The following is a 55,702-nucleotide window of genomic DNA, read 5'->3' on the forward strand; positions in this document are numbered from 1 at the left end:
GCGGCCGCGACGAGCGCCGTCTGGCCGTGCGCCCACGGCGAGACGGCGTCGGCGGGCACCTCCGGTTCCACCGCCGCGAGCGCGGCCCCCGGATCGCCGCGCGCCAGGTGCAGGCGCGCGGCCGTCAGGGCGCGCCCGGCCTCCAGCACGGGGTCCCGCAGCGCGGGGTGCACCTCGGCCGAGGTGTCGAGCAGTGCCTGGGCCTGCCCCAGTTCGTCGCGGTCCACGGCGACGGCGGCCAGGACGAGCCGTCCCACACCGGAGCCGACCGCCCGGGGCAGCCCGAACCGCTCCGCCTCGACGAGGGCCTCGCGTGCCCTGCGCTCGGCCCGGCCGGGCCAGCCGTCCAGGTGGTCGATCAGGGCGAGCCGGCCCAGCGAGTCCCCGCGCGGGAGCGCCGTGGCCGCTCCCGGCGCGGAGTCGGCCACCCTGGACAGGGCGGCCCGCGCCTCCTCGAAGCGCCCGGCCCACAGCCGCGCGGAGCCGAGGTGGTCCAGCAGCAGCGCGGTGAGTTCGGGATGCCGCTCCAGCAGCTCGTCGGGGACCGTCCCCCGCAGCTCCCCGGCCGCCCGCGCCGCGGCCTCCGCCCGGTCCGGCGCCCCGGCCAGCCGGGCGGCCAGCGCCTCCAGCAGGGCGCAGCTCAGCCGGGCCGCCGCCGTGTCGTCGTGTGCGGCCGGTTCCGCCAGCTCCCGTTGTGCGCGGCGCAGGTGGGCCAGTCCGCCGTCGACCTCGCGCCGGGCCAGCCGGCCGGCCGCCCGCACCAGCTCCGGGGCGGCCCCCGCACCCTCCCGCCCCATGCGGGAGAACAGTCCGGTCACCGCGGTGGAGCGCGGCCCGGTGAAGAACTGGCCGATGGCGAGGTCGTCGACCAGGGCGCCGGCGGTGAACTCCCAGTCGTCGGCGGCGGCCCCGTGCCCGAGCGCCTCGGTGAGGCGTCCGGACCGCCGCAGCCACGCGGCGGCCCGCCGGTGCAGCTCGGGCTCCAGACCGGGCAGGCGCAGGCGCAGATGGGCGCGGAGGATCTCGGCGAACAGGGGGTGGAGGCGGTACAGGCCGTGCCCGAGGTGCTCGACGAAGGCGTCGTCCCGGCTCAGCCGGGCCAGGACGGCCCCGGCGTCGTCGCGCCCGGTGACCGCGTCCGCCAGGCCGGGGCAGAACCGGTCGAGCACGCTCACCCGCAGCAGCAGGTCCTGGGGCCCGGCGTCCTGCCGCTTGAGCACCTCCGCCAGCAGGAAGTCGGCGATCGCGCTCCGGTCCGCCTCGAACTCCTTGAGGTACAGCTCCGGGTCCCGGCTCCGCCCCGCCGCCAGGGCGCACAGCCGCAGTCCGGCGGCCCACCCCCGGGTGCGTTCCACGAGCGCGCGCACCGCGGCCGGGGGCAGCCGCAGACCGTGCAGTTCCAGCAGCACGGCGGCCTCGTCCGGGGTGAAGGCCAGCTCGGCGCCCCTGATCTCCGTCAGCTCGCCCGCGGCCCGGTAGCGGTGCAGGGGCAGCAGCGGCTCGGTGCGGGAGACGAGGACCAGCCGCAGCCCCGGCCCCGCGTGGTGCAGCACGAACTCCAGCTGTCCGGCGATCTCCGGGGCGGTGACCCGGTCGAACTCGTCGAGCACCAGGACCACGGGCCGCTCCCGGCCGCTCAGCCCGGCGGCGAGCCGGGCCTGCAGGGCGGGGCTCACCCGGTCCGCGTCCGCCGGGAAGCCGATGCCGTCGGGCAGCGGGACGCCGACGGCGTGCAGGGCGCGCAGCAGGTACGCCCAGAACATGCCGGGCCCGTCCCCGGTCGCCTCGGTGGTGAGCCAGGCGACCGGCAACGCGCCGTCCAGACGCTCCGCCCAGTCCGCCACGAGCAGGGTCTTCCCGGCCCCCGCGGCGCCGTTCACCAGGGTCAGCGGGGTCCGCAGACCCTGGTCGAGGTGTCTGGTCAGCCGCTCCCGCCGCAGGTACGTCACCGGGCGCGCGGGCACGGCGAACCGGGTCCGCAGGAAGGGGTCCCCGTGGGGGTCGGCGAGGGGTTCCGCAGCGGACGAGCCGTCGTCCTCAAGCCCGGTCATGGCGCTCACCGCCCTCGCTCGGCCGTGCCCTCTCCCAGCATCCCAGCACTGTGCCCGCAGGGCGCGCCGTGGCCGCCGCCTCGGCTAACGTCGCCGGTATGAACACCCCTCCCGCCCTCGCCGAGGCCCTCGCGCGCGGCACGGTCGTCCTCGACGGCGGCCTGTCCAACCAGCTCGCGGCGGCCGGACACGACCTGAGCGACGAGCTGTGGTCGGCCCGGCTGCTCGCGGAAGACCCCGAAGCGGTGACGGCGGCCCACCTCGCGTACTTCGAGGCGGGCGCGGACGTGGCGATCACGGCGAGCTACCAGGCCACGTTCGAGGGCTTCGCGCGGCGCGGGATCGGCCGGGAGGAGGCGGGCCGGCTGCTGGCCCTGAGCGTGGAGTGCGCCCGTGAGGCGGCCCGGCGGGCCCGGGCGTCCCGCCCCCTGTGGGTGGCGGCCTCGGTCGGCCCGTACGGCGCCATGCTCGCGGACGGCTCGGAGTACCGGGGCCGGTACGGGTTGAGCGTGGCGGAACTGGAGCGCTTCCACCGCCCGCGCATGGAGGTCCTGGCGGGGGCCGCCCCGGACGTCCTGGCCCTGGAGACGGTCCCCGACACGGACGAGGCCCAGGCCCTGCTGCGTGCGCTGCGCGGTCTCGGCGTACCCGCCTGGCTGTCGTACTCGGTGTCCGGCGACCGCACCCGTGCGGGCCAGCCGCTGGAGGAGGCCTTCGCGCCGGCGGCGCGGGCGGACGAGGTGATCGCGGTCGGCGTGAACTGCTGCACGCCACAGGACGCGGACCGCGCGGTGGCCCTCGCGGCCCGCGTCACCGGCAAACCGGTCGTGGTCTACCCCAACAGCGGCGAGACCTGGGACGCGGGGGCGCGGGCGTGGACGGGCCGGTCGACGTTCACCGCCGGGCAGGTGAAGGGCTGGCGTGAGGCGGGGGCGCGACTGGTCGGAGGGTGCTGCCGGGTGGGGCCGGAGGCGATCGCGTCGGTGGCGTCGGTGCTGCGGGCTCCGTAGCGCACGCGCGCCGCACGGCCTTCCCCCCTGGGGGCCCGCTCCCCCACGTCCCGCTCGTCCGCCTGCCCGGCCACGAGCGGCAGCCCGCGCCCGGCGACCCGCGACCCGCGCAGTGGCCCGGGCAATGATCACGGTGGCGACGGGGAGGCTCCGCGGAGGAGCGCCCGGCTCCTATCCCGGGAGGACGCGGGTTCGCATCCTGCCCTCGTCGCCTCTTCGCACACCCCCGGAACCGACGCCGCTGCCACGGCTCCGTCGGATCCGTCCGTTCGTCTCCCGGACACCCGCCGCGTTCGTCCCCTCGCGCAGGGACCCGCCGACAGCCATGACGCCTAGGCTCGTCCACGAGGGGGACCGGCTTCTCAACTGTTGATCGCCGACCGCCGACGCGACCGGCGACAAGGGGAAAGGACGGAAACGCCACCATGGCAGGCGTTGTCGAGCTGACGTACTACCCCGTCAAGGGCTGTGCCGGGACATCGGTGGACGAGGTTCCGCTGACGCCCGCCGGGCTCGCGCACGACCGCAGTTTCGTGGTCGTGAGCGAGGAGGGGGTGGGGCGGACCCAGCGCAGGGACCCCCGGCTGGCCCTGGTCCGGCCCGCGGTGGGCGACGACGGCGAACGGCTCGGGCTGCGCGCGCCGGGCGTCGAGGCGCTGGACCTGCGCGTGGACACGGCCGGCGACCGGCGGAAGGTGGAGGTGCTCGGGAAGGCCTACCAGGGCATCGACCAGGGTGACACGGCCGCCGCCTGGTTCACGCAGGTGCTCGGCGCACCGAGCCGGCTCGTGCGCGTGCCGCCGGAGCACGACCGGGTGACCGACGGCAGGACCCCCGGCACCTCCGCCTACGCCGACAGCTGCGCCCTGCACGTCGTCTCGCGCGCCACGCTCGGCCTGCTCCACCGCAAGCTGGCAGAACGCGGCCTCCCGCCGCTGCCGATGGACCGCTTCCGCCCCAACATCGTGGTCGACGGCTGGGACGAACCGCACACCGAGGACCGTGCCCACCGCATCCGCATCGGTGACACCGAGCTGGGCTACGCCAAGCTCGCCCTCCGCTGCGCGGTCACGATGGTCGACCAGGACACGGGGGCGAAGGCGGGTCCGGAGCCGCTGCGCACCCTCGCCGGCTACCGCCGCGCCACCGAGGGCGGCGTCGCCTACGGCACGAAGTACGCGGTGCTCCGCACCGGCACCCTGTCCGTCGGCGACACCGTGGACGTCACCTCGTGGGGGGAGTCCGAACTCTAGGTCACCGGCCGGCGTGCGGGTGTTCAGCCGTACACCACCGACCACGGACGCGGAGTGTCGTCGGGTGGGTGGGCGATGCCCTCCCGCCGGAAAGCGGCGGTGTGGTGGCGGGCCAGGACCTCGGCGGCGAGTTCGGCGAAGCGGCGGGCGGCCGGGTGGGCTCCGCGGCCGGCGGGCCAGGCGCCGCCGACGCGCAGGGTGAGGGGGCGGCCCGCCAGGGGGCACCAGGCGACGCGGGGCTCCTTGCGGGCCGCCGGTCCCTGGTCGAAGGCGACCCCGTGCCCCGCCGTCACGAGGGCGAGCAGGAGTTCGGGGTTGGAGGCGTGGCGGAGGCGGCCCGGGACGAAGCCCTCGGCGCGGCACACGTCGAGGACGCGGTCGTGCCAATCGGGTGCGTGCGCGCGGGGGAAGAGCACCAGGTCGTGGCCGGCGAGGTCGCCGAGCGACACTTCCGGCAGCCGGGCCAGGGGGGAGGTGCGGGGGAGGACGACGCCCAGGTCCAGCGAGACGCCGGGACCGAGCCGCAGTTCGGTGGCGTCGACGGGGTGGTGCACCAGTCCGACGTCCAGGCCTCCGGAGGCCAGCAGCCCCAGTTGCTCCGCGGTGGTGACCTCCTGCAGGTCGACGGAGAGCTCCGGAGCGTGTTCCGCGCAGGCGGAGAGCAGCGCGGACAGGACGGCGGCGGTGGTGTCGGGCGGCACCCCCGCGCGCAGGGTGCCGAGGCCGCCGTCGGCGGCGCGGCGGGCCAGGGTGCGCAGCCTCTCCTCCCGGGCGAGGAGTCCGTGGGCCTCGTCCAGCAGCGCCGCTCCGGCGGCGCTGAGCCGGACGCCGCGCTGCGAGCGGTCGAACAGTTCGACTCCGAGTTCCCTCTCCAGTCGGCGGATCGCCTGGCTGAGCGGCGGCTGGGCCATGCCCAGCCGTTCGGCGGCCCGGCTGAAGTGCAGCTCGTCGGCTACGGTGACGAAGAGACGCAGGTGGCGCAAGAGATCCACGATCAAGGATCGTATGCGGAAACCGACTTGGGGGAGACACCCGGTCGGCCGGCCGATGACGGGGAAAGCCGATGTCCGAGGACGAGCAGTGACGAGCACGCGAGCGGCGACCGAGGAACGGATCAGGCGGGTCTTCGCCGGGGCGGGCGCGAGGGGGCAGGTGCACGCTGTTCCCGTCCGCGCGCGCACGCCGGCCGCCGGGGGGACCGAGGGCGAACGCGATACCCGTCAGATCGCCGTGGGCGCCGATGACGCCGTGGTCATCGCCTCGATCTTCAAAATACTGCTGGTGCTGGAGTTCGCCCGGCAGGTCGTGGCCGGCCAGCTCGATCCGCGGGAGCGGGTGCGGGTGACCTCGGCCGACCGGCTCGGCGGCTGGGGCACCGCCGGCTGTCTGGACGACGTCGAGCTGTCGTTGCGCGACCTGGCCCACTTCGCGATGTCGGTCAGCGACAACTCGGCCGCCGACCTGCTGCTGGACCGGGTCGGCCTGGACACCGTGCGGCTGCTCGCCGAGGAACTCGGCCTGGAGCGGACGCGCGTCGTGGGCGGCCCGCGGGACCTGCTGGAGTCGATGCTCTCGGAGGTCGGGGCACGCGACGAGAGGGAGTTCGCCGTGCGCTACCCGGCCCTGCCGGACGAGAGGAAGCGACGGCTGGCGGTGCTGGACCCCCGTCACACCACGGCCAGTACGCCCCGGGAGATCACCCGGCTGCTCCGGCTCGTCTGGACCGATGCCGCCGGACCGCCGGAAGCCTGTGCGCTCGTGCGCGACCTGATGGGCAGGCAGGTCTTCCGTCACCGGCTGGTGTCGGGTTTCCCGGACGACGTCGCGGTCGCGGCCAAGACCGGGACCCTGCCCGGACTGCACATGGAGGCGGGCGTCGCCCGTTACCCGGACGGCGCGTGCTACGCGATCGCCGTGTTCGCGCGCACGCGCGATCTGACCGCCTCCCGCGCCACGGTGGACGCGGCGATCGGCCGGGTCGCCGGAATCGCGGCCGCCTTCCTCCGCGGCGACGGCCGCTGACCGGGGCGCATATGCGTTCGCGTATCGGACGTGCCCGAATCCGGTCTTGGACAAGGGACTTCACTCCTTGCTCTGCTGACTCCATGACCCAGGACATACACGCCTCGCACGGACCGGGCGTCCCCCCTCGTCGCGGGCTCGACCGCCGTACGGTGCTGCGGGGCACCGCGCTCGGTGCGGCGGCCCCGCTGATCCCGGCCACGACGGCCACCGCAACCACCACGTCCGCGACCGCCGTCCGTGACCGGGGCGGTGACCGGGCCGCCCGTTCCGTGTCGTTCCGCTGGCTCGGCACCGCCGGCTGGCGCATCGACGTGGACGGCCGCACCGTGCTCTTCGACCCCTACCTCACCCGTTTCTGCACCGGTCTGTTCAAGGACGGCCTCAACCCGGGGACCGAGCTGAGAACGGACCCCGCCGTCGTGGACGCGCACATCGGCCGCCCCGACCTGGTGCTGGTGAGCCACTCCCACTGGGACCACCTCGGCGACGTGCCGTACATCGCCAGGACCACCGGCGCCCGCGTCATCGGCACCGAGACCACGTACCACCTGCTCACCGCCCTCGGAGTCGACCCGGGACGGATCTCCGTGGTGAAGGGGGGCGAGGTGCTGGACATCGGCCCGGTCACCGTGGAGGTCGTGCCCGGCCTGCACAGCCGCAACAAGAACTGCTCGTACTTCGCCCCGGGCACGCTGAACGCCCCGCCGGCGGAGGTTCCCCGCACCATCGCGGACCTGCCCGAGGGCGACACCCTGGCCTTCCAGGTCACGGCCGGAGAGGGCGGCCCGTCGGCGTTCCTCATGGGGGCCAGCGACTTCTCCGAGCGGGCGGTGCGGGGCCTGCGCCCCGACCTCGCGATGATCGCCGTGCCCGGCGCCACCGGCACCACCCACCGCTACGTGCCCCGGCTGCTGGACGCCCTGGACGCCCCCGGTGTCGTCGTCCCCGTCCACTGGGACAACTTCGAGCTGCCGCTGAGCGGTCCACCGGTCCGCGACCCGGCGACGGACCTCGACGCCTTCCTCGCCCAGGTCCGGAAGGCGTCCCCGGCCACCCGGACCGTCGTCCCGGACTACCGCACCGTGTACGACGGCGACATGCGGCCCGCGGACCGGTGGACGAGGCCGCCGGGCCGGTGACGGGCCTTCCGCACCGCTCGGCCCGGCCGGTCGTCGACGGCCACGTCGACACGCGTAACGCTCCCTCTCGAGATTGGACGCTTCCTGATGGCTTCCCACCCCTTCTTCCGCGTGGGACGGCACCTCCGCTCGCGCTCACTGCTCGCGACGCTGGCTGCTTCCGCGCTGCTGGGAGTCACCGCCTGCGCGGCGGACACCACCGGCGTCACCGTCACCACCGACACGGGTGCCGCCGTCGGGACGAGCGGCCCGGGTGTCGCCCCCCGGACGCCGGACGACGTCTCCTCCGACTCCGGCCTGACCGAGACGCTGCGGGAACTCGAGAAGTCCTACGACGGGCGGATCGGCGCGGTGGGCATCGACCTGGGGACCGGCCGTGCGGTCGGGTACCGGGCCGACGAGCGTTTCCCGTTCAACTCCTCGTTCAAGGTGTTCGCGTGTGCGGCGGTGCTGGACAGGGCGCGCACCGGCGAGCCGGGGCTGATGGACGAGGTGGTGCGCTGGAAGCCCGCCGACATGGCCGGACTGACCGGGAACTCCCCGGAGACCACCGAGTACACCGACACCGGGATGACGCCCGCTCAGTTCTGCCGCGCCGGGATCACCAAGTCCGACGGTTTCGCGGGCAACATGCTGCTGGAGCAGATCGGCGGGCCGCGCGGGCTGACCGGGTTCTTCCGCGACACGGGCGACCGGACGAGCCGCCTGGACCGGCCGGAACCCCGGCTGACCGAGTGGGCGCCCGGCGAGACGCGCGACACCACCACCCCCGCGGCGGCCGCACGGACCTTCTCCGAGCTCACCACCGGTGACACCCTCCATCCCCGGGACCGGGCGCGGCTGGTCGGCTGGCTGAAGGCGAGCCTCACCGGCACGAAGCGGATCAAGGCGGGACTGCCGGGGGACTGGACGGTCGGTGACAAGACCGGCACCGGCGGCGCGAGCAACCACGGCACCGCGAACGACCTGGCGATCGCCTGGCCCCCGGGGTCGGACGCGCCGGTCGTCCTGTCGGTGTTCACCCGCCGCAACCTCGACGGCACCGGACACGACGACACGGTGATCGCGTCCGCCGCGACCGCGTTGGCCGAAGCCCTCGGCAAGCTCTGACCGGCCGTCGGCCCTGGCGCGGTCCGCGGGCCGGAGCGGACCCGACCGCCGCCCCCGGCCCGCGCGGGACGCGACCGCCGCCCCCCGGCCCGCGCGGAACGCGCTCGACGCTCGCACGGCCCCTTCCGCACGCGGGCAGGCGACCCGGCGGCCGGCAACCGGCGGTGCGGGGACCACTCCCCCGCCGGCGGCGGGAGCGGCGGTCAGGCCACCGGGCGGATCCGATCGCCGGTCCTCTCCCGGAGCGCGGCCGCCAGGCGGTCGCGGGCCTCGGTCTGGGCGGCGATGCGCGCGTCGAGGACCGCCAGCCGTTCCCGCGCGACCCTCAGCCCCTTCGCGGAGGGCGGTGCGGCGGCCACGTCGCCGTCCAGGCAGGGCAGGAACACCCGCACGTCGTCCAGGGTGAGTCCGGCGGCCAGCAGGTACCGGATGTTGCGGACCCGTACGACGGTCCGCTCCTCGTAGACGCGGTAGCCGTTGGCGGCCCGTTCGGAGGAGATCAGCCCGGCCTGCCCGTAGTGCCGCAGCGCACGGGTGGTCGCCCCGGTCGCCCCGGCCGGCTCACCGATCCGCATCCGTCCCGCCTCCCGGCTCACTCCCATCACGCGACGACCGCTCCTCCGTCGACCGGGAGCACCACCCCGGTGACGAACGAGGCCTCCGGCGCGGCGAGTCGGGTGATCGCCCAGGCCACCTCCTCGGGGCGGCCGATGCGGGCCAGCGGGGTGTGCGCCAGCTGCCACTCCCGCACCGCGGCCCTCCGCTCCGGCGTCAGGCCCTGGTGCTCGCCGATGGGGGTGTCGATCGCTCCGGGGGCGACCGCCACCACCCGGACGCCGCGGGGCGCCAGTTCCACCGCCCAGCTGCGGGTGAGCAGTTCCAGGGCGGTCTTGGTCGCCGCGTAGACCGAACCGCCCGGCCAGGCCCGCTGTCCCACCGAGGTGCTGACGTTGACGATCACTCCGCCCGACGCCTCCAGGGGCGGCAGCACGGCCTGCGCCAGCAGGACGGGGGCGACGAGGTTGGTGGCGAGCTGGTCCGTGATCGCCTCCGGCGTCAGCGTGCCGAGGGCGCCGCCGCGCACGATGCCGGCGTTGTTGACCAGCACGTCCAGCCGGCCGTGGGTCTCCACCACGGTCCGGGCGATCCGCTCGGGCCCGCCCTCGGCGGTGATGTCGGCGGGCAGGGGCGTGATCCGGTCGTGTCCTGCCGCGGTCTCCCCGAGCGGTCCGCTCCGTCGTCCGACGGCGACCACGCGGTCGCCTCCGGCGGCGAAGGCGCGGGCGGTGGCCCGGCCGATGCCCGTGCCGGCTCCGGTGACGACGACGACCCTGCCGCCGTGTGCTGCGCTGCTGTTCATGCCGGCCATCGTGCGACCTTGACGCCGGTGTCAAGGTCAACACCTTCACGGCGTGAGCCCCGCCTCCCGAGCCGGTCGGGTGCGACCGCCGCACCCTGACGGGACGCCGCACACGGCGCGGCGGGCCGGGCCCCGGCGGGCCCGCCGTCTCAGGTCCGGCCCGGTCCGCAGCGGTCGAGTGCGGCACGCACCCGGTCGAGGCCCTCCACCCTCCAGTGGTCCCGGTCGGGCATGTGGTCGTCCCGGCGCCAGCGCCAGGCGGAGAACATCGCCCAGTTCAGGGCGCGGCACCGGTGGATCAGGTCCTGGTCGGCCCCCGCGCAGTGCTTCCCCACGTCCTCGGGCGCATGGGCGAGGTCGAACTCGACGGGCCCGCGGCAGCAGGTGGCGAGGTCCACGAAGAGCGGCCCTCTCCTCGTGTTCAGGAGGTTGCCCGGGTGGGGCTCGCCGTGCAACAGCTGGTCCTCGGCCTCGTCGACGCCGATCGCGGCGCTCAGCCCGGCGAGTGTGCCGCTGAGGAACTCCCGGTCGGGATCGGGCAGCTCGGGGGACCGGTCCCGGTCGTTCACCTCCCTCAGCGCCGCGGCGACCCGATCGGTGAAGTGCGGTGCGTCCAGGTCGACCCGGCGCAGGGCGGCATGGTGCCGCAGGAACACGTCCGCGTAGTCGGCCGGCGCGATCTCCGGGCCCACCGGTTCGTAGTAGGTCCACAGCGAGACGGCGAAGGCGTCGCGCACGTGGACCCGGGGCTCGACCCGGGGCTCGAGCTCGGCCACCGGCGCGTCGACGGCGGCGAGGCGGCGCGCGACCTCCACTTCGAACTCGGAATCGGCCAGCTGCCCCGAAGGCGCGACCCGCGCCAGGACGTCGCACGGGAGCAGGCGCAGCGCGACGCGGTCCGAGTCGTGGACGACGATCGCGTCGTCGGCCCGAAGGCCCAGCTCCGAGGCGGTGGCCCGGCCCGCCTCGACCGCGCGGCGGAGTTCCGACGGCTCCATGCTCTTCTCCCTCGTCGTCGAGCGCACACACGTCCGGGGACGGCGGCGACGCCCTCCGACGTCTTCGCGGACGTCACCGGGCGGCCGGACCCGGCCCGGCGGCAAGCATCGCAGAGCAGGACCCCCACGGGCTCGGGGATGTGTCCGGCCGGTCCCGCGACCGGCCCGTGTCCGGGTCGTCGGCGTGGACGCGGGGCGAGGGGGTCCGGCGGACGTCGAAGGGGAACGGCGCGTGGCGCTCGGACGCGGCGGAGTGCGCCGGCGCGGCGCAGGCGGCGTAGCACCGAGTGGGGTTCGGGGGGCGCCGGCTCGTCGGCGGGGCGGCCGGGGGTGGGCCACAGGGCGAGTTCGCGGTCCCGGAGGCCGTGTTCGACGTGCGGGGCGCCGTCGCCGTAGACCTGCACCGGGTGGTGCGCGTCCCACCTGGTCGCGCAGGCCGGGGTTGGCGGGGGCGTCCGGGAAGAGGCCGCAGCCCTCGACGCCGAGGCGGTGGTCGACCGACACGAACACCACGCCGTCGCGGGCGAAGGCGCGGCCGTCGTGGACGGGGACGGCCGAGGAGCCCCTGGTCAGGGCTCCGCCGTGGAGCCACACGAGGACGGGGAGGCGGGCGCCGGAGGCGGGGTCCGGGGTCCGGACGTCCAGGTTGAGGCAGTCGTCGCCGGGGATCGCCGGGTCGGAGAGGTACTGCGCGAAGGCCTGCGAGTACGGGGGTTTCGGGGCCGTCGGTCCGAAGGCGGCGGCCTCCCGCACGCCGTCCCAGCGGTCCGGGGGGACCGGCGGGCGGAAGCGGCGCGGGCCGAAGGGGGGCGCCGCGCAGGGGATGCCCCGGAAGACGGCCACGTCCCGCTCCCAGCGGCCGCGCACGGCCCCGTACGGGGTTCTGATCACGGGTCGCCCCGGTCCGCCGTCATGTGCCCACCAGCCCTTCACCGCGCCGCGGCACCGCGCGCCCGGCCGGTCCCACCGGCGACACGAGAGCATTACGGCGCCTCCCGGTATTCCCGGTACGCGTGGGAGTCCTTCCCGCCCCGGTGTGCCGGACCTACAGTAGGAAGCGCTTTCTATCGGGAGGGGTGGGCGTTCGATGGTCCGTGCGGGGGGTGCCGGCGCGACAGCCGGGCCGACGCTGGCGGTGGTGGCCCGTGAGGCGGGGGTGTCCGTGCCGACCGCGTCCAAGGTGGTCAACGGCCGCGAGGACGTGGCGCCCGAGACCCGCCGCCGCGTCACCGAGGCACTGGACCGGCTCGGGTACATCAGGAGGCCCCGGTTCGACGCCGGCAGGACGCCGCGCCTGGTGGACCTCGTGGTGCACTCGCTGGAGACCTCCGGGGCGGGCGCGGTGCTGCACGGCGCGGAGGAGGCGGCGCACGACGCGGGCCTCGAGCTCGTCGTCTCGGCGGCCCTGACGCGGAGCCGTGCGGAGCGGGGCTGGCTGGACAGACTCGTCCTGCGGGGATCGTCGGGGGTGCTGTTCCACCTGGCCGAGCTGGGCGAGCCGCAGTACGCGTGGCTGGAGCAGCACCGCATCCCGTTCGTGATGATCGACCCGGTGCCGGAGCCGCCGGCGGGGGTGGTGTCGGTGGGGGCGGCGAACTGGCGGGGCGGGGTGACGGCCACCGAGCACCTGCTGGGCCTGGGACACGAGCGCGTCGCGGTCGTGGCCGGCCACCGGCACACGCCGTGCGCCGACGCGCGGATCGCCGGGTACCGCTCGGCGCTCGCCGCGGCGGGGGTGCGCCACCGCCCCGAGTACGTCCGGCACGCCGGCTCCGGTGAGGACGCGGCCGGCCGCCGGGTGCGCGAGCTCCTCGACCTGCCCGAGCCGCCCACGGCCGTCTTCGTCTGCTCGGACCGGATGGCGCTGGGCGTCTACACGGCCCTGGCCGAGCGGGGGCTGCGCGTACCGGACGACATGAGCGTGGTCGGCTTCGACGACCTGCCCGAGGCCCGCTGGCTCACCCCGGCCCTGACGACGGTCCGCCAGCCGTTGTCCGAGATGGCGGCGACGGCCCTGCGGCTGCTGCTGCGCATGATGGAGGGCCACCGCCCGGAGAGCACCCGCACGGAACTGTCGACCCGGCTGGTGGAACGCGCCAGCACGGCGCCCCCCGGGCCCCGTGCGGGCGGCACCGGCTGACGGGCGGGGCCGGAGGGCGGTGCCCCGCCCGGTACGGCGTGACCGTGACACAGCTCACGGCGGTGTGCGGCCCGATCTTGGAATGCGCGGCCCGCCGTCCTTGCTCCACCTCTTATGGGCTTCCCCTGTCCCGGGGTGCGCGGGGCAACGGCGCTCAGCGCGTCCGGTCACGAGAGCCGGGGGCGACCCCGGCCCCTCCCTGATCCGGCCCGCCGTCTTCGAAAGGTTTCCCCGCACCATGCCACTGGCTCTGCTGGCCCTGGCCGTCGTCGCGTTCGGTCTCGGCACGACCGAGTTCGCCACCATGGGGCTGCTGCCCCAGATCGCCGACGGGGTCGGCGTCTCCGTGCCGGACGCCGGCAACCTCGTCTCGGCCTACGCGCTCGGCGTCGTCGTCGGCGCCCCCGTGCTGACGGGCATCGGCGCGCGCGTGCCCCACAAGCGGCTGCTGCTGCTCCTGTCCGGACTGTTCGTGGTCGGCAACGTCGCGTCCGCGCTGGCCCCCACCTACGGCCTGCTCTTCGGCGCCCGCTTCCTGACCGGGCTGCCGCACGGGGCGCTGTTCGGCGTGGGCGCCGTCGTGGCCTCCCGGCTGGTCGCCCCCGACCGGGCCGCGCGCGCCGTCTCGAGGATGTTCCTCGGACTCACCGTCGCGAACATCGTCGGCGTCCCGGCCGGCACCGCCCTCGGCCAGCAGCTGGGCTGGCGGTCCGCCTTCCTCGCGATCGCCGTCATCGGTCTCGCCGCCCTCGCCGCGCTGGCCCTCTTCGTCCCCCACCAGCCCCGCGGCGGGAAGTCCGGCATCCGGCACGAGCTGCGGGCGATGGGCAACCGGCAGGTGGCGATCGGCCTGGCCGTCGCCGTGGTGGGATTCGGCGGCTTCTTCGCCGTCTACAGCTACCTGGTGCCCATCCTGACCCACGTGACGGGCGTCTCCGAGTCCTCGACCACCCTGGTGCTCGCGCTCTACGGCGTCGGCATGACGCTCGGCACGCTGGTCGCGGGCCCGCTCACGGACCGCGCGCTGCGTCCGACGCTGTACGCGGGGCTCGCCCTGCTCGCCGCGTCCCTGGTGACGTTCTCCTTCACCGTCCACAGCACCTGGCCCGCCCTGGTGACGATCACCTTCATCGGCGCGCTGGGCTCCCTCATCACCACGCCCGTCCAGATGCTGCTGATGGCCAAGGCGAAGGAGGCCCCGACGATGGCGGCGGCCTCCAACCACTCCGCCTTCAACCTGGCCAACGCGGGCGGCGCCTGGCTCGGCGGCCTGGCCCTCTCGGCGGGCTGGGGCTGGACCTCCCCCGCCCTGGTCGGCGCCGTCCTCGCCGTGGCCGGCCTCGGCCTCGCCCTCACCGGCGGCCTCCTGAACCGGGACGGCCGCCGCTCCGAGGTGATCGCCGCGTCCGGCGCCGGGGCCCCGGCACCGGACGGTCAGGTCACGACGGCCCACCGCCCGGACTGAGCTGCTCGCCCGTCCCGGCCGCCCAGGCGACGCCGCCGCGCAGATGGGCGCGGAAGGCGGGGTCGGCGTAGGCCTCGGCGGCGTGGCCGAGGGCGGTGTAGAAGACGCGGCCCGCGCCCTGCCGGCGGCACCAGGCCAGCGGGTGGCCGTCGCCCATCCCGCCCCCCTCGTACGACGACTCGTCGGCGGAGAGCAGGACCCGCACGCCGGCGGTGCGCGGGTCGGTGCGGAAGTCGTACCACTCGTCGGTGAACTCCCAGACGGCGGGCAGGTGCCGGGTCGCCGGGTGGCCGTGGTCCTCGACGACGGCACGGCCCGGCTGGAAGGCGGGGTGCCGGTCGAAGCGGGCGCCGAGGAGTTCGCCGTAGTACGGCCAGTCGTACTCCGTGCAGGCGGCGGCGTGCACCCCGACGAACCCGCCGCCCGCCTCGACGTACGCCGCGAGCCGCTCCCGCCCGGCCGGGGTGAGCACCTCGCCGCTGGTGGAGAGGAAGACGACGGCGGCGTAGCGGTCGAGCCGTCCCTCGAGGGCGGCCGGGTCCTCGGTCGCGTCGACGGCGAAGCCGCCGAGGGCGCGCAGGGCGGCGACCCCGGCGGGGATGGAGGCGTGCCGGTAGTCGGTGGTGCGGGTGTAGACGAGGAGCGCGGGGCGTGCGGGGGCGGCCATGGGCGAGAGCCTATGCGGCGGGCGCCGCGAACCCGGCGGCGGGGAGCCCGCGCGGCCGCCCCGGAACGGGCGGACGGGCGGCAGCCGGATCACCTGCCGCACGGCGGACGGCGTACGCGTCCCCGGGACGTGGCGGCACGTCCTGCTCCGCAACCGGGGCCACCACCTGACCGACCTGTTCGTCCACGCGGACGGGCCCGTCGACCGCCGGGGGCCGGTCACCCCGGAGGAGTCCGAGCAGGAGCCGCGCGGCGGCCGGCACCCGGGAGGCGTGAGCCGGGGCCCCCGGTCCCGCTCCCCGAACGCCGGAGGGGCCGGCTCCGGTCCCTCCGGGGCACCCCCTCACTTCTCCTCGCGGGGCGGGCCCTCGCCGTTCCTCGGGGGGGCGGACTTCGCGTGGGCGCGCAGCCGGGCCGTGAGGTCCTCCGGGGGCAGGAAGCGGGACCAGCGTTCGGGGAACTCGGAGGGCATGTCGGGATCGGCCTCGCCGGCCGCGGCGGTGCGGGCGACGTACTCGGCGACCTGCGCCTGCCGCATCCGCTCGTTGGCCTCGCGGGCCGCGGCGGTCGCGGCGGCCGGCCAGACCCGGTCGATGGCCGCGTTGACCGCGGCGCCGACGAGCACGGCGAACGCGGACACGCCGATCCACAGCAGCACGGCGACGGGGGCGGCGAGGGAGCCGTAGATGGTGGGGCCCTCGACGGTGTTCGTCAGGTAGAGCCGCAGCAGGAAGCTGCCGAGCACCCACATGGCGAGGGCGACCAGCGCGCCGGGCACGTCCTCGATCCACGGGGAGCGCACCGGCACGGAGACGTGGTACAGCGTGGTCAGGAAGGCGACGGAGAGCAGGATCACGACCGGCCAGTAGAGGATCTGGACGAGCGTCGTCGACCAGGGCACCACCCGGACCACCGCGTCCGGTCCCGCCACCATCAGGGGCAGCGCGACGGAGCCGATCAGCAGGGCCACGATGAACAGCAGGAAGGCCAGCAGCCGGGTCCTGACGATGCCCCGCACGCCGTCGAGGCCGTACATGACGGTGATGGTCTCGATGAAGACGTTCACCGCGCGGGAGCCCGACCACACGGCGATCAGGAAGCCGAGGGAGATCACGTCGGGCCGGCCGCCCTTGGTGACGTCCCGCAGAATCGGTTCGGCGACCTCCGTCACGCCCCGGTCGGACAGCACCGTGTGGGAGGCGTCCAGGAGGTTGCGCTGCACGCTCTGGATGGTGTCGGCGCCGGTCCAGGCGTCGACGTAGCCGAGCAGTCCGATCAGGCTGAGCAGCAGCGGGGGCACCGACAGCAGCGTGAAGAACGCCGCCTCGGCCGCCAGGCCCAGGATGCGGTACTCGATGCACGAGTTGACGGTGTCCTTCAGCAGCAGCCAGGCGGTCCTGCGTTTGGAGACGTTCCGGTAGAGGGCCCGGGCCCGGTGGAGGCGGCCGGTGGGCGCGTCGGGGGATTCACTTGCTGGCTGCACGTCCTAAAGGTATCCGTCGTGCCAGGTCGCACTCACCCCAGGAGGAACGCCGGGTGAGGCGGGACCGCCGCAGGGTACGTTCGACGCATGGCAGGCAGCACGCACACCGTGACCAACCAGGCTCCGCCGCTGGTGCAGTACGACGTGTTCGGCGCCGACCGCGCCCTGGTGGAGGCGGTCGAGCGGCACCTGGACCCGGAGGTGCTGGAGGAGGGCCTCTCCGAGCTGTCGGGGCTGGGGCGGACCGCCGGGTCCGCGCAGGTGCAGGAGTGGGGGGCGCAGGCCGACGGGAACCCGCCGCGGCTGCGCACCCACGACCGCTACGGCCACCGGATCGACGAGGTCGACTTCCACCCCGCCTGGCACCGGCTGCTCGGCAAGGGCGTCTCGGCGGGGCTGACGGCGGCCTGGGGGCGGCCGGGCGGGCACGTGCGGCGGGCGGCGGCGTTCCTGGTGTGGACGCAGGTGGAGGCCGGCAACGGCGGCCCGCTGTCGATGACCCACGCGGCGGTCCCCGCGCTGCGCACCGACCCGGAGCTGGCGGCGGAGTGGGAGCCCCGGCTGACGTCGACGATCTACGACCGTGCCCTGCGGCCGCCGGGCCGGAAGCCCGGCGCCCTGTTCGGGACGGGCGTGACGGAGAAGCAGGGCGGCAGCGACGTACGGACGAACACGACGGCGGCGCGCCCGCTGGCCGAGGACGGCGCGTACGAGCTGACCGGGCACAAGTGGTTCTGCTCGGCGCCGATGTCGGACGCCTTCCTGGTGCTGGCGCAGGCGCCCGGCGGGCTCACGTGTTTCCTGGTGCCGCGGGTGCTGGAGGACGGCACCCGCAACGTGTTCCTCATCCAGCGGCTGAAGGACAAGCTGGGCAACCGGTCCAACGCGTCGGCCGAGGTCGAGTTCGCCGGGACGTGGGCGCGCCGGGTCGGCGAGGAGGGGCGGGGGGTGCGCACCATCGTCGGGATGGTGGCGGCGGCCCGGCTGGACTGCGTGCTGGGCTCGGCGGGGCTGATGCGGCAGGCGGTGGCGCAGGCGGTGCACCACTGCGCGCACCGGGAGGCGTTCGGCGGGAGGCTCGTCGACAAGCCGCTGATGCGCAACGTGCTGGCCGACCTGGCGCTGGAGTCGGAGGCGGCCACCACGCTGGCGCTGCGGCTGGCGGCCGCGTACGACGACGGCGGCGAGCAGGAGCGGGCGCTGCTGCGGATCGCGGTGCCGGCGGCGAAGTACTGGGTGACCAAGCGGTGCGCGCCGCTCGCGGTGGAGGCGGCGGAGTGCCTGGGCGGCAACGGGTACGTCGAGGAGTCGGGGATGCCGCGGCTGGTGCGGGAGTCGCCGCTGAACTCGATCTGGGAGGGCGCGGGCAACGTCCAGGCGCTGGACGTGCTGCGGGCGCTGCGCCGGGAGCCGGCGGCACTGGACGCGTATCTGCGGGAGGTCGGGCGGGCGCGCGGGGCGGACCACCGGCTGGACGGGGCGATCAAGGGCCTGCTGACGGAGCTGGCCGACCTGGAGGGCGTCGAGGGGCGGGCGCGACGGCTGACGGAGCGCCTCGCGCTGGTGCTGCAGGGATCGCTGCTGGTGCGGTACGCGCCGCCGCAGGTGGCGGACGCGTTCTGTGCGGCGCGGCTGGGCGGGGACGGGGGCGCGGCGTTCGGGACGCTGCCGTACACGCCGGCCCTGGCGTCGGTGGTGGAGCGGGCCCGGCCGGTGTCCTGAGGGGCTCGGCAGCCCGGCCGAGGGGCGCGACCGCCGGCCGAGGGGCGCGACCGCCGGCCGAGGGGCGCGGGGAACCGCGCGGCCGGCCGTCGGGCAGATCGCGGGGGTGGTGCCGCGCCGACACGGCACCACCCCCGCCGCACGGGCCCTTGCGGGCCGTGGACGCCGCTCGGGACGGCGTCGGCCCAAGTCTCCGGCAGCGGGGGGCCCTCCACCAGGGTTGCAAGGGGTTGCAACGGGTGTCGCGGTGGCCGTGCCGGGCGTCCGTCCCGGGGCGGACGGCAGGATGGGACCGACAGTCTTTCTTCCGGGAGGGGACCGGTGGCGCTCTCGCCGATGGACGTGACGCACCTGGCCGCGGTCGACACGGCGCGTGCGGCGCGGGTGCTCGACGAGGTCCGCTCCGCCGCGCTCTCCGGGCAGCGCGTGCCCGTGGCTCCCCGCCCGGTGATCGGGCAGTCCTGGGAGCGGATGCTGCGCAGCGGCGTGGACCCGGACCACGGCTTCCGCAGCGGTCTGCTGTCCCGGGAGGAGGTGCAGCGGCGGCGGGAGACCTCGGAGCTGCGGCACGTGCTGCCGGTGCTGCGGGAGGGGCTGCTGTCGGTCGCGGACGTCACCCGTCACATCATGGTGGTGGCCGACGAGGAGGGCCGGGTGCTGTGGCGGGAGGGCAGCGCGGCGGTGCTGCGCAAGGCGGACGGGCTGGGCTTCGAGATCGGCGCGGACTGGCGTGAGGAGGTCGTCGGCACCAACGGCGTGGGGACGCCCGCGGTGACCCGGCGCCCCGTGCAGGTGTTCGCCGCCGAGCACTTCGTGCGGTCGCACGCCACCTGGACGTGCGCCGGGGCGCCGATCACCGATCCGCGGGACGGACGGCTGATCGGCGTGGTGGACGTCAGCGGGCCGCTGGAGACGATGCATCCGGCCACCCTGGCGTGGGTCGACTCGGTGGCCAAGCTCGCCGAGGCGCGGCTGCGGGAGACGCACCTGCGGTCGCTGGAGCGGCTGCGCGCGGTGGCGGCGCCGGTGCTGGCCCGGATCGGCGGGCGTGCGCTGGTCGTGGACCGGCAGGGCTGGACGGCCGCGGTGACCGGGATGCCGTACACGGAGCGGCTGGCGCTGCCCGCGTCGGTGTCGGCGGGCACGCGGTGGCTGCCGGCGCTGGGCCGCTGCTCGCTGGAGCCGCTGGCCGGGGGCTGGCTGGTGCGGGCGGCGGACGAACCGGCGGCACGTGCCGCGTCCCGGATCGTGCTGGACCTCAGGGAGCCGCGCCGCCGGTCGGTGGAGGTGTCCGGCGGGGCCGGCTCCTGGACCCGGGAACTGAGCCCCCGGCACGCCGGGTTGCTGTACCTGCTGGCCGTGCACCGCACCGGGCGCAGTGCCGCCGACCTCGCCCGGGACGTCTTCGGCGACCCGGCCCGCACGGTGACGGTGCGCGCGGAGATGTCCCGCGTGCGCCGCTACCTGGGGCCCCTCCTGGACCACCGTCCCTACCGCTTCGCGGAGAGCGCGGAGGTGGAGGTCCTCCTCCCGGACGACCCCGACGCCCCGCTCCCCCACACGACGGCCCCGGCCCCGGGCCGCCGGCGTCGGCCGGTGCGGGGCGCCTGACGTCCGCCGGGGCCGCACGGGCCGTACGGACGTGCCCGGGGGCGCCCCCGGAAGGTCGCTGTTTCACATATTCGCGGGGTCTTCCTCCCCCGGGCCGGGCGACTGCCGTAGCATCCCGGTACGGGCCACCCCATCTGCTCCACGGTCAACCCTCGGACCACCGGACGCAGTTGGCTCGTCTCGGGAGGACGTCATGAAGCATCGCGGCAGACACCGCCGGCGCAGGCGGGGCAGGGCGCTGCGGGCGGCGCTGGCCGGGACCGCCCTCGCGCTGACCGCGGCCGCCACCATGATCAGCGCCTCCCAGGCCACCGACGCCGACGACCCCGGCGCGCTGAGGCCGCTCACCTCGTCCGCCGAGACCGCGCCGCTGCGGCTGACCGAGCGGCGGGTGCCGCGTGCCGTCCTGGACCGGCTCTCCGAGGGGATGGGCCGGCCGGTCGGCGTCGGTTCCGTGCTCGCCGATCCCGACGGCTCCCTGGGCGACGCGGAGGACTGCACGGCCGACGACCGGCGTGCCCTGCCGGTCGAGCCCGTCGCGACCCGCGCGTACTGCTGGCCGGCCGCCGACACCGACGGCTGGCGGTCCGGCGCGGTCACCACCTCCGGGGACGCGGACGACGACGGCCGCTGGGGCGGGCACCGGGTGATCCTCTCCGGGTGGAGCCGCGGCACCGGCACACCGTCCGAGGACGGTCTCGCCCGGGTCGCCTTCGTGGACGCCGGCGACCCGGACGGCCTCCGTTACACCTGGGCCCTGCTGGCCGTTCCGGTGGACGGCGGCCGCGACTACCGCGGGCTCGGCTCCGCCGTGTCCGGCATGGTCTGGTACCAGGACAAACTGCTGGTCACCGCCGGGCCCGCGGACGACAGCACGCTCTACGTGTACGACGTCGAACGGATCCAGCGGGCCACCGCGGACGGCACGTCGGTGGGCCGGGTGCCCGGCGGCTGGTCGGCGGCCGGGGCGCGGTACGTGCTGCCGGCCGTCGCCTCCTACCGGACGGGCGGGGCCGGCGCGCCCCGGCCGGGCGGCATCTCCCTGGACCGCAGCACCGCGCCCGACAGCCTGGTGGCGCACGAGGCGCTGCCCGCGGACGAGGACGGGCCGACCCGGCTGTGGCGGTACGCGTTCGGCACCGGACCGGAGCGCGCGGGACTGCTCGACGCGGACCCGGTCGAGATGTACGAGACGGAGCTGACCGACGTGCGCAGCGTGCTGTCGTACCGGTCGGGCTGGTACCTGGGCCGGCTGACCGGGACGCCGGACGAACGCGGCACGCTGTGGCGGCAGGACGCGGACGGGGCGCGCCCCACCCGGTGCGGCGCGGACGAGACGCACCGCTGCTGGAGCGACCTGGCGGCGTCCCTGTCCTACTGGGAGGAGACCGGCGAGGTGTGGTCCCAGTCCGGCCGGATGCTGTTCGCCCTGCCGCTGGCCTCGGTCGACCGTTCCCTGGACTAGGGCCTCTCGTTTGGATCATGTCGGCGTCGCGGGGCTTGGCACGCGCATCTGCCGCGTTGTCGTCAGTTGCCGACGCTCCGCGTTGGCGCCCTCCTCCGCCTTGCATCTGCACGCACCAAGCCCCGCTCGGGTCGGCCACGACGCACCGTCGGTCGCGGCCGACCTGATCCAAACGAGAGGCCCTAGGACCCGTCGGCGTCCCGGTCGGGCGTTCGACAGGGGCTCGTGCCGGATGGTTCCCTTTCGGGCATGACGACCATCTCCGTGACCACCTGGTCCCTGGAGCAGACCGCGCCCACCGACCTCCTTCCGGCCGCCGTGCCCGAGGGGGACGTGCGGGTCGTCCGCTCCGAGGTGCCCTCCCCCGAGTTCAGCCGTTTCCTGTACGCCTCGGTCGGCGGGGACATCCGCTGGACCGACCGGCTGGGCTGGACGTACGCGCGGTGGCTGGAGCACCTGGACCGGCCCGAGGTGGAGACCTGGGTCGCCTACGACCGGGGGACGCCCGCCGGGTACGTGGAGCTGGAGGCCCAGGAGGACGGGGTCGTCGAGATCGTCTACTTCGGGCTGCTGCCCGCCTTCCGGGGGCGGCGCATCGGCGGGCACCTGCTGTCGTACGGCACGGCCCGCGCCTGGGACCTGGCGGACCGCCGGCCGGGGCGGAAGCCGACCACGCGGGTGTGGCTGCACACCTGCAGCAAGGACGGCGCGTACGCCCTGGACAACTACCGGCGCCGCGGCTTCACCCTGTTCGACACCACGGTCGAGGAGGAACCGGAAGTGCCGAATCCGGGTCCGTGGCCCGGGGCCTACCCCGTCTGACCAGCACGGACAAGACCGCCTGCGGCGCATGTGACCAAGGACACCCTTGTCTCTCTCTTCGAGACAAGGGTGTCCGCATTCTGGATGAAGCTGGACTGTGTCCAGATCGCCGTGCCACGCTTCCGTCATGTCTGGAACTGGAATCGCCTTGGTGAGTCGGCGGCACGTCGACCTCGGCCGCATGTCCAGCGCCATCTGTCCGGCGCGCTGAGAGCACCCGGCACCCCCTCCTCGCTCCACCCCCCGCGCAATGACGCGCACTCGCACCCGTGCGCGCACCCGCGCAGGTCAGAGCCCCTCCCGCCGCCCGACCACCGCCCCTCACCGACGGCGCCGCGCGCCGCCGCCACCCACCGCTGTCCCGAAGGACGTATCAACCATGGCCGCCACCCCGCAGAACCCTGCCGTCGCGCAGCAGCCTGCCTCCGCGACTCCCCGCCGCAAGGTGAGCCGTCACCGCGGAGAGGGACAGTGGGCCGCGGGCCACTTCACCCCGCTCAACGGCAACGAGCAGGTGAAGAAGGACGATGACGGTCTCAATGTGCGGACACGCATTGAGACGCTCTACTCCAAGCGCGGTTTCGACTCGATCGACCCCAGCGACCTGCGCGGCCGGATGCGCTGGTGGGGTCTGTACACCCAGCGCAGGCCCGGGATCGACGGCGGCAAGACCGCGGTCCTGGAGCCGGAGGAGCTGGACGACGAGTACTTCATGATGCGGGTGCGCATCGACGGCGGGGCGCTCACCACTCAGCAGCTGCGGGTCATCGGCGAGATCTCGCAGGAGTTCGCGCGCGGCACCGCCGACATCACCGACCGGCAGAACGTCCAGTACCACTGGATCCGGATCGAGGACGTCCCCGAGATCTGGGACCGGCTGGAGGCCGTCGGCCTGTCCACGGTCACCGCCTGCGGCGACACCCCGCGCGTGATGATCGCCTCCCCCGTCGCCGGCATCGCCGAGGACGAGATCATCGACGGCACCCCGGCGCTGGAGGAGATGAAGCGCCGCGTCCTGGGCAACAAGGCGTACTCGAACCTGCCCCGGAAGTTCAAGACGGCCATCTCCGGCTCACCCGTCCTCGACGTGGTGCACGAGATCAACGACGTCGCGTTCGTCGGCGTCCGCCACCCCGAGCACGGTCCGGGCTTCGACCTGTGGGTCGGCGGCGGACTGTCCACCAACCCCAAGCTGGGTGTGCGGCTGGGCACCTGGGTGCCGCTGGAGGACGTCCCCGACGTCTACGAGGGCGTCCTGTCGATCTTCCGCGACTACGGCTACCGCCGGCTGCGCAACCGGGCCCGTCTGAAGTTCCTGGTCGCCGACTGGGGTCCGGAGAAGTTCCGTCAGGTGCTGGAGGACGAGTACCTGGGGCGCAGGCTGACCGACGGGCCCGCGCCCGAGCAGCCGGTGCAGCAGTGGCGCGACCACATCGGTGTGCACCGGCAGAAGGACGGCCGCCACTACGTCGGTTTCGCCCCGCGGGTCGGCCGGGTCGACGGCACCACCCTCACGAAGATCGCGGACCTCGCGGAGTCACACGGCTCCGGCCGGGTCCGTACCACCGTCGAACAGAAGATGATCATCCTCGACGTCGAGGAGGACCGGGTCGACTCCCTCGTCGAGTCCCTGGAGGCGCTGGACCTCAGCGCCCGGCCCTCCCCGTTCCGGCGCGGCACCATGGCCTGCACCGGCATCGAGTTCTGCAAGCTCGCCATCGTCGAGACCAAGGCGCGCGGCGCCTCGCTGATCGACGAACTCGAGCGCCGCATCCCGGACTTCGACGAGCCGATCACCATCAACCTCAACGGCTGCCCGAACGCCTGCGCCCGTATCCAGGTGGCGGACATCGGCCTCAAGGGCCAGTTGATGCTCGACGAGCGGGGGCAGCAGGTCGAGGGCTACCAGGTGCACCTCGGCGGCGCCCTCGGCCTGGAGGCCGGCTTCGGCCGCAAGGTCCGCGGTCTGAAGGTGACCGCGGACGAGCTGCCCGACTACATCGAGCGGGTCCTCAAGCGCTTCCAGGAGGAGCGCGCGGACGGCGAGCGGTTCGCGACCTGGGTCGGCCGCGCGTCGGAGGAGGCCCTGTCGTGAGCGAGCGTGCGGCGCCGTTCCACTGCCCCTACTGCGGGGACGAGGACCTGCGCCCCGGCGAGCAGGGCCATGGGGCGTGGGAATGCGGCGCGTGCAACCGAGCCTTTCAGCTGAAGTTCCTCGGGCTGCTGGCCCGGGGGATCCAGCGATCCGACGCGGGAGGGGACCGGACATGACGGCTGTCCAGGAAGAGCGCACCACCGAGGAACTGAAGGCGCTGGCCGAGCGGGCGGGCCGGGACCTGGAGGACGCCTCCGCCCTGGAGATCCTCCGGTGGGCCGCCGAGACCTTCGGCAAGCGGTTCTGCGTGACCTCCTCGATGGAGGACGCGGTCGTCGCCCACCTCGCCTCCCGCGCGATGCCCGGCGTCGACGTGGTGTTCCTCGACACCGGCTACCACTTCCCGGAGACCATCGGCACCCGGGACGCGGTGGAGGCCGTGATGGACGTGAACGTCATCACGCTGACCCCGCGGCAGACGGTCGCCGAGCAGGACGCGGAGTACGGCCCGAAGCTGCACGACCGCGACCCCGACCTGTGCTGCAGGCTCCGCAAGGTCCAGCCGTTGGAGGAGGGTCTGAAGGGCTATGCGGCCTGGGCGACCGGCCTGCGCCGCGACGAGTCCCCGACCCGGGCGGACACCCCGGTCGTCGGCTGGGACGAGAAGCGGCGGAAGGTGAAGGTCTCCCCCATCGCGAAGTGGTCGCAGGAGGACGTGCAGGCGTACGTCGACGAGCACGGCGTCCTCACCAACCCGCTGCTGATGGACGGCTACGCCTCCGTGGGCTGCGCGCCCTGCACCCGTCGGGTGCTCCAGGGCGAGGACGCCCGCGCCGGCCGCTGGGCGGGCCGCGCCAAGACCGAGTGCGGGCTGCACGGCTGACATGACGACCACCACCGAGATCCAGGAGAACCACGTGACGACCGGAGCCACCGTCTGGCTCACGGGTCTGCCGAGTGCGGGCAAGACCACCATCGCCCACGAGCTGGCGGGCCGGCTGCGCGAGCAGGGCCGCCGGGTCGAGGTGCTCGACGGCGACGAGATCCGCGAGTTCCTCTCCGCGGGCCTCGGCTTCACCCGCGAGGACCGGCACACCAACGTGCAGCGCATCGGTTTCGTCGCCGAACTGCTCGCCCGCAACGGCGTCCTCGCGCTGGTTCCGGTCATCGCGCCGTACGCGGACAGCCGGGACGCGGTCCGAAAGCGGCACGGGGCGAACGGCACGCCGTACGTCGAGGTGCACGTGGCGACCCCGGTCGAGGTGTGCTCCGTACGCGATGTGAAGGGCCTGTACGCCAAGCAGGCCGCGGGCGAGCTCACCGGGCTGACCGGTGTGGACGACCCGTACGAGGAGCCCGAGACGCCCGATCTGCGGATCGAGTCCCAGAACCAGACCGTGCAGGAGTCCGCGGCGTCGGTGCACGCCCTGCTCAGCGAAAGGGGACTGGCATGACGACCGTCGCCACCGTCGAAGAGGGTACGGACAGCCCGTACGCCCTCTCCCACCTGGACGCCCTCGAGTCCGAGGCGGTGCACATCTTCCGCGAGGTGGCGGGCGAGTTCGAGAAGCCGGTGATCCTGTTCTCCGGCGGCAAGGACTCCATCCTCATGCTGCACCTGGCGCTGAAGGCCTTCGCCCCGGCGCCGGTCCCCTTCTCGCTGCTGCACGTGGACACCGGGCACAACTTCCCGGAGGTCCTCGACTACCGCGACCGCACGGTCGCGAAGCACGGGCTGCGGCTGCACGTCGCCTCCGTGCAGGACTACATCGACCGCGGGGTGCTCAAGGAGCGTCCCGACGGCACCCGCAACCCGCTGCAGACCCTGCCGCTCACCGAGAAGATCCAGAGCGAGAGGTTCGACGCCGTGTTCGGCGGCGGGCGCCGCGACGAGGAGAAGGCCCGCGCCAAGGAGCGGGTGTTCTCGCTGCGCGACGAGTTCTCCCAGTGGGACCCGCGCCGCCAGCGCCCCGAGCTGTGGAACCTGTACAACGGCCGGCACGCCCCCGGTGAGCACGTCCGCGTCTTCCCGCTGTCCAACTGGACCGAGCTGGACGTGTGGCAGTACATCGCCCGCGAGGGCATCGAACTGCCGGAGATCTACTACGCGCACGAGCGCGAGGTGTTCCGGCGCTCCGGCATGTGGCTGACCGCCGGCGAGTGGGGCGGTCCGAAGGACGGCGAGAGGGTCGAGAAGCGGCTCGTGCGCTACCGCACCGTGGGCGACATGTCCTGCACCGGCGCGGTGGACTCCGACGCCGACACCATCGAGAAGGTGATCACCGAGATCGCCGCCTCCCGGCTCACCGAGCGCGGTGCCACCCGCGCCGACGACAAGCTCTCCGAGGCCGCGATGGAAGACCGCAAGCGCGAGGGGTACTTCTAGACATGAGCACCATCACCACCGAGGAGCTCGCGGCCACCACCCTGCTGCGGTTCGCCACCGCCGGCTCCGTCGACGACGGCAAGTCCACCCTGGTGGGCCGGCTGCTGCACGACTCCAAGTCGGTCCTCACCGACCAGCTGGAGGCCGTGGAGCGCGCGTCGGCCAGCCGCGGGCAGGAGGCGCCCGACCTCGCGCTGCTCACCGACGGCCTGCGGGCCGAGCGGGAGCAGGGCATCACCATCGACGTGGCCTACCGCTACTTCGCCACGCCCCGGCGGCGGTTCATCCTCGCCGACACCCCGGGCCACGTGCAGTACACGCGGAACATGGTCACCGGCGCCTCCACCGCCGAGCTGACGGTGATCCTGGTCGACGCCCGCAACGGCGTCGTCGAGCAGACCCGCCGGCACGCCGCCATCGCCGCCCTGCTGCGCGTCCCGCACGTCGTCCTCGCCGTCAACAAGATGGACCTGGTCGACTACCGGGAGCCCGTGTTCGCGGGCATCGCCGAGGAGTTCACGGCGTACGCGACCGAGCTGGGCGTCCCGGAGGTCACCGCGATCCCGATCTCGGCCCTGGTCGGCGACAACGTGGTGGAGCCCTCCGCCCACATGGACTGGTACGGCGGACCGACCGTGCTGGAGCACCTGGAGACCGTCCCGGTCAGCCACGACTTGGCGCACTGCCACGCCCGGCTGCCCGTGCAGTACGTGATCCGGCCGCAGAGCGCCGAGCACCCCGACTACCGGGGCTACGCCGGCCAGATCGCTGCGGGCACCTTCCGGGTGGGCGACGAGGTGACCGTGCTGCCGTCCGGCCGCACGACGACGGTCACCGGGATCGACCTGCTGGGCACGCCGGTCGACGTCGCGTGGACGCCGCAGTCGGTGACGCTGCTGCTGGCCGACGACATCGACATCTCCCGCGGTGACCTGATCGTCCCCACCAAGGACGCGCCGGCCACCTCGCAGGACGTCGAGGCCACCGTGTGCCACGTCGCCGACCAGCCGCTGACCGTCGGCCACCGGGTGCTGCTCAAGCACGGGACCCGCACCGTCAAGGCGATCGTCAAGGACATCCCGTCCCGGCTGACGCTGGACGACCTGTCGCTGCACCCGCACCCCGGCACCCTCGCCGCCAACGACATCGGCCGGGTGAAGATCCGTACCGCCGAACCGCTGCCCGCCGACTCCTACGCGGACTCGCGGCGCACCGGTTCGTTCATCCTCATCGACCCCAGCGACGGCACCACGCTCACCGCCGGCATGGTCGGTGAGTCCTTCGCCGCACCGGAGCCCGTCAAGGACGCGGCCGAGGACGACGGGTGGGACTTCTGAGCATGGACCCCACCGATTTCTACTCCGGGTTCGCGAAGGAGGGCGGCCGCGTCGGCAGCGGTGCTCTCGGCAGCGGGCAGGGCGGGGTCGACCGATGTGTGCGCTGACGTACGCGCACCGCTCGCGCGCCCTCACCCCCCACCGCCGTAGACGAAAACCTGCCGACTTCCCGGCCACGGCCTGACAGACCAGGACCGTGACCGCCGGGCCCTGCGAGAGGAACACCTCCCGTGCCTGCCACGACCGCCCTGCGCCGTACCCTCGCGGTGATGACCGCGCTTCCGCTGCTCGCCCTGGCCGCCTGCGGCTACGGGTCCCAGGCCAAGGACGACGACTCCGCGAAGGTCGCCGCCGGGGCGAAGAAGATCGACGGTCTCGACTCCGTCAGGATCGGCTACTTCGGCAACCTCACCCACGGCACCGCGCTGGTGGGGAACAAGAAGGGCCTGTTCCAGAAGGGACTCGGCGCCACGGAGGCGAAGTACGCGATCTTCAACGCGGGTCCTTCGGAGATCGAGGCGCTCAACTCCGGTTCCATCGACATCGGCTTCATCGGCCCCTCCCCGGCCATCAACGGCTACACCAAGTCCGGCGGCAAGAACCTGCGCATCATCGGCGGCTCGGCGTCCGGCGGGGTCAAGCTCGTGGTGAACCCGGACAAGGTGACGTCCCTGAAGGACGTCAGGGGCAAACGGATCGCGACCCCGCAGCTCGGCAACACCCAGGACGTGGCGTTCCTCAACTGGGCGGCCGAGCAGGGCTGGAAGGTCGACGCCCAGAGCGGCAAGGGCGACGTCACGGTCGTCCGCAGCGACAACAAGGTCACCCCGGACGCGTTCAAGGCCGGTTCGATCGACGGCGCCTGGGTGCCGGAGCCGACCGCGTCGAAGCTGGTCGCGCAGGGCGGCGAGGTGCTGCTGGACGAGGCGTCCCTGTGGCCGGACGGGAAGTTCGTGATCACGAACATCATCGTGCGCCAGGAGTTCCTGGAGAAGCACCCGAAGGCCGTCGAGGCGGTGCTGAAGGCGTCCGTCGAGACCAACCGGTGGATCACCGCCCACCCGGACGAGGCGAAGACCGTCGCCAACGAGCAGCTGGAGAAGGACTCCGGCAAGGCGCTGCCCGCCGAGGTGCTGGACCCGGCGTGGGAGTCGATCACGTTCACCGACGACCCGCTGGCCGCCACGCTCGACGCCCAGGCGGAGCACGCAGTCAAGGCGGGCCTGCTGGAGCGGCCCGACCTGGACGGCATCTATGACCTCACGCTGCTCAACGAGGTCCTGAAGACCGCCGGCGAACCGGCTGTCGACGACGCCGGACTCGGCGTCAAGTAAGCCCGGACCACGAAGAGTTCCCAGGAGGTGACGACCATGGCCACGACCCTCGCCAAGGCCGCCGACGGCACCGGGACGGCCACCCACGCCGCCCGCATCGAGCACGTCTCGAAGTCGTTCGCGGGCCCCGCCGGACAGCAGCTGGTGCTGGACGACATCACCCTCGATGTCGCACCCGGTGAGTTCGTCACCCTCCTGGGTGCCTCGGGCTGCGGCAAGTCCACGCTGCTCAACCTGGTCGCGGGGCTCGACCGCCCCACGGCCGGCACGATCAGCACGGACGGCCGGCCGGCCCTGATGTTCCAGGAACACGCCCTCTTCCCGTGGCTGACCGCGGGCAAGAACATCGAACTCGCCCTGAAGCTGCGGGGCGTGCAGAAGAACGAGCGCCGCGAACGGGCCGAGGAGCTGCTGGAGCTGGTCCGGCTGAAGGGCGCCCACGGCAAGCGGGTGCACGAGCTGTCCGGCGGTATGCGGCAGCGCGTGGCGCTGGCCCGGGCGATCGCCCAGGACAGCCGGCTGCTGCTGATGGACGAGCCGTTCGCGGCACTGGACGCCATCACGCGGGACGTGCTGCACGACGAGCTGACCAGGATCTGGCGCGAGACCCGGCTGTCCGTCCTGTTCGTCACGCACAACGTGCGCGAGGCCGTCCGGCTCGCGCAGCGGGTGGTGCTGCTGTCGTCCCGTCCGGGCCGGATCGCCCGCGAGTGGACGGTGGGCATCCCGCACCCGCGCCGCATCGAGGACACCGCCGTGGCGGAACTGTCCGTCGAGATCACCGAAGAACTCCGTGGGGAGATCCGCCGTCATGGCCAGCACTGAGACGACCGCGAAGGACAGGGACGGGGGCGACCTCGCCGGTCTGGAGGCGGGCCTCGACGCACTGGAGACGGTGCAGACCGGACGCAAGCCGCTGCGGCAGACCTTCGTGGAGAAGATCCTGCCGCCGGTCATCGCCATCGTGCTGGTGCTGGCGGTGTGGCAGGCCCTGGTCTCCTTCGAGATCGTCGACGACCCGACCAAGCTGCCCTCGCCGGGCGCCGTCTGGGACGTCCTGCGTGAGGCGTGGCTCCAGGGCGAGCTGCTCGGCTACATCTGGACCAGCGTCTCGCGCGGCCTGCTCGGCTTCTTCTTCGCGCTGCTGATCGGCACCCCGCTGGGGCTGCTGGTGGCGCGGGTGAAGTTCGTGCGCGCGGCGATCGGACCGATCCTGTCCGGGCTGCAGTCGCTGCCGTCGGTGGCGTGGGTGCCGCCGGCGGTGATCTGGCTGGGCCTGAACAACCAGATGATGTACGCCGTCATCCTGCTCGGCGCGGTCCCCTCGATCGCCAACGGCCTGGTCTCCGGCGTCGACCAGGTGCCGCCGCTGTTCCTGCGGGCCGGCCGCACGCTGGGCGCGACGGGGCTGAAGGGCACCTGGCACATCGTGCTGCCGGCCGCGCTGCCGGGCTATGTGGCGGGCCTGAAGCAGGGCTGGGCGTTCTCCTGGCGTTCGCTGATGGCCGCGGAGATCATCGCGTCCTTCCCGGACCTCGGCGTGGGCCTCGGCCAGCTGCTGGAGAACGGCCGCAACGCCAGCGACATGGCCATGGTCTTCGAGGCCATCCTGCTGATCCTGACCGTCGGCATCGCCATCGACCTGCTGATCTTCAGTCCGCTGGAGCGGTGGGTGCTGCGCAGCCGCGGTCTGCTGGTGAAGGGCTGAGGGACACCATGCGCCGTCCGGTCCTTCTCGTCGTCGCCCACGGCAGCCGCGATCCGCGGCACGCCGCGACCGTGCACGAACTGGTGCGGCGGGTGCGGTCGCTGCGGCCGGGACTGCGGGTGGAGACCGGGTTCCTGGACTTCAACGTCCCCTCCGTCAAAGGGGTGCTGGAGTCCCTGGACGCGGAGGGCGTCCGCGACGTGGTCGCCCTCCCGCTGCTGCTGACCCGCGCCTTCCACGCCAAGTCGGACATCCCGGCGGTACTGGCCGAGGCGCCGCCGCGGCTGCGGATCCGCCAGGCCGAGGTGCTGGGCCCGTCCCCGCTGCTGCTGTCGGCGCTGGAGCGCCGGCTGTACGAGGCGGGCCTGACGCCCGCCGACAAGTCCTCGACCGGGGTCGTCCTGGCCTCGGCGGGGTCCTCCGACCCGGAGGCGATCGCGGTGATCGCAGCAATCGCGCGGGAGTGGCGGCACACCGGTTGGTGCGCCGTGCGGCCCGCGTTCGCCTCCGCATCCCTGCCCCGCACCGAGCAGGCGGTGCGCGCACTGCGCGCCCTCGGCTGCGCCCGGGTCGCCGTCGCCCCGTACGTCCTGGCCCCCGGCTTCCTCCCGGACCGGATCGCCCGGGGCGCCGCGGAGGCGGACGTCCTCGCGGACGTGCTGGGCCCGGCGCCGGAGGTGGCGCGGGTGCTGCTGGAGCGGTACGACGAGGCGCGGACGCCGCTGCTCGCGGCGGTCGGCGCCTGACCTCAGCCCTCGGTGAGCTCCACGAGCTTCGTCACCGTGTTCCAGTTGCGGCTGGTGGCGACGACGCCCCTGTTGACGCGGGGCCTGGCCAGGTGCTCGGCGAGTCTCGAGCGGCCCAGGCCGTCCGGGGCGTACAGGTAGAGCGCGCGGTCGCCGAGGCGGAACTCCTCGGGGAGGTACGCCTGCGGGTCGAGCTCGGCGAAGCGGTCGGGGGTGACGGGCGCGGAGAAGTAGGTGACGTGGAGCTGTCCGGGCTCCAGCCCGCCGGCCGGGAACGGGCAGGCGTCGACGATCCCCTTCAGATAGGCGTGGTCGCGCACGATCACGTCCACGGCGAAGCCGAAGTGCCGCTCGATCGCCGCCGACAGCCCGGCGGCCAGGGACTCCTCGTCGCCGTGCGCGGCGGTGAACACCGCCTGGCCGCTCTGCAGATGGGTGCGCACCCCGTCGTGGCCGAGGCCCTCCATCAGGGTGCGCAGTTCGGCCATCGGGACTTTCCTGCTGCCGCCCACGTTGATCCCGCGCAGCAGCGCCGCGTATCTCGTCGTCGCCATGCGCACACCCTAGGGCCTCTCGTTTGGATCAGGTCGGCCGCGACCGACGGTGCGTCGTGGCCGACCCGAGCGGGGCTTGGTGCGTGCAGATGCAAGGCGGAGGAGGGCGCCAACGCGGAGCGTTGGCAACTGACGACAACGCGGCAGATGCGCGTGCCAAGCCCCGCGACGCCGACATGATCCAAACGAGAGGCCCTAGGACGGCCCTCGTACCCGGTGGGGGTGTGCCCGGCCGCGGTGGCGCACCGGAACCCTGATCACCGGCCCCGACACGTTTGGATACGTGTAGGGGACCGGTGTCCTCCCCAGGGGGGAGGAGCCGGGCGCCGATGGGACGACCCGGGGTACCGGAGCTTCACCGGACAGCACGACGAGACGGGTTTATCCGGCCCCTACCTTCGAAAGTGTCAGGTGGCGGCAGGGGGTCGCTGCCGAACACGAGGGAGCGAGCCCGTCATGGGGAACGGAGAGTCACGGGTGCGGGGCCTCGCCGCACGGGCCGGCGGCTGGAGCGCCCGGCACCGCTGGGCGGCCGTCGGCATCTGGGTGCTGTTCGTCGTGCTGGCGATGGGACTCGGTTCGGCCGCGGGCCGGGTCGACGTCGGCGACAGCGATCAGCTCAAGGGAGAGACCAGCACCGCCGCCCGCATCATCGAGGACGCCGGCATCGAGGAGCCGGCCGGTGAGACCGTGCTCGTCCAGGCGAAGGACGAGGGCCTCACGGCCACGGACGCCGAGTTCCGGGCGGCGGTCGACGCGGTCGTCACGGCCGTGGAGAGGACCGGCGAGGCCACGGACGTCACCTCGCCGTACGAGAGCGACACCATCGCGAAGGACGGGCGCAGCGCGCTGGTCCAGTTCGACATGCGGGGTGACTCGGACACCGCCGGTGAGCGGATCGAGCCGGTGCTGGACGCCGTGGAGGAGGTCCAGGAGGACCACGGGTCGCTGCGGATCGAGGAGATCGGCGGCGCCAGCATGATGAAGACGTTCGACGACGCGTTCGGCGACGACTTCAAGAAGGCCGAGTACTCCGCGGTGCCGGTGGCCCTCGGCATCCTGCTGATCGCGTTCGGCGCGCTGGTGGCGGCGCTGCTGCCGGTGGCGCTGGCGATCACCGCGATCATGGCGACGATGGGCCTGATGGGCCTGGTCAGCCATCTGCAGCCGATGAGCGAGACCGCGAACTCGGTGATGCTGCTGGTCGGCCTGGCCGTCGGGGTCGACTACTGCCTGTTCTACCTGCGCCGCGAGCGTGAGGAGCGGGCGGCCGGCCGGGACGCGGGGACCGCGCTGCGGATCGCCGCCGCCACCAGCGGCCGCGCGATCGTCGTCTCCGGTGTCACGGTGTGCGTCGCCATGGCGGGCATGCTGTTCACCGGGCTCGCCGAGTTCGAGGCGATGGGCCTGGCCTCGCTGATGGTCGTGGCGGTCGCCATGGTCGGTTCCGTCACCGTCCTGCCCGCGCTCCTGTCGCTGCTGGGCGAGCGGGTCGAGAAGGGCAGGGTGCCGTTCCTGCGCCGGCGCCGCACCGGCGGCAGCGGTGACAGCCGGTTCTGGACGGCCGTGCTGAAGCGGGTGCTCGCCAGGCCGGTGCTGTCGGTCGTGGTGGCGACCGGCGCGCTGCTGGCGGTGGCCGCTCCGGCGATCGGGATGAAGACGCAGAACCTCACCCTGGACCAGGAGTTCGGCGACTCGCTGCCGATCGTGCAGACGTACAACCGGGTCAACGAGGCCTTCCCGGGCGGCTCCGAGCCGGCCGAGGTGGTCGTCAGGGCGGACGACATCAACGCGCCCGAGGTGACGGCGGCGCTCGCCGACTTCCGTGAGCGGGCCGTGAGTTCGGGCGCCTCGCGCGGCCCGGTCGAGATCAAGCTGCACGACCGGCGCAACGTCGCTCTCGTCTACGTGCCGCTGGTGGGCGGTTCCGACCAGGACAAGGCGGGCGAGAGCCTGGAGACGCTGCGCGACGAGGTGCGGCCCGCCACGCTCGGGAAGGTCGACGGGGTCGAGGCTCCGATCACCGGGCAGGTCGCCGGGAACAAGGACTTCAACGACCAACTGGTCGGCTCCGTGGTCCCGGTCTTCGCCTTCGTGGTGGTCTTCGCCTTCCTGGTGATGCTGCTGTCGTTCCGCTCGCTGACGGTCGCGGTCACCTCGATCGTGCTGAACCTGCTGTCGGTGGGCGCCGCGTACGGCATCCTCGTGGCGGTCTTCCAGCACGGCTGGGGCGCGTCCCTGGTGGGCGCGGAGGGCGTCGGCGCGATCATCACGTGGCTGCCGCTGTTCCTCTTCGTGATCCTGTTCGGCCTGTCGACGGACTACCACGTGTTCGTGGTCTCCCGGATCCGCGAGGCCCGGCTGCGGGGCCGCAGCACGCGGGACGCGGTCCGGCACGGTGTGGTCACCACGGCCGGCGTGGTCACCAGCGCCGCGGTCATCATGGTCGCCGTGTTCGGGATCTTCGGGACGCTGTCCATGCAGTCCATGAAGCAGATGGGCGTCGGCCTGGCGGCGGCGGTGCTGATCGACGCGACGGTCATCCGGGGCGTGCTGCTGCCCGCGGTGATGACGCTGCTCGGCGAGCGCAACTGGTACCTGCCGAAGTGGCTGCACCGGATGCCCGACCTCACCCACGACGAGTCGCCGGAGGCGGTGGCGCCGCCGGTGTCGCGGGACGACGAGGGGCAGCGGGTGCCGGTGTGATCCGGTAGGCACGCGGCGAGAAGGGCCCGGCGGGTTTCCGCCGGGCCCTTCATTCCGCTGCGGGCCAATCGTGCCTCCCCGGCGCCTCAAGGGCCTGGGAGGTACCCCCGGGGCGATCGGGGTGCCCCCGCCCGGGCGCAGCGGTGCCCCCGCGAACGCGGGTGAGTGGGACCCGCCCCCGCCCGGCCGCCCGCAGCCGCCTCAGCGCCGCGTGGGCAGCTCCGCCTCGATCAGGTCGGCCGCCCTGCGGGTACCGCCCTCCTGCGCCATCCCGGCCTGGATCCCCTTCAGCCGCCGGGCGACCTCCGGGTCGTCGACGAGGGCGAGGGCCGCCGCCCTCAGCACCTCGGCCTCCGCCTCGTCCGCCGGGACGTGCCGGGCCACCCCGAGCCCCTGGAGCATGTCCGCGTTGCCGAACTGGTCCACGGCCTGCGGTACGGCGATCATCGGGGTGGCCGTGGCCAGTCCCTCCTGGCTGCCGCCGGCCCCGGCGTGGGTGACGAACAGGTCGGCCTGCTTGAGGATCGCGAGCTGCGGCACCCAGGACCGCACCTCGACGTTCTCCGGCACGTCCCCCAGCTCGGCGGGGTCGACGTGCTTGCCGACCTGGAGCACCAGGTGCCAGCCGGGCAGGTCCGCGAACGCCTTGACGCACTCCCGGTAGAAGGCCGGCTGCTTGGTGAAGGACGAACCGAGCGACACCAGGACGACCTTCTCGGCCCCGGCGGGCCGCCGCCAGTCGCCCTCGGCGCTCCGGTCGCCCTGGCAGGCCCCGACGAAGGAGTACACGCTCTCGTCGACCCGGTCGGCGTGGGGCTGCAGCGCCTTGGGGATCAGGACGATCGAGCGGTCGGGGCGGCCCGCGAAGTCGTCCGGGTGCAGGGTGATCCCGTTCTCCTCCAGCCAGGCCCGGAAGCGGGCGTAGTAGGCCTGCCCCCGCTCGGTCCTCTTCGGCTCCTCCCACATCGGCTCGGCGACCTCCTTCTCGTACCCGTCCCAGGCGACGAGGTTCGGCGAGAGGGAGACGGCGGGCACGCCCCAGCGGTGGGCGAGCACGCGGGCCGGATAGGAGGTGATGTCGTGCAGGACGAGGTCGGGGGTGTCGCCCTCGTAGGCCTCGACGAGCTGCGGGAGCGCCTGGATCGCGTCGGCGAGGAACGGCTCCACGTTGTCGAGCAGCGTGGAGCCCCAGGCCTCCGGGTCGTCGTCGGGGCCGGGCAGCGTGCTGTTCCACAGCTTGGGCTCGGCGCCGGTCCCGGCGACCTTCTCCTCGAACAGCGGCGGGATCGCGTACGTGACCCGGTGACCGCGCGCCACGAGCTCGCGGATCACCTCGAGGCTCGGGTTCACGTGCCCGTGGGCGGCGATGGAGAACATGGCGATGTGCGCGGGAGTGGTCATGCGGGAACCATAGGCGAGACGATACGTCTCGTGCAACCTTGTTCCGCGTGCCGCTCAGCGCTGGTAACGGGCCAGGACCGGGTTCCCGTCCTCCTCCAGCCGTTTCCGCAGCTCGTCGAGGCCGATCGCCCCGCTGTAGTACTCCTGGAGCGCCGGGGTGGCGACCTTGTCCTTCCACTCGGGGTAGCCCCGTACGGTCTGCGCGGGGGCCGGGCGCAGATGGGCGGCGAGCGCGGTACCGGTGGCCCAGCCGTGTTCGGCGGTGCGCAGGGCGGGGTCGGCGAGGGCCCGGCTGCCGGTGGGGAGCATCCAGTCACCGAGGGCCAGGCGGACCATGTTCCGCGGCTGGAGCAGGAAGTCGAGGAAGGCGACGGCCTCCTCCTTGTACGGGCAGTCCTGGGCGACGGAGAGGGTCTGCGGGCTGACGCCCTGGGTGAGCCCGCCGGTCCCGGCCGGGGCGGGCAGCACCTGCCAGTCGAAGCCCTCCGGCGCCTGCTGGACGATCTGCTGGCGGTAGGAGAAGCCGAGCGGCACCATCGCGTACGTGCCGGCGAAGAAGCCGGGCAGGGTGTCGGAACCGCCGCTGCCGAGCGTGGTGGGCGAGGCGCTGCGGTCGGTGTTCACCTGCTCGTGCACGGTGCGCGGGACGACCTCGTCGCCCTCCTCGAACCGCACGGTGACCTTGCCGTCGGCGTCCCGGTGGAAGAGCCGGCCGCCGGCGGAGAGGGAGAGGTTGAGGGTGGCGGACACGGGCTCCCTGAGCGGCCAGGCGACGCCGTACTTCCCGTCGCCCGCGAGCCGGTCGGTCACCTGGCGGAACTCGGCCCAGCTCCAGGGGTGGCCGGGGGTCGGGACGCGGACGCCGGACTCCTTCAGCCAGGTGGCGTTGGCGATGAGCACGCGCGGTTCCTGGAGGAAGGGGACGCCGTAGACGCCGTCGCCGAAGGTGACGGTCTGCCAGCCGCTGGGCGGGATGTCGGACTTCAGCCGCTCGGGCAGCAGGTCCGTCAGATCGGCCAGGTGGCCGCCGTGGGCGAAGTCGGCGAGGTCGTCGGAGGCGTCGTGGACGATGTCGGGGGCCTCGCCGCCCTCGAAGGAGGTGAGGAGCTGGTCGTGGACGCTGTCCCAGCTGCCCTGGACGTACTCCACCCGGACGTCCGGGTGGGTGGCGTTCCACTCCTCGACCAGTTCCTCGTTGACCTCGACCGACTCCTTCTGCCAGGCCAGGGACTGGAAGCGCAGGGTGACGCGGCCGTCGTCGCGGGTGCCGCCGGAGGAGCAGCCCGCGAGGAGCAGGACGACGGCGAGGGCCGCCACGAGGATCCTGGTGCGCATCAGCCCTTCACCGCCCCGGCGAGCACGCCGCCCGTGATCCGCCGCTGGATGATCGCGAAGACGACCAGGGAGGGCAGCGTCGCGAGGAACGCGGCGGCCGCCAGCGGGCCGAGGTCGGCGACCCCCTCGGCGCCGATGAAGTGGGTGAGGACGACCGGCAGGGTCTGCTTCTCCGGGGTCTTGAGCAGGACGAGGGCGAAGAAGAACTCGTTCCACGCGGTGACGAAGGCGAACAGCGCGGTCGCCACGATCCCCGGCGCGAGCAGCGGCACGGTCACCGACACCAGGATCCGCAGCCGCCCGGCCCCGTCGACCGCCGCCGCCTCCTCCAGCTCGGCCGGCACGGCACGGACGTGTCCGGTGAGCATCCACAGGGCGAAGGGCAGCGCCCAGACCACGTAGACCAGCACCAGACCGGGCACGGAGTCGATCAGCCGCAGGTTCTTCAGCACCAGGAACAGCGGGATGATCAGCAGCACGAACGGGAACGCCTGGCTGACCACCACCCAGCCGGTCGCGGCCCGGCCGAGCGCGCCGCGGTGACGGGCCGTCACGTACGCCACCGGGGTGGCGACGACGACGGCGACGACGGCCGACGCGAGCGCGGCGAGCAGGGAGTTGAGGGCGGCCCGCAGCAGCGGCTGTTCGTCGAAGGCCTGGCGGAAATTGGCGAGGGTGGGGTCCTGGGGGATCCAGGTCGGGTGCAGACGGGCCAGCTCGGCCGGCGGCTTGAACGCGGTGGAGACCAGCCAGAGGAACGGGAGGGCGAGGAAGACCAGGTACGCGAGCAGCGCGGCGTACTGACCGGCGCGGGCCCCGGTGGAGGTCCTCATCTGTCGTCACCTCCCCGGAGCCGGCCGGCGAGGAAGACGGCCAGCGCGATCGAGACCCCGGCGACCATGACACAGCCCATCGCCGCCGCGTAGCCGAACTGCCCGTAGCGGAAGGCCTCTTCGTAGGCGAAGAGCATGGGCAGCCGGGTGCGGCCCCCGGGGCCGCCGTTGGTCAGCACGTAGACCAGGGCGAAGGAGTTGAAGTTCCAGATCAGGTTGAGCGCCGTGACGGCGAGGGCGACGGGACGAACGGCGGGCCAGGTGACCGTGCGGAAGCGGCGCCAGGCGCCGGCGCCGTCGACCGCCGCCGCCTCGTGCAGCTCGCGCGGGGTGTTCTGGAGCCCGGCGAGCAGCGCGACCGTGGTCTGGGGCATCCCGGCCCACACGCCCACGACGATCACCGCGGGCAGGGCGGTGGCGAGTCCGCTGAGCCAGTCCCGGCCGTCGCCGAGGCCCAGGTCGCGCAGCGTCTCGTTGAGGACGCCGGCGTCGGGGTTGTAGACGATCCGCCACATGACGCCGACGACGACCTCGGGCATCGCCCAGGGGACGATCGCCAGGGCGCGGGCGAGCCGGCGCAGCTTCAGGTCCTGGTCGAGCAGCAGGGCGAGACCGAGCGCCAGCAGGAACTGCGGCACCGTGACCCCCACCGCCCAGACCAGGCCGATGCGGAACGACTCCCAGAACAGTGTGTCCTGCAGCAGGTCCTGGAAGTTGAGGGTGCCGATCCACCGGGTCGGCTCGGTGCGGCCCGACTGGGCGTCGGTGAAGGCCAGCAGGACGCCGTAAAGGAGCGGGCCGACGCTGAGGACGAGGATCGGGATCAGCGCGGGCAGCACCAGGAACCACGGGCCGTGGCCGAGGGCGCGGCCCGGCCGGCGGACCCGGCGGGGCGCGCCGGGCGCCGGTCTCCTCACCTCGGTCACCGGTGTCACGGAATCAGCCCCTTCGCACGGCGCGGGCGGGCCAGGTCATGCTCGTGAAGGCGGTCTGCCTCGTCAAGGCACCGCGCACACCTCCGCCGCCCGTGCCAATGCGACACTGGCCGACGGACGGCCGGATCCCGGCGGTCGGACGCGCACGGACACGGAGGCGGAGTGATGGACGAGGCACGGGCACGGGACGTGCTGGCGGCGGCCGGGGTGCTGCCCGGTGCGGCGGCGGACGCGCGGCTGCTCGCCCTCGGTGAGAACGCGGTGTTCGCCGTCGGCGGCCTGGCCGTCAAGGTGGGCCGGGACGCCGAGCTGCTGGAGCGGGCCCGCCGGGAGCTGGCCGTCGCGGGCTGGCTGGCGGAGCAGGGCGTGCCGGCGGTGCGGGCGGCCGAGCCGGAGGCCCTGCTGGTCGAGGGACACCCGGTGACCGTGTGGCACCGGCTGCCGGAGGCGGTGCGGCCCGCCGAGCCCCGGGATCTGGCCGAACTGCTGCGGCTGGTGCACGCACTGCCCGCTCCCCCGTTCGCGCTGCCGCCCCGTGAGCTGCTGGGCGGTGTGGAACGCTGGCTGCGGCTGGCGGGCGACGCCGTCGACCCGGAGGACGCGGCGTACCTGCGCGAGCGCCGCGACGGTTTCGCGGCGGCCGCGGCGGCGCTGACGCCCGAGCTGCCGCGGGGGCCCATCCACGGGGACGCGCTGCCCCGGAACGTGTACATCGGGCCGGACGGGCCGGTCCTGACCGACCTGGAGACCTTCTCCGCCGATCTGCGCGAGCACGACCTGGTGGTCATGGCCCTCTCGCACGACCGCTACGGGCTGCCGGACGAGGCGTACGCGTCCTTCACCGCCGTCTACGGCTGGGACGTGCGCGCCTGGGAGGGCTGCTCGGTGCTGCGCGGCGCGCGGGAGACCGCCAGCTGCGCCTGGGTCGCCCAGCACGCCCCGGGCAACCCCAGGGCGCTGGCCGAGTTCCGGCGCCGGGTGGCGTCGCTGCGGGACGGGGACGAGAGCGTGCGCTGGTATCCCTTCTGACTCCGGCCCGCCCGGCGGGTCAGACCCGCTCGCCCGCCGGCTCGCGCAGCGGCCAGGTGCCGTCGATCACCGCGGTGGCGTCGCCCTTGCGGCGCAGGAAGTCCTGGAAGTCCGCCGCCCACGCGGCGTACCACTCGATCTGGCGGCGGTGCAGCTCCGCCGGGTCGAGGGCCGCGACCGCGGGATGGCGGCCGGCTATCGCGCAGGCCAGCCGGGCCGCCGCGAGGGCGTCGGCGGTCGCGTCGTGCGCCGCGTCGAGGACGACGCCGTACTCCGCGCAGACCGCCTCCAGATTGCGCTTGCCGCGCCGGTAGCGGTCGACGGAACGGTCGATGGTGTACGGGTCGACGACCGGCGCGGGATCGGCGCCACCCAGACGGTCGCGCAGGGACGGCAGTGCGTACCGCCGCAGTTCGGCGGAGAGCAGGGTCAGGTCGAAGGTGGCGTTGTAGGCGACGACCGGGACGCCCGCCCTCCAGTGGGCGGTGAGGGTCTCGGCGATGGCGTCGGCGACCTGGGCGGCGGGGCTGCCCTCGGCGGTCGCCCGCTCGTTGCTGACGCCGTGCACGGCCACCGCGTCCGGCGGGATCGGCACGCCCGGATCGGCCAGCCACTCCCTGCGGTCCAGCGGCTCCCCCGCTCTCACCTCGATCACGGCCCCCGTGACGATCCGCGCCTCGCGCGGGTCGGTGCCCGTCGTCTCCAGGTCGAAGCCGATCAGCAGTTCCCGGTGCCAGCCCATGACTGCCCCCTTCTGTGTGGTGCGTTCCCCCAGTGGTTCCCACCTTCGCACGCGCCACTGACAATCGGAGGATCGCATTCCGCCCATCGGCCGGGACGGCCGCTCACGGCCCGTTCAGGACACCGGCCGCGAATCCGTCCACATCAGCTCGAACTCCTCGCGGTAGGTGGGGAACAGCCCGCCCTCCTCGACCTCGCCCGGCTTGACCACCTTCGTGCCGTTGCGCAGGACCAGCACCGGCGCCTCCATCCCCCGGGCCCGGCGCAGATGGTTCTGCACCACCGCGACGCCGTCCGAACCGTCGCCGTCCACCAGGTAGGCGGTGCAGCGGGGCGTCTCGTCGTAGACCTGGATCTCGAAGGCGCCCGGGTCGCGCAGCCGGGACCGGACGCGGCGCATGTGCAGGATGTTCATCTCCACGCTGCGGCCGAGCTCGCCGCGCTTGAGACCGAGCTCGCGCTCGCGGCGCTTGACGGCGCTGGAGGCCGGGTTCAGGAACAGCAGCCGCACCCGGCAGCCGGACTCCGCCAGCCGCACCAGGCGGCGTCCGGAGAAGTTCTGCACCAGCAGGTTGAGGCCGATGCCGAGGGCGTCCAGGCGGCGGGCCCCGCCGAAGATGTCCTCGGCCGGGAACTGGCGCAGCAGCCGCACCCGGTCGGGGTGGACGGCGACGACGTCGGCGTACCGGTCGCCGACCAGGTCCTCGACCGCGTCGATGGGCAGCCGGCGCGCGGACGGCACGTCGCCGCCGGCGCCGAGCATCTCGAGGAGCCGCGCCGAGGCCCGCTCGGCCTGGTTCAGCACCGCCTCGGACAGCGCCCGGTTGCGGGAGACGACGTTGCGGGTGACCTCCAGCTCGTCCAGGGCGAGTTCGACGTCCCTGCGGTCGTCGAAGTACGGCTCGAAGCACGGCCAGTGCTGGACCATCAGCTCACGCAGCTGCGGCAGGGTGAGGAAGGACAGCACGTTGTCGTCGGCCGGGTCGAGCAGATAGCCCTTGCGGCGGCTGACCTCGCGCACCGCGACCGCGCGCTGCACCCACTCCTGCCCGGCGGGTCCGGCGGCGGCGACCACCCAGTCGTCGCCGTGCACCGGCTCGTAGACGGGCCGCAGGACGGCCGCCACGACCGCGCGCAGCCGCTGCTCGACGAGGTTCAGCCAGATGTAGGCGCGGCCGGCCCGCTGGGCGCGGGTGCGCACCTCGCGCCAGGCGTCGGCGCCCCAGTCCAGGTCCGGCCCGATCGAGCCCGCGTCCATCGGCCGTGCCAGGGACACCGCACCGGGCGGGACGTCCGGGGAACCGCTCCCCTCGTGACCGCCGTCACCAGGGGGCAGCTCCAGCCCTCCCGTGCCCACCCGCGTACCGCCTTCCACTCCCCCGAGCGCTCCCGTCCCAACGATCAAGGAGAGTACTCCGCCAGCGGCGCACGGTGCAGCCCGATGGGCAGGGTCGTTTCCCAACGTGCGCCATTCACCGGCCCGTTCCGCCCGCGGCGCCCTCGGGAGTGAGCGGATTCATAGCGGGATCGGCGGCGGTCACGGGTCATCGGACCCCGCCGGCCCGGGTAGGAGGTGTTTCCCGTCCTTTCGGGGAGACACGGGAACACTCGGAGCCAAGGCGCCCCGTCGGCGCCGTACACCTGAAAGAGTCGTGTCCATGCAGGTCTGGCCTGGCGAGGCGTATCCGCTCGGTGCCACGTACGACGGCGCCGGAACGAACTTCGCGGTCTTCACGGAGGCCGCGGACCGAGTGGAGCTGTGTCTGCTGCACGACGACGGCTCCGAGACCGCGGTCGAGATGCGCGAGAGCGACGCGTTCGTGCGGCACGCGTACCTGCCCGGGATCATGCCCGGGCAGCGGTACGGCTTCCGTGTGCACGGGCCGTACGCCCCCGAGCGGGGGCTGCGCTGCAATTCCGCGAAACTGCTGCTCGATCCGTACGCGCGTGCGATCAGTGGCTCGATCCAGTGGGGCGAGGAGGTCTACGGCTACCACTTCGACGACCCCGACCGGCGCAACGACCTCGACTCGGCGCCGCACACGATGACGTCGGTCGTGGTCAACCCGTACTTCGACTGGGGCGACGACCGGCGCCCCCGGACGGAGTACCACCACACGGTGATCTACGAGGCCCACGTCAAGGGCCTCACCATGCGCCACCCGGGTCTGCCCGAGGAGCTGCGCGGCACCTACGCGGGCCTCGCCCACCCGGCGATCATCGAGCACCTGACCGAACTCGGCGTGACCGCGCTGGAGCTGATGCCGGTGCACCAGTTCGTCAACGACCACCGGCTGGTGGACATGGGCCTGAACAACTACTGGGGCTACAACACCATCGGCTTCTTCGCCCCGCACAACGCCTACGCGTCCTGGGGCGACCGGGGCCAGCAGGTGCTGGAGTTCAAGTCGGCGGTGAAGGCGCTGCACGAGGCCGGGATCGAGGTGATCCTGGACGTGGTCTACAACCACACCGCCGAGGGCAACCACCTGGGCCCGACGCTGTCCCTCAAGGGCATCGACAACCCGTCGTACTACCGGCTGACCGACGACCCCCGCTACTACATGGACACGACGGGCACCGGGAACTCCCTGCTCATGCGGTCCCCGCACGTACTGCAGATGATCATGGACTCGCTGCGGTACTGGGTCACCGAGATGCACGTCGACGGGTTCCGCTTCGACCTCGCGGCGACCCTCGCGCGGCAGTTCCACGAGGTGGACCGGCTGTCGTCGTTCTTCGACCTGGTCCAGCAGGACCCGGTGGTCTCCCAGGTGAAGCTGATCGCCGAGCCGTGGGACGTCGGGGAGGGCGGCTACCAGGTGGGCAACTTCCCCCCGCTGTGGACCGAGTGGAACGGCAAGTACCGCGACACCGTGCGGGACCTGTGGCGCGGCGAGCCGCGCGCGCTCGCGGAGTTCGCCTCCCGGCTGACCGGCTCCTCCGACCTGTACCAGGACGACGGACGCCGCCCGCTGGCCTCGATCAACTTCGTGACCTGCCACGACGGCTTCACGCTGCATGACCTGGTGGCGTACGACGACAAGCACAACCAGGCCAACGGCGAGGACAACCGGGACGGGGAGAGCCACAACCGGTCCTGGAACTGCGGGACCGAGGGCGAGACCGACGACCCGGACGTGCTGCGGCTGCGGGCCCGGCAGATGCGCAACTTCATCGCCACGCTGATGCTCTCCCAGGGCGTGCCGATGATCAGCCACGGCGACGAGGTGGCCCGCACCCAGCGCGGCAACAACAACGCCTACTGCCAGGACAACGAACTGGCCTGGCTCGACTGGCCCGCGCCCGGGGAGGACGGGGACGACCCGGGCGACGGGGACGACCCGCGTCGGCGGCTGCTGGAGTTCACCCGCGCGATGGTGTGGCTGCGCAAGGACCACCCGGTGTTCCGCCGGCGCCGCTTCTTCCACGGCCGGCCGGTGGAGGGCACCCACGACGACCTCTCCGACATCGCCTGGTTCACCCCCGAGGGCGCGGAGATGACCCAGCGGGACTGGGATTCCGCGCAGGCGTCCGCGCTGACGGTGTTCCTCAACGGCAACGCGATCTCCGAGCCGGGGCAGCGCGGCGAGCGCATCACCGACGACTCGTTCCTGCTGATGTTCAACGCCTCGCCCGAGCCGCTGGACTTCGTCGTGCCGGTCGGCCACGGCCGGCGGTGGCAGGTGGTCGTCGACACCGCACGCGCGGACGGCGTACCGCCCGGGACCGGCCCGGAGGTGGCGGCGGGCGCCCGGCTGACCCTGACCGACCGCAGCATGACGGTGCTGCGGCGGCCGGCGTAGCGGCGGCCGAAACGGCGCGCCGCCGGATCGCCCGTCCGGGCGACGGGCGATCCGGTGGCGCGCGCGGTGACAGACAAGGCGGCCACGCGGGTACGTAGGTTCCCATGACCTCTGAGCGACCTGACCCGGCGGTGCCCACGGCCACCTACCGGCTGCAGTTGCAGCCCGCTTTCCCGTTCGGAGCGGCGGTGGACGCCGTGCCGTACGTGGCCTCGCTCGGCGTGTCTCATCTGCATCTGTCGCCCGTCCTGGAGGCCGTGCCCGGCTCGCAGCACGGCTACGACGTGGTGGACCACACGCGCGTGCGCGAGGAACTCGGCGGTGAGCGGGGGCTGCGGGAGCTGGCGCGCACCGCGCGGGAGCACGGCCTCGGGCTGATCGTCGACATCGTCCCGAACCACATGGCGATGTCCCCGCGCCACAACCGCGCCCTGTGGGAGGTGCTGCGCGAGGGCCCCGCCGCACGCCACGCGCGGTGGTTCGACATCGACTGGGAGGCGGGGGGCGGCCAGGTGCTGCTGCCGGTGCTCGGCGGGCCGCTGGGCACGGAGGCCCCCCACCTGGAGGTGGACGGTGACGTGCTGCGCTACCACGACCACGCGTTCCCGTTGCGCGAGGGGACGGCCGGGCTGCCGCTGCCGCGGCTGCTGGACGCGCAGTGGTACCGGCCGGTGTGGTGGCGGCTGGCCCGCACCGAGCTCAACTACCGGCGGTTCTTCAGCATCTCCGAGCTGATCGGGGTGCGGGTGGAGGACCCGGAGGTGTTCGAGGCCACCCACGCCAAGATCCTCCAGCTGCTCCGGGAGGGCGTGGTCGACGGGCTGCGCGTCGACCACCCGGACGGGCTCGCCGACCCCGACGGCTATCTGCGGCGGCTGCACCGGGCCACGGGCGGCCGGTGGACGGTGGTGGAGAAGATCCTCGCCGACGGCGAGGCGCTGCCCGCCTCCTGGCCGGTCGCCGGCACCACCGGCTACGACGCCCTGCGGCACGTGGACGGGCTGTTCACGGACCCGGCGGGGTTCGGTGAGCTGCTCGCCCGGTACCGGCGGTACGCCGCCCCGCGGACGGACCGGGGCGGCGACTGGGCCGCCACGGTGCGGCGGGCCGCGCACCAGGTGCTCACGCACGAGCTGGCCGCCGAGGTGGACCGGCTGACCCGGGTGGCGGGCCGGCTGTGCGCGACCTCGCCGGAGCTCGCGCTGCGCGACCGCGCGCCCTGGGCGCTGCGCACCGCCCTGCGGGAGCTGCTGGTGCGGCTGGAGGTGTACCGCCCCTACGCCTCCGTGGACGCGGCCTCGGTGGTCACCGAGGAGGCCGCCGCCGAGGCCCGGCTCGCCTTCGCCGTCCCCGAGGAGGCCGGGGCGGTGGACGTCGTACGGGATCTGGTGCTCGGGCGGTACGGGGACGGGCCGGAGCACGTGGAGTTCCGTACGCGGTTCGCGCAGACCGCGTCGGCGTTGCGGGCCAAGTCCGTGGAGGACACCGCGTTCTACCGCTACGTGCCGCTGCTGTCGGCGACGGAGGTGGGCGGGAACCCCGGCGACCCGGCGGTGTCCCCGGAGCGGTTCCACGCGTACTGCGCGCGCGTGCAGCGGGACTGGCCGTCGACCGGGACGGTCGTCTCGACGCACGACACCAAGCGCAGCGCCGACGTGCGGGCGGCGCTGCAGGTGCTCACCGAGTCCCCGGAACGCTGGGCCGGCGTCCTGGCGGAGGTCGCCGGGGCGGGCGGGGACGCGCCGGACGCGCAGCTGGCGTGGGCGGCCTGGCAGACGGTGTTCGGACTCGGCCCGGCGGAGGAGGAGCGGGTGCGGGAGGCGCTGCTGAAGCACGTGCGGGAGGCCGGGCTGTACACGAGCTGGACGGAGCAGGAACCGGCGTACGAGGAGGCGGTGGCGCGCTTCGTGGCGGCGGGACCCTGCGGGGCCCCGGGCGGGCGGGTGGCGGCGCTGCGCGCCTCGCTGGAGCCGCACATCCGGGCGAACGTGCTGGGCACGGCGCTGGTCCAGCTGACGATGCCGGGCGTGCCCGACCTCTACCAGGGCACCGAGCACGAGTACCGGGCGCTGGTCGACCCGGACAACCGGCGGCCCGTGCGGTTCGCGGCCGGCGGGAGCGACGGGGACGGCAAGGAGGCGGTGACGCGGGCCGCGCTGCGGCTGCGGGCACGGTGGCCGGACGTCTTCGGCGGCACGGCCTCGTACGACCCGCTGCCGGCCGAGGGCCCCGCGGCGTCGCACTGCCTGGCCTTCGTCCGCTCCGGGAAGGCGCTCACCGCGGTGACCCGACTGTCGCTGCGGCTGGCGGAGGCGGGCGGCTGGCGCGGCACCCGGCTGCCCCTGCCGCCGGGGCGGTGGGCCGACGCGCTGGGGACGGGGCGGGAGTTCAGCGGGGACGCGCGCCTGGAGGAGCTGCTCGAGCGCTCGCCCGTGGCGCTGCTGGAGCGGCTGCCGGACTGATCCCCGAGCACCCCCGGGGGCCTTCACCCCGCGCCCTTGACACCGCCTCCCGGCCGTGGGGTACTGCGCACAGCGGATTCGGGCGGTTGTGACGGGGGGTGGGTCCGCTGGTGGAGCTGCGCTATCCGACGGTGGGCGAACTGGTCTCCGCCGCCCGCGCGCTGGCGGACGCGTCGCCCGGTCTGTGCGTCCTGCGGCAGGTGGGGGTCTCCCGGGCGGGCCGGCCGTTGCACCTGCTGTCCGTCGGACACGCGCGGCGGGCCGTGCTGGTGGTCGCCGGCGCCCACGCCAACGAGCCGGCCGGCGGGGGCACGCTGCTCGCGCTGGCCCGGCGGACGGTCCGGGAGCGGGAGCTGCGCGACGGCACGTCGTGGCACTTCCTGCTGTGCGCGGACCCCGACGGGGCGAGCCTCCACGTGACACCGGCGCCGCGCAGCCTGTACGACTACCACCTGGGGTTCTTCCGTCCTGCGGGGCCGGACCAGCCGGAGTGGGCGCCGTCGGTGCTGCCGCCCGACCGGCTGCCGCCCGAGACCCGGGCGCTGACCGGGGTCATCGACGAGGTGCGGCCCTATCTGCAGGTGTCCCTGCACGGCACGGACCTGGGCGGCAGCTGGGTGCAGCTGACGAGGGACGTGCCCGGACTCGCCGAGCCGTTCGCCAAGTCGGCGGCGCAGCTGCACATCCCGGTGGAGACGGGCGCCTCGGACGCGGCGGGCTGGCCCGCGTCCGGTCCCGGGGTGCACGTGATGCCGGCTCCGGAGGCCGCGCCGGCCTATCCGAGCCTGACCGACGACGCGCGGCACAGCACCTGGTACCACGCCCACCGGTACGGCGGTCTGACGGCGGTGATCGAGGTGCCGATGTGGGCCAGTGACCTGGTGGACGACCCGGCGCCGCATCCGGACCCGGACGCGGCGATGCGCCGTCTCGCGGACCGGCTGCTGCGGGACGCGGGCGAGGTGCGACGGGTGCTGGAGGAGGCGCGTCCGCGGCACGAGGAGGCGGACGGTCCGCTGCTGCGGGCGGCGGCCTGGGGGCTGGAGCTGGTGCCGGGGCTGGCCGCCGACCTGGTCCGCGTGCCGCCCGCGGACGGCACGCGGGCGTACGTGGGCAGTGTGGACGCGTTCGCGCGGCGGGTGCCGCTCCGGGCGGCGGCGATGTCGTGGCGTGCGCTGCGGGGGAGCGACGCGGGGGCGGCGGCCCGTCTGGAGGCGCTGGTCGCGCGCTGGAGCGCCGCGTTCGCCGGGCGCTTCCGCGCCCGGTGGGTCCCGGTGGACCACCAGGTCGAGCACCAGTCCCGCACGGTGCTGGTGGCCGCCCGCCAGGCCCGCGAGCAGGCCCGGTGAGGGGGTGCTCGCGGGTGCCGGTGCCGGGCCGGGGATGCGCCGGCCCGGCGTTCGCGGGGCGTCGCTACGCCTCGTCCAGGGCGAAGACCCGACCCGTCCGGGCGGTCAGCATGCAGGTGTTCGAGAAGGTTTCGGTGTAGGCCACGGGGCGGCCGCGCCACATCCCGTTCGCGCGCGCCGTCACCGGGGCGTGGACCAGCGGGCAGATGGCGTCCTTCGGCGGGATGTCGGCGATGTGTCCGTCCACCGCGGCCAGTTCCGCGCAGGCCTCGGTGGCGTGCCGGTGTCCCCGGGGCGGGTCGCACCGCAGCATGGTGCCGTCCACCGAGGTGGACGACGTCTCTCCGTGGCTGACCGTGAGCTGCAGCCAGCTGTCCTCGGCGGTGTGCCCGTCGGTGGCCCGGGCGGGCACCGCGCACGCGAGGAGGACGAGGGCGGCGAACAGTCCCGCCCGTACCGCTTTCAGTGAGGTGTGCGTCATTCCCGATGCATCGGCACGGCGGGGCCCGGACCCCACCCCGGCTCACCCGAACGGAAGGCTCCGCGGCCGGCCGCGGCTTCGGGAGCACGTCGGCGCCCCGGCGGCCGGGAGGGTTCGCGGGGGGTCAGTGTGTCGCGAGCCGGTAGGTGATCTGCCCGAAGCCGATCTGGTCGCCCTCGCGGACGACGGCCGCGCCGACCACCCGACGCCCGTTCACCGTGGTGCCGTTGGTGGAGCCGAGGTCCCGCAGCACCCAGAGGCCTCCCTGGTGGCGGAGTTCGGCGTGCACGCGGGAGACCGTCTCGTGGCTGATCCGCAGTCCGCTGCCGGGGTCGCGGCCTATGCGCAGGGGGTGGCCGGTCGCCGGGTGCGGCAGCAGCAGTTTGGGGAGCTTCTCGGCCTGCCAGGCCCGGCGCAGCCGCACGGTGAACCCGGAGACGGCCTCCACGGTGCCGAACACCAGGCGGGAGAAGCGGTTTTCCTGCGGGAGGTCGGCGGTGAGCGCGGCGAGCTCGTCGGAACGGCGTGCCGTGAGCGCGAGTTCCATGCGCCGGACGAACGTGTCGTGGGACAGGCGGCCCATGGCGACGCCGTCCCGCAGCACGCTCAGCGCCTTGTCGCGCTCCGCGTCGGAGAGCCGCGCGGGGTACGTGTGGAACTCGAAGGACGACGTCACGTCGCCGATTGTCGGTCAGCGACGGCCGGACTGTCCAGAAAGCGGGGCGACCGGCCACCGCGCGCGCGTGCCCGGCGACACCCGCCGCAAAAGGGAGGATCCCCCGGCGAATTGATCTCCCATGGCGCACGATGGAGGGGCTACATCACGGTGAGCAGACGAAGGGGAACCGTCCGTGCAGTTCGAGGTGTGGGCACCGCAGGCCGGCCGAGTGACGCTCCAGTGCGACGGCGTCACGCGCGCGTTGGAGCGCGATCCGCAGCGGGAGGGGTGGTGGCGGGGGGAGGCCGGGGCGCACGACGGCTCCCGGTACGGCTTCGCACTGGACGACGGTCCGGTCCTGCCCGATCCGCGCTCGCGCCGGCAGCCGGACGGGCCGGACGGGCTGAGCGCCGTCGTCGACCACGACCGCTTCGACTGGCGTACGGAGTGGGCGGGGCTCCCGCTGCCGGGCGCGGTGCTGTACGAGCTGCACGTGGGGACGTACACCCGCGAGGGCACCTTCGACGCCGCCGCCGAGCGGCTCGGTCATCTCGCGGAGCTGGGCGTGACACATGTGGAGCTGATGCCGGTGTGCCCGTTCCCGGGCCGGCACGGGTGGGGGTACGAGGGGGTCTCGCTGTGGGCGGTGCACGAGCCCTACGGCGGGCCCGAGGGACTGAAGCGGTTCGTCGACCGGGCGCACGCGCTCGGCCTGGGCGTCGTGCTGGACGTCGTGCACAACCACCTGGGACCGTCCGGGAATCACCTGCCGCGGTTCGGGCCGTACTTCACGGACACCCATCACACCCCGTGGGGGGCTGCGGTCAACCTGGACGCGCCCGGCTCCGACGAGGTGCGCGCGTTCCTGGTGGACAGCGCGCTGGCCTGGCTGCGGGACTACCGGTTCGACGGGCTGCGGCTGGACGCGGTGCACGCGCTGGTGGACACGCGCGCGTGCCACTTCCTGGAGGAGCTGTCCGGGGCCGTGGACGCCCTCGCCGCCGACACCGGCCGGCCCCTGTTCCTGATCGCCGAGTCGGACCTCAACGACCCCCGGCTCGTCAGGCCCCGCGCGGAGGGCGGTCTCGGGCTGCACGCACAGTGGAACGACGACTTCCACCACGCCCTGCACACCGCGCTGACCGGTGAGGCGCAGGGCTACTACGCCGACTTCGCGCGCGCCCCGTTCACGGCCCTCGCCAAGACGCTCACCGGCGGTTTCTTCCACGACGGCACCTACTCGAGTTTCCGGGGCAGGCACCACGGCCGCCCCCTGGACCGCAACCGGGTGGCCGGGCACCGGCTCCTCGGCTACGGCCAGACCCACGACCAGGTCGGCAACCGCGCCCGGGGGGACCGTCTGTCCGCCCTGGTCTCCCCCGGGCTGCTGGCCTGCGCGGCGGCCCTCACGCTGACCTCTCCCTTCACGCCCATGCTGTTCATGGGCGAGGAGTGGGCGGCGGGCACGCCCTGGCAGTTCTTCACCGACCACACCGACCCGGAGCTCGCCGAGGCGGTGAGCGCGGGCAGACGGCGGGAGTTCGCGGCGCACGGCTGGGCCGAGCAGGACGTGCCCGACCCGCAGGACCCCGCCACCCGCGACCGCTCCTGCCTGGACTGGTCGGAGCCGGAACGCGAGCCCCACGCGCGCGTGCTGGCCTGGTACCGGCTGCTCGTCGCCCTGCGCCACGAGCAGCCGGACCTCACCGACCCGGACCTCGGCGACACGAAGGTGGCCTACGACGAGGAGCACCGCTGGCTGGCCTTCCGGCGGGGGGACGTCCGGGTCGCGGTGAACCTCGGCGCCGAGCGGGCGGAGATCCCCCTGGGCGTCCCCGGCGCGCGCGTCCTGGCCGCGTGGGAGCCGGTGGAGACGCCGGGCCCGGACGGGGTGCTGCGGCTGCCCGCGGAGTCGGCGGTGGTGCTGCTGCAGGAGTGACCGCCGCGGCTACGGGGTCTCGTCGCCGCCGAGGTCCGTCACGCGCTCCAGCATGATCGGTTCCCAGGCGCGGCGCAGCCCGATGCGCACGGGGCGCAGCGACGGGGCGGCGGCGGGGCCGGCGAGCGCCTCGGCGAGCCGGACCAGGGCGTCGCAGCGGGCCAGCCACAGCCCGCGCAGGCAGGGGCGGGCGCCGTAGCCGGCGAGGGTGGCGGCGCGTACGGCGGCCGGGGCGCCGACGGCGAGGGCGAGGCCCGCGATGTCCTCGGCCGGGTCGCCGACCACCGCCGCGTCCCAGCCGAGGACCCCCCGTACCCGGCCGTCGTCGCTCACCACGAGGTGCCCGCCGGTGAGGGCGTGGTGGACGAGGACGGCCGTGCCGGGCTGGGCGGCCAGCTGGACCGCGGCGGGCGGCGTGAGCCGGTTCAGCCGGCCCGGGTCGAACTCGTCGGCCGCGGCGAGCCGTCCGGCGGCCTCCGCGGCGGCCCGGCGCAGGGCCTCCAGGGAGCGCGGGGGGACGCGCGGCACGCCGAGCGCCTCCGCCTGCCGTGCCGGCACCTCCCGCAGTCCCGTGAGCAGCCCGGCCAGGTCGGTCTCTCCGACGGCGGAGACGCGGTGCTCCTCCGCCGTCCCGCCGGCCAGCCGGGTGTCCAGGACGCAGAGCAGACCGGGTGCCCACTCGCCGTGTGCCGCGGCGGACGGCACCGCGACCGGGAGGTGCGGGCGGACGAGGTCGCGCAGCCGCAGCTCGCGGCGCCGACGCGCGCTCGCCTCACGGTCCCGGGCCAGGCGCAGCACATGGCGGCCGCCGACCCACCAGGCGGCGGGCTCGGCGCCCTCGGTGACGGGCCGGACGTCGGGTCCGGCGGTGAGGTCCGCGCCGCCGCCCTTCAGCAGGGAACGGGCCAGTCGGCGGACGGTGTCCGCGGTGGGTGTCGGTGCCTGGGTCATGGGCGCGCCATTGTCGTTCGGGGAGGCGGGGAAACGGGGAGGCGGGAAGGGACGGAAGGGGCCGTTCAGTCCACCGTCACCATCTCCCGCTCGGTGTTGTTCAACCGCCGTCCGCCGTCCTCGGTGACGGTCACGATGTCCTCGATGCGCACGCCGAACCGGCCGGGCAGGTAGACGCCGGGTTCGACGGAGAAGCACATGCCGGGGACGAGGGGCTGCTCCTCGCCCTCGATCATGTACGGGGGTTCGTGCGTGGTGACGCCGATGCCGTGCCCGGTGCGGTGGATGAAGCACTCCCCGTACCCGGCGTCGGCGATGACCGCGCGGGCGGCACGGTCGACGTCCTGGCAGGCGGCTCCGGGCCGCACCGCGCGGAATCCCGCCTCCTGGGCCTCGCGCACCAGGTCGTGCACCCGGCGCTCCTCGTCGGTGGGTTCGCCGACGTGGACGGTGCGGGAGGTGTCGGATCCGTAGCCGTCCTTGAGGCCGCCGAAGTCGAGGACGACCATGTCGCCGCGTTCGATGACGCGGTCGCCGATCTCGTGGTGCGGGTTGGCGCCGTTGGGGCCGGAGGCGACGATCGTGAAGTCGACCTGGGAGTGCCCGAACCGGCGCAGCAGGGCGGCGAGGTCGGCGGCGACGTCGGTCTCGCGGCGGCCGGCGAAGGCGACGCCCCGGATCTCCTCGAACGCGGCGTCCGCGGCGGCCCCGGCGGCGGCGAGGAGTTCCAGCTCCGCCCGGTCCTTGACGGCGCGCAGCATGGGCAGGGCCTCGGTGAGGGAGGCGTAGGAGGTGCCGGGCAGCGCCTTCTGCAGGCCCAGCAGGTGCAGGGCCCAGGCGTTGTCGCTGACGCCGAACCGGCCGTCCGCGTCCAGCAGGGCCGCGGCGGTGGCGTAGGGGTCCTCGCCGTCGGTCCAGTCGCGCAGGGTGAGGGCCGGGGCGCCGGGGGCGCGCTCGGCGTCCGGGGCCTCCAGGGTGGGGACGACGAGCACGGGGTCCCGGCCGACGGCCAGGACCAGCAGGGTGAGCCGCTCGGTGACGGCGGTGGGGGCGTAGCCGGTGAGCCACACCAGGTCGGGGCCGGGCGCCACGAGCAGTCCGGCGAGCCCGGCGTCGGCGGCCTGCCGCGCCGCGCGCTCCATGCGGTTCTCGTAGTCGTCGGCGGTGAAGGACGCGGGTGCGGCGCCGGTCATGCGGGGGCCTCCCAGGCGGACAGCAGGGTACGGGCAGCATCCTGCCGGGCGGGCGGGGGTGACGCGAGCCGGTTCGCGGGGTTCGCCCCGCGAACCGCCCCACCTCACGGCACATCGTCGCCCCACCGCCACATCTAATGGCTTGACCACATTCAGCCATGAGCAGTCGTACCGGGAGGGCCACGACCGTGCTCGTGCTCGCGCACATCAGCGATCTGCGTCCGGACGGAACCGGGCGGGCGACGGAGCGCGCCCGGCGGGTGCGGGACCGGCTGTGGGGGCTGCCGGTCCCGCCGGACGCGCTCCTGGTGACCGGGGACATCGCCGACCACGGCGCCGAGGCCGAGTACGAGGAGGCCGCCCGTCCGCTGGGGCTGCGCGACGGGGACGCCCCGTTCCCCGTGCTGACCTGTCCCGGCAACCACGACAGCCGGGCGCCGTACCGCAAGGCGCTGCTGGGCCGGCCGGCCGCCGACGGGCCGGTCAACAGCGCGCACGTACTGGACGGCGGCGCGGTGCTGAGGTGCGACTCGAGCGTCCCGGGCCGCGACGAGGGGGAACTGGACGCGGAGACCTGTGCCTGGATCGAGTCGACGCTCGACGGGCTCGACGACGGTCTTCCGGTCCTGCTCGCCTTCCACCACCCGCCGGTGCCGCTGCACCACCCCCTGCCCGACTCCTCCCCCTTTCCCGCCCCCGAGCGGCTGGCCGCCCTGCTGGCGCGCCGGCCCGAGGTCGCCGGGCTGATCACCGGTCATGCCCACACCCCGGCCGCCACCACGTTCGCCGGCCGTCCGGTGCTGGTGGGGCCGGGTGTGACCTGGACGCTGCGGCTGCCCTGGGAGGGCGAGCAGGTCGCGGACCGGGACGCCCCGGTCGGGCTCGCCTTCCACGTCCTGGACGACGAGGGCCGGCTCGCCAGCCACTTCCGCGTGGTCATGTGACGACGCCGGGGACGGCCGTCAGCTGCCGGTGGCCGCCGCGACGGCGCACCGTCAGCTCCACCTCGTCGCCCGGGCGGGCCCGGGCGACGGCGCGTGCCAGGTCGGCGGCCGATTCGACGCGGGTGGCGCCGAAGGCGAGGAGGACGTCCCCGCGCACGAGGCCCGCCGAGGACCCGGGGCCGGGCACGTGCACGCCGACGATCAGCGCCCCGGGCCCTTCGCCGTCGGCCACCTCCACCCCGAGCCTGGCGACCGGCGCGGACGGGGCGGACGACGACGGCGCGGCCGCGGCGGCGGACGGCGCCTGCGCCTGCCGCCCCGGCCCGGCGGGTCCGCCCGCGCCGACGACCGCGGCCCCCACCACCCCCAGTCCGGCCCCGCAGAGCACCAGCAGGGCCCCGGCCAGCACCCCGAGCAGCGCCGTCACCGCCCGCCGGCCGCGCCGCCCGCCGGGCGGGC

General features: G+C 74.2%; 48 protein-coding genes, 1 tRNA gene and 2 pseudogenes. 31 read left to right on the top strand and 20 right to left on the bottom strand.

The genetic code is table 11. The annotated features are described in order from the left end of the window. Positions 1-2,051 (bottom strand): winged helix-turn-helix domain-containing protein (locus ABTY20_RS18295; protein WP_351998027.1); only part of this gene is annotated, 2,051 nt, incomplete at its 3' end. Positions 2,052-2,149: 98 nt separating this feature from the next. Here ABTY20_RS18295 and mmuM point away from each other — a divergent pair. The 3 genes from mmuM (at position 2,150) to ABTY20_RS18310 (ending at position 4,314) form a co-directional block, all read left to right on the top strand. Next, complete coding sequence (gene mmuM / locus ABTY20_RS18300; RefSeq protein ID WP_351998028.1) at positions 2,150-3,061, top strand: homocysteine S-methyltransferase; 912 nt, start codon at positions 2,150-2,152, stop codon at positions 3,059-3,061. 138 nt (positions 3,062-3,199) lie between these two features. Then, positions 3,200-3,272 (top strand) — tRNA-Arg (locus ABTY20_RS18305). A 214-nt stretch (positions 3,273-3,486) separates the two neighbouring features. Further along, positions 3,487-4,314: an MOSC domain-containing protein gene (locus ABTY20_RS18310; protein ID WP_351998029.1), complete on the top strand. Its 828-nt coding sequence runs from the start codon at positions 3,487-3,489 to the stop codon at positions 4,312-4,314. Positions 4,315-4,337: 23 nt separating this feature from the next. Here the strand turns inward: ABTY20_RS18310 and ABTY20_RS18315 are convergent, their stop codons facing one another. After that, positions 4,338-5,306, bottom strand: coding sequence for a LysR family transcriptional regulator (locus ABTY20_RS18315; protein WP_351998030.1), 969 nt, complete (start codon positions 5,304-5,306; stop codon positions 4,338-4,340). Positions 5,307-5,394: 88 nt separating this feature from the next. On the opposite strand from ABTY20_RS18315, the gene ABTY20_RS18320 reads away from it, so the two are divergent. From ABTY20_RS18320 to bla, 3 genes are all read left to right on the top strand, one after another. Then, positions 5,395-6,336 (top strand): serine hydrolase, encoded by a 942-nt coding sequence (locus ABTY20_RS18320; protein WP_351998031.1) that lies wholly within the window; start codon positions 5,395-5,397, stop codon positions 6,334-6,336. Positions 6,337-6,419: 83 nt separating this feature from the next. Continuing rightward, entirely contained in the window at positions 6,420-7,478 is a 1,059-nt protein-coding gene (locus tag ABTY20_RS18325; protein ID WP_351998032.1) for an MBL fold metallo-hydrolase, read from the top strand. An 87-nt stretch (positions 7,479-7,565) separates the two neighbouring features. Next, complete coding sequence (gene bla / locus ABTY20_RS18330; protein WP_351998033.1) at positions 7,566-8,588, top strand: class A beta-lactamase; 1,023 nt, start codon at positions 7,566-7,568, stop codon at positions 8,586-8,588. Positions 8,589-8,791: 203 nt separating this feature from the next. Here the strand turns inward: bla and ABTY20_RS18335 are convergent, their stop codons facing one another. From ABTY20_RS18335 to ABTY20_RS18350, 4 genes and pseudogenes are all read right to left on the bottom strand, one after another. Continuing rightward, positions 8,792-9,163, bottom strand: a complete 372-nt coding sequence (locus tag ABTY20_RS18335; RefSeq protein ID WP_351998071.1) for a MerR family transcriptional regulator — start codon at positions 9,161-9,163, stop codon at positions 8,792-8,794. A gap of 26 nt (positions 9,164-9,189) precedes the next feature. Beyond that, positions 9,190-9,957 carry an SDR family NAD(P)-dependent oxidoreductase gene (locus tag ABTY20_RS18340; protein WP_351998034.1) on the bottom strand — a complete coding sequence of 256 codons (768 nt, stop codon included), beginning with the start codon at positions 9,955-9,957 and terminating at the stop codon, positions 9,190-9,192. A gap of 140 nt (positions 9,958-10,097) precedes the next feature. After that, positions 10,098-10,946 carry an aminoglycoside phosphotransferase/kinase family protein gene (locus ABTY20_RS18345; RefSeq protein ID WP_351998072.1) on the bottom strand — a complete coding sequence of 283 codons (849 nt, stop codon included), beginning with the start codon at positions 10,944-10,946 and terminating at the stop codon, positions 10,098-10,100. Between the two features lie 420 nt (positions 10,947-11,366). After that, a pseudogene (locus tag ABTY20_RS18350) lies at positions 11,367-11,837 on the bottom strand (carboxylesterase family protein); the annotation flags it as partial. Positions 11,838-12,033: 196 nt separating this feature from the next. On the opposite strand from ABTY20_RS18350, the gene ABTY20_RS18355 reads away from it, so the two are divergent. Together ABTY20_RS18355 and ABTY20_RS18360 are read left to right on the top strand one after the other, a co-directional pair. Next, entirely contained in the window at positions 12,034-13,086 is a 1,053-nt protein-coding gene (locus ABTY20_RS18355; RefSeq protein WP_351998035.1) for a LacI family DNA-binding transcriptional regulator, read from the top strand. A gap of 238 nt (positions 13,087-13,324) precedes the next feature. Beyond that, positions 13,325-14,551 carry an MFS transporter gene (locus tag ABTY20_RS18360; protein ID WP_351998036.1) on the top strand — a complete coding sequence of 409 codons (1,227 nt, stop codon included), beginning with the start codon at positions 13,325-13,327 and terminating at the stop codon, positions 14,549-14,551. Here the strand turns inward: ABTY20_RS18360 and ABTY20_RS18365 are convergent. Next, positions 14,526-15,218 (bottom strand): ThuA domain-containing protein, encoded by a 693-nt coding sequence (locus ABTY20_RS18365; protein ID WP_351998037.1) that lies wholly within the window; start codon positions 15,216-15,218, stop codon positions 14,526-14,528. The genes ABTY20_RS18360 and ABTY20_RS18365 overlap by 26 nt on opposite strands. On the opposite strand from ABTY20_RS18365, the pseudogene ABTY20_RS35385 reads away from it, so the two are divergent. Next, positions 15,217-15,444, top strand: a pseudogene (locus ABTY20_RS35385) (DUF7638 domain-containing protein); the annotation flags it as partial. The gene ABTY20_RS18365 and the pseudogene ABTY20_RS35385 overlap by 2 nt on opposite strands. A 116-nt stretch (positions 15,445-15,560) precedes the next feature. Here ABTY20_RS35385 and ABTY20_RS18370 read toward each other — a convergent pair. Further along, complete coding sequence (locus ABTY20_RS18370) at positions 15,561-16,700, bottom strand: YihY/virulence factor BrkB family protein (protein ID WP_351998038.1); 1,140 nt, start codon at positions 16,698-16,700, stop codon at positions 15,561-15,563. Positions 16,701-16,787: 87 nt separating this feature from the next. Here ABTY20_RS18370 and ABTY20_RS18375 point away from each other — a divergent pair, with 87 nt between their 5' ends. From ABTY20_RS18375 to ABTY20_RS18445, 15 genes are all read left to right on the top strand, one after another. Then, positions 16,788-18,422, top strand: coding sequence for an acyl-CoA dehydrogenase family protein (locus tag ABTY20_RS18375; protein ID WP_351998039.1), 1,635 nt, complete (start codon positions 16,788-16,790; stop codon positions 18,420-18,422). 321 nt (positions 18,423-18,743) lie between these two features. Beyond that, a complete protein-coding gene (locus ABTY20_RS18380) occupies positions 18,744-20,033 on the top strand; it encodes a GAF domain-containing protein (RefSeq protein ID WP_351998040.1) in 1,290 nt (429 codons plus the stop codon). Between the two features lie 193 nt (positions 20,034-20,226). After that, the gene (locus ABTY20_RS18385) at positions 20,227-21,498 is read left to right on the top strand and encodes a hypothetical protein (RefSeq protein WP_351998041.1); all 1,272 of its coding nucleotides are present in this window, start codon (positions 20,227-20,229) and stop codon (positions 21,496-21,498) included. 249 nt (positions 21,499-21,747) lie between these two features. Next, on the top strand, positions 21,748-22,320 hold the full coding sequence (locus ABTY20_RS18390; RefSeq protein ID WP_351998042.1) for a GNAT family N-acetyltransferase: 573 nt from the start codon (positions 21,748-21,750) through the stop codon (positions 22,318-22,320). Between the two features lie 127 nt (positions 22,321-22,447). After that, positions 22,448-22,531, top strand: a complete 84-nt coding sequence (locus ABTY20_RS18395) for a putative leader peptide (RefSeq protein WP_310591794.1) — start codon at positions 22,448-22,450, stop codon at positions 22,529-22,531. Positions 22,532-22,699: 168 nt separating this feature from the next. Beyond that, positions 22,700-24,415 (top strand): nitrite/sulfite reductase, encoded by a 1,716-nt coding sequence (locus ABTY20_RS18400; RefSeq protein WP_351998043.1) that lies wholly within the window; start codon positions 22,700-22,702, stop codon positions 24,413-24,415. Beyond that, on the top strand, positions 24,412-24,591 hold the full coding sequence (locus tag ABTY20_RS18405; protein ID WP_351998044.1) for a hypothetical protein: 180 nt from the start codon (positions 24,412-24,414) through the stop codon (positions 24,589-24,591). The genes ABTY20_RS18400 and ABTY20_RS18405 overlap by 4 nt, the downstream gene beginning before the upstream one ends. After that, entirely contained in the window at positions 24,588-25,298 is a 711-nt protein-coding gene (locus ABTY20_RS18410; RefSeq protein WP_351998045.1) for a phosphoadenylyl-sulfate reductase, read from the top strand. The genes ABTY20_RS18405 and ABTY20_RS18410 overlap by 4 nt, the downstream gene beginning before the upstream one ends. Before the next feature lies 1 nt (position 25,299). Beyond that, complete coding sequence (gene cysC, locus ABTY20_RS18415; RefSeq protein WP_351998046.1) at positions 25,300-25,869, top strand: adenylyl-sulfate kinase; 570 nt, start codon at positions 25,300-25,302, stop codon at positions 25,867-25,869. Continuing rightward, complete coding sequence (gene cysD / locus ABTY20_RS18420) at positions 25,866-26,801, top strand: sulfate adenylyltransferase subunit CysD (RefSeq protein ID WP_351998047.1); 936 nt, start codon at positions 25,866-25,868, stop codon at positions 26,799-26,801. Before cysC ends, cysD begins: the two co-directional genes overlap by 4 nt. A 2-nt stretch (positions 26,802-26,803) precedes the next feature. Beyond that, positions 26,804-28,138 (top strand): sulfate adenylyltransferase subunit 1, encoded by a 1,335-nt coding sequence (locus ABTY20_RS18425; RefSeq protein WP_351998048.1) that lies wholly within the window; start codon positions 26,804-26,806, stop codon positions 28,136-28,138. A 230-nt stretch (positions 28,139-28,368) separates the two neighbouring features. Further along, positions 28,369-29,472, top strand: a complete 1,104-nt coding sequence (locus ABTY20_RS18430) for an aliphatic sulfonate ABC transporter substrate-binding protein (protein WP_351998049.1) — start codon at positions 28,369-28,371, stop codon at positions 29,470-29,472. Between the two features lie 36 nt (positions 29,473-29,508). Further along, a complete protein-coding gene (locus tag ABTY20_RS18435) occupies positions 29,509-30,297 on the top strand; it encodes an ABC transporter ATP-binding protein (protein WP_351998050.1) in 789 nt (262 codons plus the stop codon). Next, a complete protein-coding gene (locus tag ABTY20_RS18440; RefSeq protein ID WP_351998051.1) occupies positions 30,284-31,180 on the top strand; it encodes an ABC transporter permease in 897 nt (298 codons plus the stop codon). The genes ABTY20_RS18435 and ABTY20_RS18440 overlap by 14 nt, the downstream gene beginning before the upstream one ends. Before the next feature lie 8 nt (positions 31,181-31,188). Beyond that, on the top strand, positions 31,189-31,926 hold the full coding sequence (locus ABTY20_RS18445) for a sirohydrochlorin chelatase (protein WP_351998052.1): 738 nt from the start codon (positions 31,189-31,191) through the stop codon (positions 31,924-31,926). Between the two features lie 2 nt (positions 31,927-31,928). Here the strand turns inward: ABTY20_RS18445 and ABTY20_RS18450 are convergent, their stop codons facing one another. Continuing rightward, the gene (locus ABTY20_RS18450; RefSeq protein ID WP_351998053.1) at positions 31,929-32,480 is read right to left on the bottom strand and encodes a DUF1697 domain-containing protein; all 552 of its coding nucleotides are present in this window, start codon (positions 32,478-32,480) and stop codon (positions 31,929-31,931) included. 456 nt (positions 32,481-32,936) lie between these two features. On the opposite strand from ABTY20_RS18450, the gene ABTY20_RS18455 reads away from it, so the two are divergent. After that, a complete protein-coding gene (locus tag ABTY20_RS18455; RefSeq protein ID WP_351998054.1) occupies positions 32,937-35,186 on the top strand; it encodes an MMPL family transporter in 2,250 nt (749 codons plus the stop codon). 201 nt (positions 35,187-35,387) lie between these two features. Here ABTY20_RS18455 and mgt read toward each other — a convergent pair whose 3' ends face one another. Genes mgt through ABTY20_RS18475 form a run of 4 tightly spaced genes read right to left on the bottom strand, consistent with a single transcriptional unit; the run spans position 35,388 to position 39,690 of the window. After that, the gene (gene mgt / locus ABTY20_RS18460) at positions 35,388-36,587 is read right to left on the bottom strand and encodes a macrolide-inactivating glycosyltransferase (protein ID WP_351998055.1); all 1,200 of its coding nucleotides are present in this window, start codon (positions 36,585-36,587) and stop codon (positions 35,388-35,390) included. Between the two features lie 54 nt (positions 36,588-36,641). After that, positions 36,642-37,922, bottom strand: coding sequence for an ABC transporter substrate-binding protein (locus ABTY20_RS18465; protein WP_351998056.1), 1,281 nt, complete (start codon positions 37,920-37,922; stop codon positions 36,642-36,644). Beyond that, positions 37,922-38,755: a carbohydrate ABC transporter permease gene (locus tag ABTY20_RS18470; RefSeq protein WP_351998057.1), complete on the bottom strand. Its 834-nt coding sequence runs from the start codon at positions 38,753-38,755 to the stop codon at positions 37,922-37,924. The genes ABTY20_RS18465 and ABTY20_RS18470 overlap by 1 nt, the downstream gene beginning before the upstream one ends. Beyond that, a complete protein-coding gene (locus tag ABTY20_RS18475; RefSeq protein ID WP_351998058.1) occupies positions 38,752-39,690 on the bottom strand; it encodes a carbohydrate ABC transporter permease in 939 nt (312 codons plus the stop codon). The genes ABTY20_RS18470 and ABTY20_RS18475 overlap by 4 nt, the downstream gene beginning before the upstream one ends. A 165-nt stretch (positions 39,691-39,855) precedes the next feature. Here ABTY20_RS18475 and ABTY20_RS18480 point away from each other — a divergent pair, with 165 nt between their 5' ends. Continuing rightward, entirely contained in the window at positions 39,856-40,719 is an 864-nt protein-coding gene (locus ABTY20_RS18480; RefSeq protein WP_351998059.1) for a phosphotransferase, read from the top strand. Positions 40,720-40,738: 19 nt separating this feature from the next. Here ABTY20_RS18480 and ABTY20_RS18485 read toward each other — a convergent pair whose 3' ends face one another. Continuing rightward, positions 40,739-41,461: a 3'-5' exonuclease gene (locus ABTY20_RS18485; RefSeq protein WP_351998060.1), complete on the bottom strand. Its 723-nt coding sequence runs from the start codon at positions 41,459-41,461 to the stop codon at positions 40,739-40,741. Positions 41,462-41,575: 114 nt separating this feature from the next. Beyond that, positions 41,576-42,817, bottom strand: a complete 1,242-nt coding sequence (locus ABTY20_RS18490; RefSeq protein ID WP_351998061.1) for a DUF5919 domain-containing protein — start codon at positions 42,815-42,817, stop codon at positions 41,576-41,578. A gap of 301 nt (positions 42,818-43,118) precedes the next feature. Here ABTY20_RS18490 and glgX point away from each other — a divergent pair, with 301 nt between their 5' ends. The 3 genes from glgX (at position 43,119) to ABTY20_RS18505 (ending at position 49,077) form a co-directional block, all read left to right on the top strand. Beyond that, the gene (gene glgX / locus ABTY20_RS18495; RefSeq protein WP_351998062.1) at positions 43,119-45,266 is read left to right on the top strand and encodes a glycogen debranching protein GlgX; all 2,148 of its coding nucleotides are present in this window, start codon (positions 43,119-43,121) and stop codon (positions 45,264-45,266) included. Positions 45,267-45,370: 104 nt separating this feature from the next. Then, positions 45,371-47,728 carry a malto-oligosyltrehalose synthase gene (treY, locus tag ABTY20_RS18500; protein WP_351998063.1) on the top strand — a complete coding sequence of 786 codons (2,358 nt, stop codon included), beginning with the start codon at positions 45,371-45,373 and terminating at the stop codon, positions 47,726-47,728. A 98-nt stretch (positions 47,729-47,826) separates the two neighbouring features. Then, entirely contained in the window at positions 47,827-49,077 is a 1,251-nt protein-coding gene (locus tag ABTY20_RS18505; RefSeq protein ID WP_351998064.1) for a M14 family zinc carboxypeptidase, read from the top strand. 64 nt (positions 49,078-49,141) lie between these two features. Here the strand turns inward: ABTY20_RS18505 and ABTY20_RS18510 are convergent, their stop codons facing one another. Both ABTY20_RS18510 and ABTY20_RS18515 read right to left on the bottom strand, forming a co-directional pair. Further along, a complete protein-coding gene (locus tag ABTY20_RS18510) occupies positions 49,142-49,558 on the bottom strand; it encodes an SSI family serine proteinase inhibitor (RefSeq protein ID WP_351998065.1) in 417 nt (138 codons plus the stop codon). Between the two features lie 124 nt (positions 49,559-49,682). Beyond that, positions 49,683-50,234: an FHA domain-containing protein gene (locus tag ABTY20_RS18515; RefSeq protein WP_351998066.1), complete on the bottom strand. Its 552-nt coding sequence runs from the start codon at positions 50,232-50,234 to the stop codon at positions 49,683-49,685. Positions 50,235-50,409: 175 nt separating this feature from the next. Here ABTY20_RS18515 and treZ point away from each other — a divergent pair, with 175 nt between their 5' ends. Next, on the top strand, positions 50,410-52,155 hold the full coding sequence (treZ, locus tag ABTY20_RS18520; RefSeq protein WP_351998067.1) for a malto-oligosyltrehalose trehalohydrolase: 1,746 nt from the start codon (positions 50,410-50,412) through the stop codon (positions 52,153-52,155). 9 nt (positions 52,156-52,164) lie between these two features. On the opposite strand, the gene ABTY20_RS18525 is transcribed toward treZ, so the two are convergent. Beyond that, positions 52,165-53,106 carry an aminoglycoside phosphotransferase family protein gene (locus ABTY20_RS18525; RefSeq protein WP_351998068.1) on the bottom strand — a complete coding sequence of 314 codons (942 nt, stop codon included), beginning with the start codon at positions 53,104-53,106 and terminating at the stop codon, positions 52,165-52,167. A 65-nt stretch (positions 53,107-53,171) separates the two neighbouring features. Then, positions 53,172-54,299, bottom strand: a complete 1,128-nt coding sequence (locus tag ABTY20_RS18530; RefSeq protein ID WP_351998069.1) for an aminopeptidase P family protein — start codon at positions 54,297-54,299, stop codon at positions 53,172-53,174. A 188-nt stretch (positions 54,300-54,487) separates the two neighbouring features. Here ABTY20_RS18530 and ABTY20_RS18535 point away from each other — a divergent pair, with 188 nt between their 5' ends. Beyond that, the gene (locus ABTY20_RS18535) at positions 54,488-55,243 is read left to right on the top strand and encodes a metallophosphoesterase (protein WP_351998073.1); all 756 of its coding nucleotides are present in this window, start codon (positions 54,488-54,490) and stop codon (positions 55,241-55,243) included. Here the strand turns inward: ABTY20_RS18535 and ABTY20_RS18540 are convergent. After that, positions 55,236-55,702 (bottom strand): PDZ domain-containing protein (locus tag ABTY20_RS18540; protein ID WP_351998070.1); only part of this gene is annotated, 467 nt, incomplete at its 5' end. The genes ABTY20_RS18535 and ABTY20_RS18540 overlap by 8 nt on opposite strands.

This window comes from Streptomyces sp. NPDC126497 (genome assembly GCF_040302425.1).
Taxonomy (GTDB): domain Bacteria; phylum Actinomycetota; class Actinomycetes; order Streptomycetales; family Streptomycetaceae; genus Streptomyces.

What these genes read in the sequence shown, in the direction of transcription:
- ABTY20_RS18435 (WP_351998050.1), top strand. Translation starts at nt 29,509, where the DNA reads ATGGCCACGACCCTCGCCAAGGCCGCCGACGGCACCGGGACGGCCACC.
- glgX (WP_351998062.1), top strand. Translation starts at nt 43,119, where the DNA reads ATGCAGGTCTGGCCTGGCGAGGCGTATCCGCTCGGTGCCACGTACGAC.
- ABTY20_RS18425 (WP_351998048.1), top strand. Translation starts at nt 26,804, where the DNA reads ATGAGCACCATCACCACCGAGGAGCTCGCGGCCACCACCCTGCTGCGG.
- ABTY20_RS18355 (WP_351998035.1), top strand. Translation starts at nt 12,034, where the DNA reads ATGGTCCGTGCGGGGGGTGCCGGCGCGACAGCCGGGCCGACGCTGGCG.
- ABTY20_RS18525 (WP_351998068.1), bottom strand. Translation starts at nt 53,106, where the DNA reads ATGACCCAGGCACCGACACCCACCGCGGACACCGTCCGCCGACTGGCC.
- ABTY20_RS18440 (WP_351998051.1), top strand. Translation starts at nt 30,284, where the DNA reads ATGGCCAGCACTGAGACGACCGCGAAGGACAGGGACGGGGGCGACCTC.
- ABTY20_RS18345 (WP_351998072.1), bottom strand. Translation starts at nt 10,946, where the DNA reads ATGGAGCCGTCGGAACTCCGCCGCGCGGTCGAGGCGGGCCGGGCCACC.
- ABTY20_RS18450 (WP_351998053.1), bottom strand. Translation starts at nt 32,480, where the DNA reads ATGGCGACGACGAGATACGCGGCGCTGCTGCGCGGGATCAACGTGGGC.
- ABTY20_RS18340 (WP_351998034.1), bottom strand. Translation starts at nt 9,957, where the DNA reads ATGGCCGGCATGAACAGCAGCGCAGCACACGGCGGCAGGGTCGTCGTC.
- ABTY20_RS18375 (WP_351998039.1), top strand. Translation starts at nt 16,788, where the DNA reads ATGGCAGGCAGCACGCACACCGTGACCAACCAGGCTCCGCCGCTGGTG.
- mmuM (WP_351998028.1), top strand. Translation starts at nt 2,150, where the DNA reads ATGAACACCCCTCCCGCCCTCGCCGAGGCCCTCGCGCGCGGCACGGTC.
- bla (WP_351998033.1), top strand. Translation starts at nt 7,566, where the DNA reads ATGGCTTCCCACCCCTTCTTCCGCGTGGGACGGCACCTCCGCTCGCGC.
- ABTY20_RS18385 (WP_351998041.1), top strand. Translation starts at nt 20,227, where the DNA reads ATGAAGCATCGCGGCAGACACCGCCGGCGCAGGCGGGGCAGGGCGCTG.
- mgt (WP_351998055.1), bottom strand. Translation starts at nt 36,587, where the DNA reads ATGACCACTCCCGCGCACATCGCCATGTTCTCCATCGCCGCCCACGGG.
- ABTY20_RS18310 (WP_351998029.1), top strand. Translation starts at nt 3,487, where the DNA reads ATGGCAGGCGTTGTCGAGCTGACGTACTACCCCGTCAAGGGCTGTGCC.
- ABTY20_RS18360 (WP_351998036.1), top strand. Translation starts at nt 13,325, where the DNA reads ATGCCACTGGCTCTGCTGGCCCTGGCCGTCGTCGCGTTCGGTCTCGGC.
- ABTY20_RS18510 (WP_351998065.1), bottom strand. Translation starts at nt 49,558, where the DNA reads ATGACGCACACCTCACTGAAAGCGGTACGGGCGGGACTGTTCGCCGCC.
- ABTY20_RS18410 (WP_351998045.1), top strand. Translation starts at nt 24,588, where the DNA reads ATGACGGCTGTCCAGGAAGAGCGCACCACCGAGGAACTGAAGGCGCTG.
- ABTY20_RS18445 (WP_351998052.1), top strand. Translation starts at nt 31,189, where the DNA reads ATGCGCCGTCCGGTCCTTCTCGTCGTCGCCCACGGCAGCCGCGATCCG.
- ABTY20_RS18470 (WP_351998057.1), bottom strand. Translation starts at nt 38,755, where the DNA reads ATGAGGACCTCCACCGGGGCCCGCGCCGGTCAGTACGCCGCGCTGCTC.
- ABTY20_RS18365 (WP_351998037.1), bottom strand. Translation starts at nt 15,218, where the DNA reads ATGGCCGCCCCCGCACGCCCCGCGCTCCTCGTCTACACCCGCACCACC.
- ABTY20_RS18480 (WP_351998059.1), top strand. Translation starts at nt 39,856, where the DNA reads ATGGACGAGGCACGGGCACGGGACGTGCTGGCGGCGGCCGGGGTGCTG.
- ABTY20_RS18395 (WP_310591794.1), top strand. Translation starts at nt 22,448, where the DNA reads ATGTCTGGAACTGGAATCGCCTTGGTGAGTCGGCGGCACGTCGACCTC.
- cysC (WP_351998046.1), top strand. Translation starts at nt 25,300, where the DNA reads ATGACGACCACCACCGAGATCCAGGAGAACCACGTGACGACCGGAGCC.
- cysD (WP_351998047.1), top strand. Translation starts at nt 25,866, where the DNA reads ATGACGACCGTCGCCACCGTCGAAGAGGGTACGGACAGCCCGTACGCC.
- ABTY20_RS18455 (WP_351998054.1), top strand. Translation starts at nt 32,937, where the DNA reads ATGGGGAACGGAGAGTCACGGGTGCGGGGCCTCGCCGCACGGGCCGGC.
- ABTY20_RS18335 (WP_351998071.1), bottom strand. Translation starts at nt 9,163, where the DNA reads ATGCGGATCGGTGAGCCGGCCGGGGCGACCGGGGCGACCACCCGTGCG.
- treY (WP_351998063.1), top strand. Translation starts at nt 45,371, where the DNA reads ATGACCTCTGAGCGACCTGACCCGGCGGTGCCCACGGCCACCTACCGG.
- ABTY20_RS18485 (WP_351998060.1), bottom strand. Translation starts at nt 41,461, where the DNA reads ATGGGCTGGCACCGGGAACTGCTGATCGGCTTCGACCTGGAGACGACG.
- ABTY20_RS18530 (WP_351998069.1), bottom strand. Translation starts at nt 54,299, where the DNA reads ATGACCGGCGCCGCACCCGCGTCCTTCACCGCCGACGACTACGAGAAC.
- ABTY20_RS18400 (WP_351998043.1), top strand. Translation starts at nt 22,700, where the DNA reads ATGGCCGCCACCCCGCAGAACCCTGCCGTCGCGCAGCAGCCTGCCTCC.
- ABTY20_RS18465 (WP_351998056.1), bottom strand. Translation starts at nt 37,922, where the DNA reads ATGCGCACCAGGATCCTCGTGGCGGCCCTCGCCGTCGTCCTGCTCCTC.
- ABTY20_RS18390 (WP_351998042.1), top strand. Translation starts at nt 21,748, where the DNA reads ATGACGACCATCTCCGTGACCACCTGGTCCCTGGAGCAGACCGCGCCC.
- ABTY20_RS18325 (WP_351998032.1), top strand. Translation starts at nt 6,420, where the DNA reads ATGACCCAGGACATACACGCCTCGCACGGACCGGGCGTCCCCCCTCGT.